Raw genomic sequence first — 56,633 nt, 5'->3', positions numbered from 1 at the left:
TCGTCGAACTCCGGCGCGTAGTTCAGCTGGTTGCGCAGGTTGTCCATCGCGGACCGGAAGGCGGTGTCGGGCACAGCATAGCCCGCGCCGCGCGCCCGGCTGAGGAAATCGGTCACGAAGGCATCTAGCCACAGGTCGCCCGAATCCGCCTGCCAGAGGCCGAAGGCCCCGCTGGCGGACTGGTTCAGCAGCACCTCGGCGATGGATTGCTCGATCCGGGGGCGCAGATCCTCGGCTTCGGTCACGCCCATCACTTCGGCCACCTCGGCGAAATACAGCAGCGGCAGCGCGCGCGAGGTGATCTGTTCGGTGCAGCCATAGGGATAGGCGTCCAGCGCCGCCAGCAGGCCGGGCGCGTCAAAGCGGGCAATGGGGCCCACCGCCAGCGTCGCCTTGCCAGTGCCGGGGATCAGCCCGGCGAAGACATTGGCGTCAAAGGTGAAGTCCTGCCCCGCCGCAAGGGTGAAGCGGCTCTGGCGCGACAGCTCGGGGTCGTTCACCTGCACCGGGATCAGCAGATCCTTGACCAGTTGCTGCCCGTCCGGTGTGGTCAGCGCGATGCGGATGGAGGACAGCCCCTCCGCCTTGCCTGCCGTGATCGGCACCGAGACGGCGGCCTTGCCCAGATCGGCCAGATCGACGCCGGTGGGCGCGGTGCCAAGGGTCAGCCCGTCTGCAGTGACATCAAGTCCCATCCGCCCCGAGGGGCCGGTGGCATGGACAATCTCCAGCAGCACCCGTGCGGTATCCCCCGGCGCCAGGAAGCGCGGGACCGAGGCGGTCACGACAACCGGATCGCGCACCAGCACCTCGGCCTCGGCCTGTCCGATGCCGGACCGGGACCAGACCACGGCCATCAGCCGTACGGTGCCATTGAAGGCCGGCATGTCGAAGCTGGCGCGGGCATAGCCATCGGCGCCGACCTCGATGGGGCCTTCGAAATAGGCCACCAGCTCTTCGGTCGGGGGCGGCGATTGCAGCCGCATCCCGCCGCCCGCATCACCGCCAGAGCGGACGGTGCCGGGGCTGCCGGCCTGCCCGTCGATCAGGCGGCCATAGGCGTCGCGGAAGCCGACCCCCAGCTTGCGCTGGCCGAAGAAATGCGAGTCGGGGTCGGGCGAGGCAAAGGCGGTCAGGTTGAGGATGCCGACATCGACGGCGGCGATGGTGGCATAGGCGGTCTCGCCGGGCGCCACGCCGTCCACCTTCAGCGCCACCGGCAGCGGGGCGCGGGGGGCGGATTCGGGCGGCGTTTCAAAGCTGGCGGCCAGTCGGCGTGCGCCGGGATCGACGGCGGCATGGGCAAGCCCAAGCGCCCGGGCGGGGGCCCGGCCCTCGGCAGCGTCAGCGAGCGGGCGCAAGACAGAGGCGGTGACGTAAGCGCCTGCGCCCCAGTCATCGGTCACGGTCAGCTCGATGGTGTTCTCGCCCGCGCTCACCGGCACGGCGCGGCTTTCGATCAGGCGGTTCGACACCACATTGACCAGCGCCACACCCGCGGCGCGCGGCACGATCCGCAAGGTGGCGGTCTCGCCCGGCGCATAGGCCGGCTTGTCCAGCGCAAGCTCCAGCATGTCGGGCGTGTCGCCGCCTTGGGCCGAGACATACCAGCCGGCGGAGAAGCCCATCGAGGTGGCGGCATAGGCGCCCGAAATGGTTTCCACCACGATCTCGTATTCGCCCCATTCGGTGGGGGCGGTCACGGTCAGCGGCGCGGTGCCGAGGGTGGCGTCGCCTTCGGCAACCACGGTGCGGGTCGTCACCGGCTCCCAGCTCCACTGGCCGTACATGACATACCACTGATAGTCGGTCTCGACCCGGTTCACGCGCCAGTGCACCTGCTGGTCCACCGGCTGCAGGTCGGGGCCGATGGCCAGCAGGTCGAAGCGCGCTTCGGCGCCCTCCTCCAGCGCGCCGCCCTTGAAGGCGGGGCGGATGCCGATCACCGGGCTGGCGGGCATTACGGGGCGTTCCAGCCGGCGTTCGACCGGACGGCCGGAGCCTTCGGTCAGCCGCACGGCGAGGCGCGCCAGCAGCGGGCGGCCGACATCGCCCATGTCGGGGAACACGACGGGAAGCGTGGCGGTGCCATCCTCGGCCGTGTCGCCATCCGCATAGAGCGTCTCGAACCAGGGCGAGAAGCCATCGTCGTGGCGGCCAAAGCGGTAGCCGTCATAGCCGGGCAGGCTGGTGGCGGCCGACAGGCGCAGGTCGCCCTCGATGCCAAGGCCGGCGCCCGGCGCGCCGAAGAGGTAGCGGGCGTCGATGGCGATTTCCGGCAGGCTGTTCAGCGCCAGCACCTCGCCCGGCAGGGTCAGGTCGAAATCGATCCGCTCGGGCAGGAAATCCTCGACCAGCAGCGTCTGGCTGGCCAGCGCGGGGGCATCGGGATCAGCGAAGGCCTCCAGCCGCCAGGTGCCGCGGGGGGCGTTGCCGGCGATGGGCAGGCCGGCGACATGGCCGCCCGCCCCGGCATCGGCGGCGAGGATGCGGGAGTATTCCACGCCATCAGGCCGCATCAGCCGCAGCGTCAGCGGCAGCCCTTCAAGCGCTTCGGTGCGCGGATCGCGGGCGAGCGCGGTGACATGGACCGTCTCGCCAGCACGATAGGCGCCGCGGTCGGTGGTCAGGAACACGTCGATGGGTGGGGCGGCCTCGCGCCCCGCAACGCCGCGGTCCGACAGGTCGAACTCGGGGTCGGTCAGCGGCAGGAAGGCAAAATCCTCCTCGCCCTCAGTCACCGTCACCAGCGCAGGCTGCGCGCCGCCGCGGCCGGCGGTCATGGCGGCGGGGAAGTTGGCGTAGCCCTCTGCATCCACGGTCGCGGTGCCGATCACGGCATTGGCGCGCGAGACCAGCGTCACCGCCGCCCCAGCCTTCGGCCCGGCATCCGCCAGCGAGCGCACGAAGACATGCAGCCCGTCGGTGCCCGACAGTGTGGTCAGGCCCAGATCCGACACGATGAACCATTGCGAGGCGGGCGGAGTGTCATAAGGGTCCATCCCCGGCACCGCGGCCGTCAGGATGTAGATCCCGGGTTCGGGATCCCCCAAAGCCTCGTCCAGCGGCAGGCGGGTGGTCATGTCGCGGTTGACCTCCATCGCCACCTCGGCGGTGCCGGTCCAGATCACTTCGGTCATCTCGGCGCTCAGATATTCCGCCTCATAGTACTCCAGCGGGCGGCCGAAATAATCGTTCTGGATGGCGCGGATCAGGTTGCGGTCCGACAGGCGCGCAAGGCTCAGGTCCAGCTTTTCGGTGTTCACGGTCTGCACCGGCAGGCCGGCACCCTCGGCGCGGGGCAGCAGATAGGCGCGGCCCGGGAAGCTGGCGCCAGGGCTGCGGTCGCGGACATAGAGGTTCAACGTCACATCGGCGGCCAGTTCCTCGCCCGATTGCGCCGGCATCCCCTCGCGGAAGGTCACGTCATAGCGCTGGCCGTGGGTCACGCCGGAAATGCAGATTTGCCGGTCCGACGCCTCAACCGCAAGGCCGGCTTCGGGCAGGCGCAGGAAGGTCGCGTAATCCACCCCGGCGGGCACCAGGTTTTCGTTGAAGATCGCGCAGATCTGGGGACGGGCGCTGTCGGCGCGCACCTCATGGCTCTCGATGCGGAAGCCGTATTTGCCGATCGCCTCTTGCAGCCATGCGGCGGTGTCGTCGCGCGGCTGCAAGGCTTGCGCAAGCCGCAGCGCCGGGATCATCTCGCGGCCCCGCTCCACCGCCTCGAGCGCCCCCGCCATTTCCAGCAGGGCCGAGGCGCGGACGGCAGGCGCATCCGCCCGCAGATAGCCGTTGATCGCGGCGGAAAGCGCCCGGTTGCGGTAGTCGGAGCGGTCATTGTCGCTGACGTTGGCGAGCAGCAGCAGGCGCGAATATTCCACCCATTGATCCGCCGCATCGGTCAGGTTCAGCGCCGCGCCCTGCAGCTCTGCCGCCGAGGTATAGTTGCCCTCCACGCGGTCGCGGGCTGCGACAGCCAGCAGATCCTCGGCCGTCCAATCGCCGGTAACGTGGCGCTGCGCAAGGCCGGTCGCCTGCTCGTAGGCGACGGTGAAGTCATAGTCCTGCAGGAAATCCAGCTCGCCCGCGCGGGTGGCGGCGCGCGCGGCAAGCCCCGGCTCTGCCCCGCGCACCCAGCCGGAATAGGCGCCCTGATAGGGCTGCATGTCGCTGACCGCGCTTTTGGGGAAGCACGAGCCAGAGCGGGTGTTGAAGGTGAAGGCCGTGCAACTGGTATTGGCGAGGCAGGCGGCCTGGCAGGCCTCCAGCGAGGTGTCGAAGATCGACTGGATGTCTGAGCCCGGGAAATCCACGCCTTCGGTCAGCACCAGCCGGCGTTCGGGCACCATCGGGCCCTCTTGCGCCAGGACGGGGTGGAGGCCTTGCAGGGCGAACGCCCCGGCGACGAGGGCAATGGCCCTGACCAGACGCAACATCACCGATCCTCCCTCAAAGATTGGCCGGATGCTGGCAGCGGCGGCGCGGGTTTGCAAGGAGTCGCTCGCCATCAGGCGCCGTTCCGCCAGCGGCATTAAGCGCATTTTCACCCGGAGCGGCGAGGCTGAATAACGGCCGGTCATGGCCGGCGGCAGAACAAGAACCGGGGACCCGCGTGCTGGAACGGCTGGCAAAGGAGCGTCGGGCAAGGCTGGCGGCCGAGCGGCTGCTGGAACAGAAGAAGCGAGAACTTCAGTCGGCCAATCAGCAGCTGGCCTTGCACGCGCGGGCGCTGTCCGAGGAAATCGTCGAGCAGCGGCAGGGGCTGGCGCGGGCGCTGTCGGAAGCGGCCAGCCTGAAGGGCCAGAACAGCCAGGTGCTGTCGGACCTTGAACACGCAACCTCGCTGGCGCGGATTGCGCAGACCCGGCTATGGGACGCGCTGGAAACCGTGCGTGACGGGTTCGCGGTGTTTGACGGCAATCTGCGGCTGGTGGCGGCGAACCGGGCCTGGCTGACCTTCTTCGAGGGCGAGATCGCGCTGAGCCAGGGGGTGACCTATGATGCAGTGCTGAAGATCGCCGCGCAGCATGGGCTGATCGAGCTGGACGGGCGCGATCCGCTGGACTGGCACCACGAAATGACAGCGCGGATCCGCCGCGCGCAGATCGAGCCTTGCGTGGTGCGGCTGGCGGGGGGCCGGCATCTGAACCTGATCGACCGCTGGGGCAGCGACGGCGATCTGGTCTGCCTGACGCAGGACATCACCATCACCATCCGGCGCGAAGCCGAGCTGCAGGAGGCGCGTGACCGGGCCGAGGCCGCGAACCGCGCCAAATCGGCCTTCCTCGCCAATATGAGCCACGAGATCCGCACCCCGATGAACGGCGTGGTCGGGATGGCCGATCTGCTCTGCGAGACCGAGATGACAGAGGATCAGCGGCTGTTCGCGGAAACCATCCGCTCCTCGGGCGAGGCGCTGCTGACCATCATCAACGACGTGCTGGATTACTCGCGCATCGAGGCAGAGCGGATGCAGCTTTATCCCGAACCCTTCGATCTGGAGCGCTGCCTGCATGAGGTGATGCTGCTGCTGCAACCCGCCGCGCGCGAGAAGGGGCTGAGGCTGCTGGTGGATTTCGACCTGTTCCTGCCCACCCGCTTCATCGCCGATCCCGGGCGGATGCGGCAGGTTCTGACCAACCTGATAGGCAATGCGGTGAAGTTCACCCTGCGCGGCCATGTGCTGGCGCGGGTGGTGGGGATCGAGCTGGCAGATGAAACCTATGAGCTGCATGTGACGGTGGAGGATACCGGCATCGGCATCGCGCCCGAACATGTCGAGCATATCTTCGGCCAGTTCAATCAGGTGGATTCGGCCTCGAACCGCAAGTTCGAGGGGACGGGACTGGGCCTTGCCATCACCCGGCAGCTGATCGAGATGATGGGTGGGTCGGTATGGGTGGACAGCGTTCCCGGCGAGGGCTCGTGCTTTGGCTTCCGCGTGCCGCTGACCCCGGCAGAGCCGCGCGAGGAAGTTGACAAGCCCTCAACCCCGATCCGGCTGAAATGCGCGATGGTGGTCGATGACCTGCTGATCAACCGGGTGATCCTGGAGCGGCAGCTGGAAACCTATGGCCTGCAGGTGACGCTGTGCCGGTCTGCCGCCGAGGCGCTGAAGGTGATCGAAGATGGCGGGGTGTTCGACCTGGTGCTGACCGACCATGAGATGCCGGGGATGACCGGGCTGGACCTTGCGCAGCGGCTGCGCGAGGGCGGGATGCGGGTGCCGATCCTGCTGCTGACCTCGGACCCCGAGGCGGCGCAGGCGATGGCGGGGGCGGGCGGCGATCTGACGGGGATCATGCAAAAGCCGGTGCTGCGCAGCGATCTGTTCCGCACCTTGCAGGACCTGTCTTGCATCCCGCCCGAGCCGGAGGAGCCTGTGCCGCCGCCCGCCCCTGAAGCCCCGCCCGAGCAGGGGCGGCAGATGCGGGTGCTGGCGGCCGAGGACAACCGCACCAACCAGCTGGTCTTTCGCAAGATGGTGAAGGAGTTCGACATCGCGCTGGAATTCGCCGGCAATGGCCGCGAGGCGGTGGAGATCTGGGATGGCTGGCAACCGGACCTGATCTTCATGGATATCTCGATGCCCGAAATGGACGGGCGCGAGGCGACCCGCGCCATTCGCGCCGCCGAGGCCGGCAGCACCCGGCATGTGCCGATCGTGGCGCTGACCGCCCATGCGATGGCTGGGGATGCCGAGTCGATCCTGGCGGCGGGGATCGATCACTACCTGACCAAACCGCTGAAGAAGAGCGCCATCGCCGAACGCATCGCTGCGCATTGCCCGCCCGAGGCGCGCCCGCCGCTGCCGGCGGGGATGGAAGTCTGAGGGTTGCGCAGGGGGCCGGCGCCGGGGGTTTTCCACCCCCGGACCCCCGGAGGATATTTGCACAAGGCAAAGGAGATCATCCGCAGCGCTGCCGGTCACTGAGAAGGCAATGGCGAGGGCGCGTGCTGGCCCCTCGCGGGAGCGAGCGGTAGGTGGCGGGCACGCTGAGATCTGCGAGGGGTCAGGCGGAGGACACCACCCAGGCAGTGAGGGCTGGTGTCTGCGGGGACAAAAAGGCGACGTTGCGCGAGCGGCAAGCGGGAAGGCCCCACCTAGCCTTCGGCCAGCACCGCGAGGAATGCTGCGCCGAAGCGATCCGTTCGGGCCTCGTCCATGCCCGGCAGGCGGGTGAGATCCGCTAGGGTCCGCGGGCGGCGCTCCGCGATCTGGCGGAGGGTGGCGGTTGTGCAGGAAAGCGGCTTTTCAGTGCCATCGGTTCCGCGGGCGAGCGCAAGCTGCGCCTCGGCCAAGCGGTCGAACAGCGCGCCTTCGGGGCGACCCGCAAGGCGCATTCGCGACGGGTGCATGTGCTCGGCGGCGCCGGTAATCACGGCGAGGAACTCGGCACCGTAACTCTCCAGCTTCTTGGCGCCGACGCCGGTGATATGGGCCATTGCGTCAAGGCTGTCGGGTTTTGTCTCGGCCATCTCGATCAGGGTGCGGTCGGTGAAGATCACATAGGCGGGCACGCGGGCGGCCTCGGCCAGCGCCCGGCGCTTGGCCTTCAGCGCGGACAGCAGCGGCGCGTCTTCCTCGCTGACGAGGGCTTTTGCCACCGGGCGGGACTGGGCGCGGGCGACGGTGTCGCGGCGCAGGGTAATCTGCGCCTCGCCGCGCAGGATCGGGCGGGCGATGTCGGTCATGCGCAGCGCGCCGTGGCGTTCGGCATCGGGGCGCACGAGGTCATGCCCCATAATCTGCCGGAACAGCGCCTGCCATTGCGGGCGGGTCAGGTCGCGGCCAACGCCGAAGGTGGGCAGCCCGTCATGACCGCGCTCGCGCACCTTGTCGGTGGCGGTGCCGGTCAGGATGTCGATCAGGTGGCCGGCGCCGAAGGTTTCCTGGGTGCGCAGGATCGCGGACAGCGCCTTGCGCACCGGCTCTGTCGCGTCGAACAGGTCGGGGGGCGTGTCGCAAAGGTCGCAATTGCCGCAGGGCGCTGCCGTCTCGCCGAAATAGGCCAGCAGGCGCTGGCGGCGGCAGGCGGTGGCCTCGGCGAGCCCAAGGAGGGCGTTCAGCCGGCCATGATCGGCCGCCTTGCGTTCGGGCGGGGCGAGGCCCTCGTCGATCTGGGTGCGCCGATAGCGGATATCGTCGGGGCCATAGAGGGTGAGCGTTTCGGCCGGCGCGCCATCCCGGCCACCGCGGCCGATTTCCTGATAGTAGCTTTCGATGGATTTGGGCAGATCGGCATGGGCGACCCAGCGGATATCGGGCTTGTCGATGCCCATGCCGAAGGCGACCGTCGCCACGACGATCAACCCGTCATCGCGCTGGAAGCGCCCCTCGACCTCGCGCCGCCCCTCCGGGTCCATGCCGCCGTGATAGTGGCAGGCGGCGTGGCGGGCCTCGCGCAGGGCCTGCGCCAGCGTCTCGGTCTTGGCGCGGGTGCCGCAATAGACGATGCCGGACTGGCCGCGCCTTGCATCGGCAAAGCGCAGGATCTGCTCGCGCGGCTTGTCCTTGGCAGCGAAGGCGAGGTGGATGTTGGGCCGGTCGAAGCCGCGCAGGAAGATCTCGGGCGGATGGCCGTCGAAGAGGCGGGTGACGATCTCAGCCCGCGTTTCCTCATCGGCGGTGGCGGTGAAGGCGGCCAGCGGCACGTTCAGGGCCCGGCGCAGTTCTCCGATGCGCAGATAGTCGGGGCGGAAGTCATGGCCCCATTGGCTGACGCAATGCGCCTCATCGACCGCAATGGCGCTGGTGCCGATCCGGCGCAGAAGTGCCAGCGTTGCGCCCGAGGCGAGCCGTTCGGGCGCCATGTAGAGCAGTTTCATGCGGCCTTCGTCCAGCGCGGCGAAAACCTCCTCGGTCTCGGCATCGGTATTGCCCGAGGTCAGCGCCCCCGCCTCCACCCCCGCCTCGCGCAGGGCGCGGACCTGATCGCGCATCAGGGCGATCAGGGGGGAGATGACAACGGTCACACCCTCACGGCACAGCGCGGGCAACTGGAAGCACAGCGACTTGCCGCCGCCCGTGGGCATGATCGCCAAGGCATTCTGCCCGGCCAGCACGGCGCGCACGATCTCTTCCTGCCCCGGACGGAAACTTGCGAAGCCGAAGACCGACGAGAGGAGCGCTGTGGCGGAATGTGCGGTCATGCTGCGGCCTCAAAAGCCGTAGAAGAAGCCCGCATTGTTCTGCAGCGCGCGCTGCAGAATGATGAGGATGATGAAGGCCACCAGCGGCGCAAGATCGAGCCCGGACATGTTGGGCAGGATTCGGCGGATCGGGCCATAGATCGGTTCCAGCAGGCGGTTCAGGCCGAACCAGATCTGCGCGACCATCGGCTGACGGGTGTTCAGCACCTGGAAGCTGATCAGCCAGGACAGGATGATATGCGCGATCATCACGAACCAGACGACGTTCAGGATCAGCATCAGGGCTTGGTAGAGCGTCGTCATCCGTGTTCTCCGGCTGGGGTTGCGGCGCCAGAGGTAAGGCCTGCGCGCCCTTCATGCAACCTCTCGCGCCGCAGCAGGATGTAACGCAACGTCTGCGGTTGACGCAGCCCTGCCGCGGCGTCACGCGGGGTGCAACAGGAGGCGCCCGATGTATCCCTTCATCCGTATGGCCTATGCGATGGCCAAATGCCGCAAGGCCCCGCCGCTGCCGGTGACCGGCACGCATGTCTCGCAGCATATCTGCTGGCCCTGGGATCTGGACATCTGGGTCGAGCTGAACAATGGCCGCACTCTGACGCTGTATGATCTGGGGCGGATCCCGCTGGCGATGCGCACCGGGCTGATCGGGCCTTTGCGCGCCAATCGTTGGGGGATTACCGTGGCGGGCAGTTCGGTGCGCTATCGCCGCCGGGTGCGGATGTTCGAGCGGTTCGAGATGCGCAGCCGCTGCCTCGGCTGGGATGCCAAGTTCCTGTACATGGATCAGAGCATGTGGCGGAACGGCGAATGTACCAGTCAGGTGCTGATCCGGTCGGCCTTTACCGGCAAGGGCGGGATCGTGCCGCCAGCCGAGGTGCTGGCCGCGATGGGCAGTCATGAGGCAAGCCCGGCCCTGCCTGCATGGGTTCAGGCCTGGATTGCCGCCGATGCCGAACGCCCCTGGCCGCCGCAGCCTTAGGGGCCGTTCCCCGGCTTGTGCCGCGACCAATTCTGGGGCTTGATCGCGCCGGCAACAGGGCGGCAGGAGCGGGCGGCATGGCGATTTCGGCGAACAGGCGGATCTGGGGCTGGTTCTTCTTCGACTGGGCCAGCCAGCCTTACAATACGCTGCTGCTGACCTTCATCTTCGGCCCCTATATCAAGGAGCTTCTGGGCAGCGGCACCGCGGCGCAGCAGGTCTGGGGCTATGGCATCGGCATCACCGGCTTTGTCATCGCGTTGGCGGCGCCGCTGCTGGGGGCGATTGCCGACCGGGCTGGTGGGCGTATGGGGTTCATCTGGGTGTTCTCGGTCTTCTACGTGCTGGGGGCCTGGGGGTTGTGGTACGCGGCCCCGGGCGACTTCAGCCTGCTGCTGGTGATGCTGTGCTTCGGCATCGGGCTGGCGGCGATGGAGTTCGCCACGATCTTCACCAATGCGATGCTGCCAGGTCTTGGCACCCGTGCCGAGATCGGCCGGATTTCCGGCACCGGCTGGGCCTTTGGCTATCTGGGCGGGCTGGTATCGTTGATACTGATGCTGGCGCTGCTGGCAGAGAACAGCGAGACCGGGCGCACGATGATCGGCATCGCGCCGATCCTTGGGCTGGACCCGGAGCTGCGCGAGGGCACCCGGGCGGTGGGGCCGCTGACCGCGATCTGGTATGCGCTGTTCATGGTGCCCTTCTTCTTGTGGGTGCGCGAGCCGCGGGTGCCGGGCGCAGTGCCGGTGCTGCAGGCCGCGCGCGAGGCGGTGCCGCAGCTACGCCAGACGCTGGCCACCCTGCCCGCGCGGCGCAGCCTGTCGGCCTATCTGCTCTCATCCATGTTCTACCGCGATGCGCTGAACGGCATGTATGTGTTCGGCGGCATCTACGCCGCGGGCGTGCTGGACTGGACGGTGACCGATGTCGGCAAGTTCGGGCTGCTGGCGGTGCTGACCGGGGCGTTGTTCGCCTGGATCGGCGGGCGGGCCGACGCGCGCTTCGGGCCGAAGCCGGTGATCGCGTTCAACGTAGTGGTGCTGGCGCTGGTGGCACTTGGGGTGGTTTTCATCTCGCGCACCTCGGTCTTCGGGATGGCCGTCGGGCCGGACAGCGCCCTGCCCGACATCGCCTTCTATGCGATGGGCGCGCTGATCGGCGCGGGGGGGGGCGCGCTGCAATCAGCCAGCCGCACCATGCTGGTCCGGCAGGCGGATACCACGCGGATGACCGAGGCGTTTGGCCTCTACGCGCTGGCCGGGAAAGCGACGTCCTTCATCGCGCCGCTGTCGATTGGTGTGGTCACGCAGCTGACGGGCAGCCAGCAGGCGGGGATTTCTCCCCTGATCGTGTTGTTCCTTCTGGGGCTGGTCCTGCTAGTCTGGGTGAAACCCGATGGAGAGGAGGCCCCGGCATGATCCGTTTCGCACTTACACTGGCCGCATTGATCGGCCTTGCCCTTCCGGCAACGGCCGAACCCCTGGCGCGCAACCTCTTCGGGGCAAAGCCCGCACCCTCGGCACAGGCACCCGCCGCCATCGGCAGCTATGCCAAGGGCTGCGCCGCCGGGCTGCAGGCAATGCCCGAAAGCGGGCCGACCTGGCAGGCGATGCGCCTGTCGCGTAACCGCAACTGGGCGCATCCTGAAATGGTGGGCTATCTGGTGGACCTGTCGCAGACCGCCCGCAAGCTGGGGTGGGCCGGGCTTTACATCGGCGATATCAGCCAGCCGCGCGGCGGGCCGATGACCGGCGGGCATAACAGCCATCAGATGGGCCTTGATGCCGATATCTGGATGTTGCCGCCGCAGCGGTTGAACCTGACGCGGCAAGAGCGTGAGAACCTGTCCTCGATCTCGGTCCGCACTGAGGATCAGACGCGGGTGAATGGCAACTGGACCCCGCAGCATCAGGCGCTGCTGGCCGCGGCCGCCGCGGATCCGCGGGTGGACAGGATCTTCGTGGCGGCTGCGGTGAAGGTCGAGATGTGCAAGACCGCCCGCCCGCGCGATGCCCGCTGGCTACAAAAGATCCGCCCGATCTATGGCCACAACACCCATTTCCATGTGCGGCTGAAATGCCCCCGCGGGGATCGCCTCTGCGAGACGCAGACGCCGACGGTGGATGAGCTGTCCAAGGGCGGCGATGGCTGCGACGAGAGCCTGCAGTGGTGGGTGACCACCTACCTTGAAGAGCTGCGCAATCCGCCGAAACGGCCCAAGGTGCCGGGCCCGCGCGTCCGCACGCCCAAGGAGTTCACCATGGCCGACCTGCCCCGCCAATGCGCCGCCGTACTCGCCTCGGACTGATCGCAGCGCTGGCCTGCCTGCCGCTGGTTTTCGGCATTGGCACCCGGCTCGGCGGCGCGGCCGAGCCGCAGCTGGCAGAGCATGTCGGCACCTGGGTCTGGCGCAGCAGCGTTGAGCGGTTTGGCGGCTTTTCCGGACTGGAACTATCGGCGGACGGGCTGGACTTTGCCGCGGTGTTGGACCGCGGGACCATCGCCCAAGGGCGGCTGCAGCGCGGCGCCGATGGGCGTGTGACGGGTGTTGAGCAGGCAACGCTGCTGCCCTTGCGCGACAGCAAGGGGGAGGCCCTGACCGGCCGCTTCACCGATGCCGAGGGGCTGGCGATGGCCGCGGATCGCAGCCTCTATGTCTCGTTCGAGGGCTATGCTAGGGTCGCGCGCTACGCGAGCCCCGGCGGTGTGGCCGAGCGGCTGCCCCGGCCTGACGCCTTCGACGCCCTGCAGAACAACTCGTCGCTGGAGGCTATGGCCATCGGTCCGGACAGCGCGCTCTACACCCTGCCAGAGCGGTCGGGCGCCAAGGACCGGCCCTTCCCGGTCTGGCGGTTCAGGGGCGGCGATTGGGAGCAGCCCTTCGCCCTGCCCCGGGATGGCAACTGGCTGCCGGTCGGCGCCGACTTCGGGCCGGACGGGCAGTTCTACCTGCTGGAGCGGGATTTCTTTGGTATCGGCTTTCTCAGCCGCGTGCGGCGCTTCGCTATCGACGGCGACACAGTGACGGGGGGCGAGGTGCTGCTGCAGACCCGCACCGCCACCCATGACAACCTTGAGGGCATCGCCGTCTGGCAGGACGCCGCAGGGGCGATCCGGCTGACCATGATCTCGGATGACAATTTCTTCTGGGTCCAGCGGACAGAGTTCGTGGACTACCGGCTCGCGCCCTGAGCGAAACCGCTTGACCGGAGTGGCCATTCGGCCCTATCCCGCCGCGTCCCGCCGCGCGGGGCCAAGTGTCCGCAACCTTGTCAAAACGGATCAAACATGACCCGATACCTTCCTGGCATCCTTGCCATGGCCGCCATAGTCGTGGCCTCGAACATCCTCGTGCAAATCCTGCTGGGAAGCTGGCTGACATGGGGCGCCTTCACCTATCCCTTCGCCTTCCTCGTCACCGATGTGATGAACCGCGTCTATGGCCCCGCAGCCGCCCGGCGCGTGGTGCTGGCGGGCTTTGTCACCGGCATTGCCTGCTCGCTGATCGGAACTCAGATCATGGGCGAGTTCGGCCCGCTGGTCACGCTGCGCGTGGCGCTTGGTTCCGGCCTCGCCTTCCTTGTCGCGCAGATGCTGGATGTGGCGGTGTTCGACCGGATGCGCGGCGGTGCCTGGTGGCGCGCGCCGCTGGTCTCCACCCTCGTCGGCTCCTCGCTCGACACTGCGATCTTCTTCTCGGTCGCCTTCTCGGGCGCGCTGGTCTTCCTTGAACCCGGCAATGACGTCTCCTGGGCCGGCGAGATGCTACCGCTTCTGGGCCTCGGCCCGGTGGCTCCGCTCTGGGTTTCGCTGGCCGTTGCCGACTGGCTCGTCAAGCTGACGCTGGCTTTGGCAGCACTGGTACCCTTCCGCCTGATCGTTTCAAGGCTATTGGGAAACAGCGCACCCCTTGCGTAAAAAGATTTGACACACACAAAATCTGTGGCAACCTTGGCTTAACGGCAACGCATTGAAAGGAGGTGGTCCAGTGTCTAGAGTGATAGTGGAGAGAGGTGTCGGGACAGTCAGGGGGGCCGTGGCCTGAGGGCAGCCCCGAAGGCTTTGATCCCTGACTGGGCCTCGTCGAGCTTCGACACCCTAACTGGCCCATCTCCGTAGATCTCGGGGGCCGTTTCCGGAAAGGAAACGGCCCTTTCCGATTGGGGGGGGCGCACGATGGCACGCATCTGCCTACTGCGCCCCGCCCAAAAACCGAAAAGCCGCCCAAAGTCAGGGGCGGCTTTTTCGTTGGTCACTGGAGTTTTTTTGGTGGAGCCAAGCGGGATCGAACCGCTGACCTCTTGAATGCCATTCAAGCGCTCTCCCAACTGAGCTATGGCCCCACCGGAGGTCCGGTCAGCTTGGCTTATGCCGTCGCTGCCCGTGTCGCGCCGTATAGGCAAGTGCAAAGGCGGGCGCAAGAGAAAATCGGTGCGCCTGCCGCAGAAACCACGGGGGTGGGGAAAGGCGCCAGATGGCGCCCCGGTCCCTGCCCCGAGGCCGGAAGTCAGACCTCGTCTTCGTTGGTCGCGACGTCGGCGATTTCGTCCAGCGAGACGTTGTCGTCTTCGTCATCTTCCAGCAGATCGTCATCGAGATCGACGTCGGCGGTTTCGTCTTCCAGCACTTCTTCGTCGACCAGCTCGTCGCTCTCGGCGGCGCGGACGCGTTCACGATCCCGGTCGCGCACGGCGGCCTTCTCGGCGATCATCGAACGGCCACGGCTGACGATCAGGCTGTCGGCGGTGAACGTGTGGGCGCATTCCGGGCAGGTCATCGGGTCGCGCTGCAGGTCGTAGAACCGGCTGGCGCAGTGCGGGCACAGGCGCTTGACGCCCCATTCTTCCTTGGGCATGAACGTCCCTTTCCGTGGCAAAAGCTGAGTGCAGAGTCGGCGTCAACTGCCACAAGTGCCGGGGGGTGTCAAAGCCTTTCCACCCACAGTCGCGTGTGTCAGGACGGGCTTTCCGCCAGCGCAGGCTGCGCTATGCTGCACGTGTCCCCCACCGGAGCCCGCATGACCCGCATCGCCCGCCTTGACGGTACCCCGCCGCTGGAGATCGCGCTGCGCCGTTCGGGCCGGGCGCGGCGCTTCTCGCTGCGGGTGTCGCGGCTGGACGGGCGGGTGACGCTGACGCTGCCGACGCACGCGCGCGAGGCCGAGGCGCTGGCCTTTGCCCGGGGCAAGGATGGCTGGATCCGGCAGGTGCTGGTGCAGATGGGCTTCGGGCCGGGGGCCGTGGTGGAGGCGGGGCTGCGCTTTGGCGACACGGTGCCGTTCGAGGGGCGGGCGCTGGTGCTGACCCCGGCCGCTGTGCGCAGCCCGCGGGCGGAGGGCGGCGCGCTGCTGATGCCGGCCGATCCGGCGCGGATTTTGCCGCGACTGACGGCCTTCCTGAAGCTCGCGGCGCGGGACCGGCTGACCGAGGCGTCAGACCGGCATGCCGCCGCGCTTGGGCTGCGCTACAGCCGGATCACGCTGCGCGATACCCGCTCCCGCTGGGGCTCCTGCACCTCGGATGGGGCGCTGATGTATTCCTGGCGGCTGATTCTGGCGCCGCCGGAGGTGCTGGATTACGTCGCCGCGCATGAGGTGGCGCATCTGGCCGAGATGAACCACTCGCCGGCCTTCTGGGCCGTGGTGGCGCGGTTGATGCCGGATTATGCGCGCCACCGGGCCTGGCTGCGGGCCGAAGGCGCGGCCCTGCACCGGCTGCGGCTGAACGTGGACAGTTGACGCGGCCGCGGATTTCGTGATCACGCTGCGCTATGCACAAGCCCGTCCGCCTGCCAGAAACCGCCGCGCATGAGCGGATCTACCGCGCCCTGCGCCTGCAGATCATGCATGGCGAGCTGGCGCCGGGGCAGGCGCTGACGCTGCGGGGCCTTGGCAAGGCCCATGGCGTGTCGATGACCCCGGCGCGCGAGGCGCTGCGGCGGCTGGCCGCAGAGGGGGCGCTGTCGCTGTCGGCCTCGGGCCGGGTCGGGACGCCGGAACTATCGAACGAGCGCATCGAGGAGCTGGCGATGCTGCGCGCGCTGATCGAGCCGGAGCTTGCGAGCCGGGCGCTGCCACGGGCGCATATGGCGCTGATCGAGCGGTTGCAGACGATCAACATGGCCAATGCCGAGGCGGTGGTGAAGCAGGACGCGGTGGGCTACATCCGCACCAATCTGGAGTTTCACCGCACTCTCTACCTACGGGCGCAGGCTCCGGCGATGCTGGCGATCGTGGAAACGGTCTGGCTGCAGCTGGGGCCAACGATGCGCGCGCTTTATGGCAAGCTGCGCCGGTCGGAAGCGCCGCCGCATCACCGCATCATCATCGCTGCGCTGAAGGCGGGGGACGAGCCGGGGCTGCGATTGGCGGTGCGCACCGACGTGACGCAGGGGCTGCGACATTTGGCAGCGTAGGCTGCGACGGAATGTAGCGGGGGCCGCGTTCTGGGCTGTGGGGCGCCGCAGCCACTCACGGTCATATTGGCGGCGCTCTACCCTGCCTTGGTGGGGGAGAGGCCGGCCGGGCTTCCCCGAGCCGGCCTTTTCCTGAATGTTATCAGGCGTGTATGGCGCCGTCGCCGCAGGCCAGCGCAGCCTCGCGCACCGCTTCCGAGAAGGTCGGGTGGGCGTGGCAGGTGAGCGCCACGTCCTGGGCCGAGGCGCCGAATTCCATCGCCACGCAGATCTCGTGGATCAGGTCGCCCGCCGCCGGGCCGATGATGTGGCAGCCAAGCACGCGGTCGGTGTCCTTGTCGGCGAGGATCTTCACGAAGCCTTCGCCCATGAACACCGCCTTGGCGCGGGCATTGCCCATGAAGGGGAACTTGCCGACCTTGTAGGCGCGGCCGGCCTCTTTCAGTTGCTCTTCGGTCTGGCCGACGCTGGCAACCTCGGGCGAGGTGTAGATGACGCCGGGGATGACGGCGTAGTTCACATGTCCATGTTTTCCCGCAAGAACTTCGGCCGCGGCCATGCCTTCATCTTCGGCCTTGTGGGCCAGCATCGGGCCGGGAACGGCGTCGCCGATGGCGTAGATGCCTTTCACATTGGTCTGGAAATGGTCGTCGATCTTGACCATGCCGCGGGGCAGCATCTCGACCCCAAGCGCTTCCAGCCCGAGGCCGGCGGTGTAGGGTTTGCGGCCCGTGGCGAGCAGCACCGTGTCGGCCTCAAGCGTCGCTTCGCTGTCATCCTTGCGCAGTTTGTAGGTGACGGTGGCCTTGCCTTTGGCCACGTCCACCTTCTGCACGGCGGCGCCCATGATGAACTCAAAGCCTTGTTTCACCAGCATTTTCTGGAAGGCCTTGGCGACTTCGGCATCCATGCCGGGGGTGATGGCGTCGAGGTATTCGACGACGGTGACCTTGGTGCCGAGGCGGGCGTAGACGGAGCCCATTTCGAGGCCGATCACGCCGGCGCCGATGACCACCAGGGATTTCGGGATCTTGCCGAGCGACAGGGCGCCGGTGGAGGTGACGACGGTCTGTTCATCTACTTCCACGCCGGGCAGCGAGGCGGGTTCCGATCCGGTGGCGATGACGATGGACTTCGCCTCATGCACCTCGTCCCCGACCTTGACCTTGCCGGCCTCGGGGATCGAGCCCCAGCCTTTCAGCCAGGTGACCTTGTTCTTCTTGAACAAGAACTCGATGCCCTTGGTGTTTCCGTCCACCACATCTTGTTTGTAGGCCTGCATCTGCGGCCAATCCACCGAGGGCGATTTGCCCTTCAGGCCCATCTTGGCGAAGTTGTGTTCCGCCTCGTGCAGGTGGTGCGTGGCGTTCAGCAGCGCCTTGGACGGGATGCAGCCGATGTTGAGGCAGGTGCCGCCAAGCGTCTCGCGCCCCTCGACACAGGCGACCTTCAGGCCGAGTTGCGCGCAGCGGATGGCGCAGACATAGCCGCCGGGGCCGGCGCCGATCACGATCACATCAAAGCTCGCCATGGTAGTCTCCTTCAGGCTTTTTCGGTGTGTGGAAACCGTATGGAAACCATGCAGATTTCATACATACGATTGCCGCATGTTTCAGAACAGCGCGGCGAGGATCATCGCCACGGTCGCAAGGAAGCCGATGCCCCAGATCGCCGAGCGCCAGGGCTTCCAGCCGAGGGCATAGGCAGGAACGTAGAGCACCCGCATCGCCAGATAGATCCAGGCGCAGGCGGCGGTGAAGCCGGTGGACTGGCCGCCGAGCGTGACCACGACCACGGCGAGGGTGAAGAGGATCAGCCCCTCGAAATGGTTGTTCAGCGCGCGCTGGAGGCGGGCGGTGCGCGGGCTGAGCGACCGCGAGGGCGGCCGGTCGCGCGGGCTGGAGGTGTAGCCGGTTCCAAGCTCCATATTCGCCGGGAGGGCGAAGAGCAGGAACTGGACGGCTTGCAGGAGGCCGGCGAGGGCGAGGGCTGTGAGTTCGGGGGTCATTTGATCGTGGCCCTGTAGTTGGTTTCTTCACATATGTTGAAGGTACTGGCTGCAACCCAAGCCAGAAAATACACGATGAAAAATGGCGGAAAGACAAGCGAGACGGCTATACACATCCCCGGAAACAGTAGCGGCTGACGCACGAAGGTTGGGAGAGCCCCCACCTTTTCCAGCAAATCAATATGGAAATTCCAGACAGTCGCCAAAAGCACCACCACAGACCAAAGGACTTCTTGGAAGAATTTTATGCCGCGGTCGCCCAATTCAGCACTCGGGCCCACCGCTTCTTGGTCGTTCCCATATCCGTCATGTTCTGCTGGATCGTTATTTTTGACCGCGTTGCTTCCTTGCTCCATTTTACTGGAAACTAGCCATCCAATGAATGCTCCGAGCGGGCCGAACACCCAAGCAGCATTGTAGCCCGCTCCGCCCGTTACGAACCCCATAGAGGAACCAACGAACCAGCCAGACACCGCCCCTGCTACTATTAGTGCAATAGACTTGGACAAGGGCGGCCTCCAGATTTCAACTACCGACCAGTATCTGCGCGCCTAAATATCCACCAGCAACCGCCGCGGATCCTCCAGCGCTTCCTTGACCCGCACCAGGAAGGTCACGGCCCCCTTGCCGTCCACGATCCGGTGATCGTAGCTCAGCGCCAGATACATCATCGGGCGGATCACGATCTGGCCGTTCACCACGACCGGGCGGTCCTGGATCTTGTGCATGCCGAGGATGCCCGATTGCGGCGGGTTCAGGATCGGCGAGGACATCAGCGAGCCATAGACGCCGCCGTTGGAGATGGTGAACGAGCCGCCCTGCATTTCGGCCATGGACAGCTTGCCGTCACGGGCGCGCAGGCCAAGTTCGCCGATCTTCTTTTCGATCTGGGCAAAGCCCATCTGGTCGGCGTCGCGCACCACCGGGACCACGAGGCCCGAGGGGGTGCCGACGGCCACGCCCATGTGGACGTAATGCTTGTAGACCACATCGCCGCCGTCGATCTCGGCATTGACCTCGGGCACTTCTTTCAGCGCGTGGCAGCAGGCCTTCACGAAGAAGGACATGAAGCCCATCTTCACGCCGTGCTTCTTTTCAAACTGGTCCTTGTAGGTGTTGCGCAGCTCCATCACGCCGGACATGTCCACCTCGTTATAGGTGGTCAGCATGGCAGCGGTGTTCTGCGCTTCCTTCAGGCGGCGGGCGATGGTGGCGCGCAGGCGGGTCATCTTCACGCGCTCTTCGCGGGCGGCATCCTCGGCCGGGACCGGGGCGCGCGGGGCGGAGGCCGGGGCCGGAGCGGGCGAGGCTTTCGGAGCCGATGCTGCGCGGGCGACGTCTTCCTTCATGATCCGGCCATCGCGGCCCGAGCCGGTGACCTGATCGGCGGACAGGCCAGCCTCGGCCATCGCCTTCTTGGCCGAGGGCGCGTCTTCCACGTCCTTGGATTTCGAGGTGACGACGGCTTCAGGCGTGGCGGCGGCCGGTGCCGGCGAGGCCTCTTCCGACTTCGGCGCGGAGGGCGCGGCGGCGGCGCCTTCGGACACGACGGCCAGCTTGGCCTTGGCATCGACGGTGGTGCCTTCGGGCGCCAGGATCTCGGTCAGCACGCCGGCGACCGGGCTGGGGACTTCGACCGACACCTTGTCGGTTTCCAGCTCGCACAGCATTTCATCCTGCGCGACAGCGTCGCCCACCTTCTTGAACCAGGTGGCCACGGTCGCCTCGGTCACGCTTTCACCCAGCGTCGGCACCATCACATCGGTCATCTTGCCCTCTTTCGCGCCAGCTTCGGCTTCGGCGCCTTTTTTCGGCTTCACTTCTTCGGGGCCAGCGGTTCCGGCCTCGGCGATCTGCGCAAGCAGCGCGGCAACCCCGACCGTGGTGCCTTCGGGCGCCACGATCTCGATCAGCTTTCCGGCGGCGGGGGCGGGAACCTCCACCGTCACCTTGTCGGTCTCCAGCTCGCACAGCATCTCGTCGGCGGCGACGGTGTCACCGACCTTCTTGAACCAGGTGGCGACGGTCGCCTCGGACACGCTTTCACCAAGGGTTGGGACGCGGACTTCGATGGCCATGGATTATCCTCCGACCGTTAGGGCTTCGTTGACCAGCGTTTCCTGCTCTGCCTTGTGGCGAGAGGCGAGGCCGGTGGCCGGCGAGGCCGAGGCGGCGCGGCCGACATAGCGGGCGCGGCCATGGGTGGCGCCGATGCGGCCCAGAACCCATTCGAGGTTGGGTTCGAGGAAGGTCCAGGCGCCCTGGTTCTTGGGCTCTTCCTGGCACCAGACGATTTCGGCACCGAGGAAGCGGCTGAGCTCCTTGACGATGGATTGCGCCGGGAACGGGTAGAACTGTTCCAGCCGCAGCAGGTAGACATCGTCGATGCCGCGCTTGTCGCGTTCGGCCAGGAGGTCGTAATAGACCTTGCCCGAGCACATGACGACGCGCTTGATACCAGCGTCGGGCGCCAGTTTCGTGTCGGAATGGCCCTTCTCGGCGTCATCCCACAGCACGCGGTGGAATTGCGAGCCGGTGGTGAATTCGGCCGCGTCCGACACCGCAAGCGGATGGCGCAGCAGCGACTTCGGCGTCATCAGCACCAGCGGCTTGCGGAAGCTGCGGTGGATCTGGCGGCGCAGGATGTGGAAGTAGTTCGCCGGGGTCGAGCAGTTGGCGACGATCCAGTTATCCTCGGCCGAGTTCTGCAGGAAGCGTTCGAGGCGGGCGGAGGAGTGTTCCGGCCCCTGCCCTTCGAAGCCATGCGGCAGCAGCATGACAAGGCCCGACATCCGCAGCCATTTCCGCTCACCCGAGCAGATGAACTGGTCGAACATGATCTGCGCGCCGTTGGCAAAGTCGCCGAACTGCGCCTCCCACATCACCAGGGCGTTGGGTTCGGCCAGCGAGTAGCCGTATTCGAAGCCGAGGACCGCGTATTCCGACAGCATCGAGTCGATGGCCTCATACTTGGCCTGGCCTGCGCGGATGTGGTTGAGCGGGAAGTACCGCTCTTCCGTGGTCTGGTCGATGAAGGCCGAATGCCGCTGGCTGAAGGTGCCGCGGATACAGTCCTGCCCGGACAGGCGCACCGGATAGCCCTCGATGGCGAGCGAGCCGAAGGCCAGCGCCTCGGCGGTCGCCCAATCGAAGCCGGCGCCGGTTTCGAACATCTTGGACTTGCTGTCGAGCTGGCGGCCGACGGTCTTGTGCAGGTCGAACCCTTCGGGCACGCGGGTCAGCGCGGTGCCGATTTCCTGCATCGTTTCGGGCGCGATGGCGGTCTTGCCGGCCTGATACTCGGCCCCTTCGGAATCAAGCCCGGACCAGCGACCATCCAGCCAGTCGGCACGGTTGGGCTTGAAGTCCTTGCCGGCCTCGAACTCTTCATTGAGCTTGGCCTGGAAGGCGGCCTTCATATCCTCGATCTCGCCCTCGGGGATCAGCCCGTCCTTGACGAGACGCTCGGTGTAAAGCTGCAGCGTGGTCTTGTGCGACTTGATGCGCTTGTACATCGCCGGGTTGGTGAACATCGGCTCGTCGCCTTCGTTGTGACCGAAGCGGCGGTAGCAGAAGATGTCCAGAACCACGTCCTTGTGGAACTTCTGGCGGAATTCGGTGGCGACCTTGGCGGCGTGGACGACCGCCTCCGGGTCATCGCCGTTGACGTGGAAGATGGGTGCTTCGACCATCAGCGCGATGTCGGTCGGATAGGGCGACGAGCGGCTGAAATGCGGCGCGGTGGTGAAGCCGATCTGGTTGTTCACCACGATATGCATGGTGCCGCCGGTGCGGTGCCCGGTCAGGCCCGACAGGCCGAAGCATTCGGCCACGACGCCCTGCCCGGCAAAGGCGGCATCGCCGTGCAGCAGCACGGGCAGCACCTGATGGCGGGTGGTGTCGCCCAGCTGGAACTGCTTGGCGCGGACCTTGCCGAGGACGACCGGGTTCACAGCCTCAAGGTGGGAGGGGTTGGCAGTCAGCGACAGGTGGACGGTGTTGCCGTCAAAGACGCGGTCCGACGAGGCGCCGAGGTGGTATTTCACGTCGCCCGAGCCATCCACATCCTCGGGCTTGAAGCTGCCGCCCTGAAATTCGTGGAAGATGGCGCGGTAGGGTTTGGACATCACGTTGGCCAGCACCGACAGGCGGCCGCGATGCGGCATCCCGATCACGACCTCACGCACGCCGAGGTTGCCGCCGCGCTTGATGATCTGCTCCATCGCCGGGATCAGCGCTTCGCCGCCATCGAGGCCGAAGCGCTTGGTGCCCATGTATTTGACATGCAGGAACTTCTCGAAGCCCTCCGCCTCGACCAGCTTGTTCAGGATGGCGCGGCGGCCTTCACGGGTGAAGGTGATTTCCTTGCCGTAGCCCTCGATCCGTTCCTTCAGCCAGCTGGCCTGCTCGGGATCGGAGATGTGCATGTATTGCAGCGCGAAGGTGCCGCAATAGGTGCGCTTCACGATATCCACGATCTGCCGCATCGAGGCGATCTGCAGACCGAGGACGTTGTCGATGAAGATCGGGCGGTCCATGTCGGCTTCGGTGAAGCCGTAGGATTTGGGGTCCAGCTCGGGATGCGCATTCTGCGCCGTCATTCCCAGCGGGTCGAGATCGGCGGCCAGGTGGCCGCGGATCCGGTAGGCGCGGATGATCATGATGGCGCGGATCGAATCCAGCACCGCGCGCTTGATCTGATCGTCGCTGACCGAGACGCCCTTTTCGGCGGCGACTTCCTTGATCTTGGCGCCGGCGCCCTTGATTTCGCGCATCGCGGCCGGCCATTCGCCGGTCAGCGCCGCGGTCAGGTCATCATTCGGCATCGGCGGCCAGTCGGCGCGCGTCCAGGAGGCACCGGCGGCCTCTTTCTTCACGTCCATCTCGGCATCGCCGAGGCTGCGGAAGAACTCGCCCCAGGCGGCATCGACCGCAGAGGGGTCAGCGGCATAGCGGGCATAGAGCTGCTCGATATATTCCGCGTTATGGCCCTGCAGGAAGCTGGAGGCGTGCAGAAGATCGTTGGGGGATTGGTCGGTCATGTCTGGACCTCGTTGGCGGCAAGCCGGTTGTCGGTGCCCGGGATCGGGCGGGAGAGCGGGGCCGGGCAAAGCCGGGATGAGCGGGCGGCGCCGTCGGGATTTGGGCCGGGGTTCAGGGAACCAACGCGGGCCGAAGGGCCGGGGTTGCGCATGCAAGCCGGGCACGCGCCCTGACGAAGCGTCAAGGCGGGCGGGCGGCAAAGGGCTGCGGCAGGCAGGATTGCGATGAGCAACGATGCGGGGAGCAATGCCAAAGGCCACATCTGCGGCGCCTGCCGCATCCGGGCTTGGGCGCCTGCCGTGTTGCGCGCCCGGCGGGGGGCGTCGCGCCTATGGCTGACCATGACCATCGAGGGTCGGGCTCCGGGGTTGGCCCATGCCGCACTGCGGCGAAGGGCCTTTCAGGTGAACATAGTGCCGGAGCGGGGACCGCTCCGGCACAAACTTGCGGCCTGATTACAGGCTGATGGCTTTCAGCACGGCTTCGCCCAGACCGGCGGGGCTGTCGGCAACGATGATCCCGGCGGATTTCATCGCCTCGATCTTCGAATCCGCGTCGCCCTTGCCGCCCGAAACGATGGCACCGGCATGGCCCATGCGGCGGCCCGGAGGCGCGGTGCGCCCGGCGATGAAGCCCGCGGTGGGTTTCCAGCGGCCACGGCGCTTTTCATCGGCCAGGAACTGCGCGGCTTCTTCTTCGGCAGCGCCGCCGATCTCACCGATCATGATGATCGAGTGGGTTTCGGGGTCGGCCAGGAACATCTCCAGCACGTCAAGGTGCTCGGTGCCCTTGATCGGGTCGCCGCCGATGCCGACGGCCGAGGACTGGCCGAGGCCAACGTCGGTGGTCTGCTTCACGGCCTCATAGGTCAGCGTGCCCGAACGGGACACGACGCCGACCGAACCGCGCTTGAAGATGCTGCCCGGCATGATGCCGATCTTGCATTCGTCCGGCGTCATCACGCCGGGGCAGTTCGGGCCGATCAGGCGCGACTTGGAGTTCAGCAGGGCGCGCTTGACGCGCATCATGTCCAGCACCGGGATGCCTTCGGTGATGCAGACGATCAGCTCCATCTCGGCGTCGATCGCCTCGAGAATCGAGTCGGCGGCGAAGGGCGGCGGAACGTAGATCGCCGAGGCATTGGCGCCAGTGCGTTCCTTGGCCTCGTGGACCGAGTTGTAGACCGGCAGACCGAGATGCTCGGTGCCGCCCTTGCCCGGGGTCACGCCGCCGACCATCTTGGTGCCATAGGCGATGGCTTGTTCGGAGTGGAAGGTGCCCTGCGAGCCGGTGAAGCCCTGACAGATGACCTTGGTGTTCGAGTTGACGAGAACGGCCATGGAAACTTACCCCTTCACCGCTTTGACGATTTTCTTTGCCGCATCCGACAGGTCGTCGGCCGCGATGACGTTGAGGCCGGAGTTCCGGATGATCTCTTTCCCCAGCTCGACATTCGTGCCCTCAAGGCGCACGACCAGCGGAACCTGCAGGCCGACTTCCTTCACCGCGGCGATGACGCCCTCGGCGATGATGTCGCAGCGCATGATGCCGCCGAAGATGTTCACGAGGATGCCTTTGACGTTGGGATCCGAGGTGATGATCTTGAACGCCTCGGTCACCTTCTCCTTGGTGGCGCCGCCGCCGACGTCGAGGAAGTTGGCAGGCTCGGCGCCGTAGAGCTTGATGATGTCCATCGTCGCCATCGCAAGACCGGCGCCGTTGACCATGCAGCCGATCTCACCGTCAAGCGCGATGTAGTTCAGGTCGAACTTCGAGGCGGCGAGTTCCTTGGAGTCTTCCTCGGTCTCGTCGCGCAGCGCCATGATGTCGGACTGACGGTAGAGAGCGTTGTTGTCGAAGCCGATCTTGGCGTCGAGGCACTTGATCATCCCATCGGGGGTGACGATCAGCGGGTTGATCTCGAGCATCTCCATGTCCTTCTCGATGAAGGCGCGGTAGAGGTTCTTGACCAGCTGGACGCATTGCTTGACCTGCCCGCCTTCCAGCCCGAGGGCGAAGGCGACGCGGCGGCCGTGGAAGTCGGACAGGCCCGAGGCCGGATCGACGCTGAAGGACATGATCTTCTCGGGGGTGTGGGCGGCCACTTCCTCGATGTCCATGCCGCCTTCGGTCGAGACGACGAAGGAGACGCGGCTGGTGGCGCGGTCGACCAGCAGAGCCAGATAAAGCTCGCGGGCGATGTCGCTGCCATCTTCGATGTAGATGCGGTTGACCTGCTTGCCGGCGGGGCCGGTCTGGTGGGTCACGAGGGTGCGGCCCAGCATCTGCTTGGTCATCGCCTCGGCCTCTTCGACCGATTTGGCAAGGCGCACGCCGCCTTTTTCGCCGGCCTCGGCCTCCTTGAAGGAGCCCTTGCCGCGGCCGCCCGCGTGGATCTGGGCCTTGATGACCCAGAGCGGGCCGTCAAGCTCGCTCGCGCAGGTTTTGGCCTCTTCAGCGCGCAGGACGATACGACCGTCCGAGACCGGGCAGCCGTAGCTGCGCAGAAGCGCCTTCGCCTGGTATTCGTGGATGTTCATGGTAGCGTCCCATGCTGGTGCAATTTGGGGCTGAATGGCACAGCTTCCTTGATGGCAAAAGGCATTTCGGTGCAATCGGCGGTTTGCAGCCGCTTTTCCGGGTTTTGTGATCACGGGTTTGAAACCTGTGATCACAATCAATTTCCCGCCCGGAAAGCCGTGTAATTGCGGGTAAGGTCGGCCGCGAATCAGGTGGCGCTAACAGGTGGGGGTGGCATGTCGGGGCAAAAGCCAAGTTGGGCGGTGGTGGCGACGGTGGACGAACCAGCGCCGCTGCTGGCGGCCTTTGCGGCACATCATCTGGATCTGGGCGCGGCGACGGTGCATCTGTTCCTCGACAGCCCCAATCCCGAGGCGCAAGCACTGATGGCCGGGGTGCCACGGCTGACGGTAACGCTGTGCGATGACGAGTGGTGGCGGCTCAGCCGCAGGGGCAGCCGCCCCCAGCGCCACACTGCGCGGCAGAAATCCAACGCGGCGCATGTCTACCGGATGGGCGAGACGGACTGGCTGCTGCATTGCGATGCGGATGAGTTCGTCTGGCCGCTGGCGGATCTGGCGGCGGAACTGGCGCTGACGGCGGAGCGCTTCGGCTATCTGAACCTGCGGGTGGCAGAGCGGGTCTGGGCGGGGGAGGAAGGCGACATTTTTGCGGGCCGGTTCCGCACGCCGCTGACCGGGTTTGCGGCGCAGGGGCCGGGGATCTATGGGCCGGCGGCGGGATTTCTGAATGATGGGCTGTCGGGCCATACCGCGGGCAAGGGCATCGTACGCACCGGGCGCGGGTTCGAGATGGGGGTGCATCACCCGGTGCCAGGCGCAGTGCCGGTGCCGATGCGCCCGGCCGAGGCGGCGCGGCTGCTGCATTTCGACGGGCTGACGCCGCTGCATTTCGCGCTGAAGCTGCTGAAGCGCGCGACCGAAAGCTATGGCGGGCCGCCGCGGCCGCATGGCGCGCACCGGATCTTGCAGTTCACGCGGATGGCGGCGGCGGCGCGCGACGGCGCAGGCTGGCGCGATCTGGCGGGCACGGTCCAGGGGCTGACGGCGCAGCAGGCGGCGGCGCTGGAAGAGGCCGGAGGGCTGCTGGACGCGCGGCCGGATATCGAGGGCGCGCTGGCGCGGCAATTGCCGGGGCGGGCGGTCGACCTGTCGCCGGGCGCTTTCGACGCGATCCTGCGCCGGCGCGAGGCGGCGCTGATCGCGGCGACGGGCCTGTCCCTTTAGCGGCGCAGCAGCCGCGACAGGCCCAGCGCGACATTGGCCGAGATCGCCCGCAGGCTGCCGAACAGCCCGCGGTCCACCGGCCGGGCCAGCGGCGCGCCGGTGCCGCCAAGCGTCATGTCCGCCGCGATCATCCGCTGGATATGCCGCCACAGCGCCGGGCCGATCACCGCCGCCGGGCTTTCCAGCCGCTTCGTGCGGCCCTTCATATGGCCGTGCAGCCGCGGCAAGTGCAGCACCCGCGGCGCGGTGAACTTGGTGCCCTGCACCTCGACCTGCCGCACCGCCATCAGGTTGTATTCGGGCGGCAGCACCCAGATCCGCAGGTCGCTGTCGAACAGCAGCTCGCGCAGGACATATTGGTCGCGGCCGTGATTGCCCTCGATCATCGTGCGCTCGACAAGGTCGATGAAGGCCTGCGTCTCGGGCGACTGTCGGATGCCGATCATGCCGCCATTGATCTGCGGGAAGGCGGCCGGCATCGGGCGGGTCAGCTGCCGCATCGCCGAGGCTGTGTTGCGGCGCTGTTCATGGGCCGCGACGAAGTCGAAGCGGCCGAGCACCTCGAACACATCGCGCATATCGGCGACCACGATCACGTCGGCATCAAGGCAGATCGTGCGCTGAAACCGGGACCGGCGCAGCGCCTCGAACTTGGGGCGGAACCAGCTGCGGCCCAGTTGGTGAACACGGTCGAAGACCGGGTCGGTCACCTCGCCATCGGTGAAAAGGTCGATCGGCACGCCGGGATTTGTGGCGCGCAGGCTGCGCGCGGCCTCGGCCGCCAGCTGGATGAAGGCCTGGCCGGTGGCGGCAAAGACAAAGCCGTCGCGGGGTTCGGAGGTGGGGTCGGTCATCCGGGGCTCTCCTCATCTGTCTGCCCGCAGTCCTGCCATAGACGGTGCGCGCGGGGAATGCCGGTCTGCGCGGCGAGCACGCAACGAAGAGCGCGCGCCCCTTCAAGGGACGCGCGCCAAGTCTTGCAGCCAATAGATCAGGCCAGCGAGGGATCGATGCCCTTGCAGGCCTCGACGAGGCCTTTCACGGCGTCAACCGACTTCTGGAACATTGCCTGTTCGTCCTTGGTCATCTTGATGTCGATGACCTTCTCGATCCCGCCGGCGCCGATGATGGTGGGAACGCCCACATACATCCCGTCGAGCCCGAGCGCGCCTTTGACATAGGCGGCGCAGGGCAGGACGCGCTTCTGGTCCTTGAGATAGGCTTCGGCCATCTCGATGGCGCTGGTTGCCGGCGCGTAGAAGGCCGAGCCGGTCTTCAGCAGGCCGACGATCTCTGCGCCGCCATCACGGGTGCGCTGCACGATGGCGTCGAGCTTGTCCTGCGTGGTCCAGCCGAGGTCCACGAGATCCGGCAGCGGCACGCCGCCCACGGTGGAGTAGCGGACCAGCGGCACCATCGTGTCGCCATGGCCGCCCAGAACGAAGGCGGTGACGTCGCGCATCGACACGCCGAATTCCACCGACAGGAAGTGGCGGAAGCGGGCCGAGTCGAGCACGCCGGCCATGCCGACGACCTTGTTGTGCGGCATGCCCGAGAATTCGCGCAGGGCCCAGACCATCGCGTCGAGCGGGTTGGTAATGCAGATCACGAAGGCGTCCGGGGCGTGGGTCTTGATGCCCTCGCCCACGGCCTTCATCACCTTGAGGTTGATGCCCAAGAGGTCATCGCGGCTCATCCCCGGCTTGCGCGGGACGCCGGCGGTGACGATGCAGACGTCGGCACCGGCGATGTCGGCATAGTCGTTGGTACCCTTCATCACGGCATCAAAGCCCTCGGAGGGGCCGGATTCGGCGATGTCGAGCGCCTTGCCCTGCGGCGTGCCTTCCGAGATGTCGAACAGGACGACATCCCCGAGTTCCTTGATCGCAGCGAGATGGGCGAGCGTGCCGCCGATCTGACCGGCGCCGATCAGCGCAATCTTGGGTCTGGCCATGAATTCCTCCGGGTCAGGTTATGACTGTGACGCAGGCGCTTCCACCATGGGAAGCGCAGCTGACGCGGGGATGCGTAGTCTGTCACGGCCCGCCGTGCAAGTGCGGCGCGGGCCCGGCGGGGTTTGAGGATGGATCGGCGCCGATGTTTGCGCTAAAGAGCCGTCGCGCCGCGCGGGCGGTGCCCGGAAACCGGGCGCGGAGGCCTGCGGCGGGCGGGCGATTCTGTGAAATGCGAGGCGGCCGTGGAAGACTCCGTGCTGTTCTGGGTGGCGGCGCTGACCGCGGCCGTGCTGGTCGGCTCGGCGAAGGGCGGCTTGCCGGTTGTCGGCATGCTGTCGGTCCCGATCCTGTCGCTGGTGATGTCGCCGGTGATGGCGGCGGGGCTGCTGCTGCCGGTCTATGTAGTGTCGGACATGTTCGGGGTCTGGGCCTATCGCCACGCCTTTGACCGGCGCAATCTGGCAATCCTGATCCCGGGCGCGGTGGTGGGCATCGCGCTTGGCTGGGCCACGGCGAGCGTGGTGCCGGAGCGGGCGGTGACCGGGCTGGTGGGGCTGATCGGGCTGGCATTCTCGGCCAACCTGCTGCTCCGCCGGACCGTTCCGGCAGAGCGGGGGGCCACAGTGGCGCCAGGACTGTTCTGGGGCGCGGTGGCGGGCTTCACCAGTTTTGTCAGCCATGCCGGTGGGCCGCCCTATCAGGTCTATGTGCTGCCGCAGCGGCTGTCCAAGACCGTGTTCGCCGGCACCACGACGATCTTCTTTGCGGTGGTGAACGCGGTGAAGCTGGTCCCCTACTGGGCGCTGGGGCAGTTGTCGGGGGAGAATTTGAAGGTGGCGGCGGTGCTGATGCTGCCCGCCAGCCTCGCGGTCTTTGCTGGGTTGAAGCTGGTCAAGGTGCTGCCCGAGAAGCTGTTTTTCGCGCTGGTGACATGGGCGCTGCTGGCGGTGTCGCTCCGGCTGCTGTGGCAGGCGGCGGCGGGCTGAGGGTCAGGCGTCTGTGCCCTCAGGCGGCAGCAGGTCGGCCATAGCCTCATAATGCTGGCCCGAGGCGAGCAGGCAGGTGCGCCCGCTCGGGAGGGTAACCGTGATTGTCCAGGTGCCGGTCACATCTGACGCGAAGACCTCGACAACGGCATTTCCGGAGGCGAGGCCGATGCCACGGCGGGTTTCGCCGTAGGTGGCGGCGAGCCGTTCCACGACCGAAGCGCGGATGCCGCAGCTTGGGCCGCTTTCGGCAAAGGCGGCCTGCGCCGCGAGGATCATTCCAGCAAAGCCGAGCGAGAGTGCGAAGAGTTTGTGTTGCATGATCTGTGCCCCGATGACTCTGCCCCGGCATAGGGGCGCGGTATGGGCAAAGACTGCGGCCAGCTCTGGTAATAATTGGTTAACGATGCGCGCAGCGCAGGGCTTGCCGCTGCGTTGCGGCAATTCCGGGGTTGCCGAATCTGCCGCTGATGTGGTCCTTGGCGAAATAAAGTTGCGAGGAGAGAATCATGGCTGCGGTTACTGCCGGGCGCGCGCGCCCCTTCCGGTCGGTGCTGTATATCCCCGGCTCCAAGGAGCGGGCGCTGGAGAAGGCGAAGGATCTGCCGGCCGATGCGATCATCTTCGACCTCGAGGATGCCGTGGCGGCGGATGAAAAGCCGGCCGCGCGGGCGCTGCTGGCGCAGGTTCTGGCCGAGGCCGATTATGGGTCCCGGGCGCGCATCGTGCGGATCAACGGGCTGGACAGCGACTGGGGCCACGATGACGTGGCGGCGTTTGCCAAGGCGATTGCCGCCGGGGCGAAGGTCGATGCGATCCTGATCCCCAAGGTTTCCACCCCCGCTGATCTGGATGCCGTGGCGGCGCTGATCCCCGATGTGCCGCTATGGGCGATGATGGAAACCGCATTGGGGATGCTGAACGTCGCCAGCATTGCCGCGCATCCGCGGCTGGCGGGCATGGTGATGGGCACCAATGATCTGGCCAAGGAGCTTGGCAGCCGCTTCCGCCCCGACCGCCTTGCCATGCAGGCGGGGCTCGGCCTGTGCCTGCTGGCTGCGCGGGCGCATGGGCTGACCATTGTCGATGGCGTCTACAACGCGTTCAAGGACGAGGCCGGGCTGCTGGCCGAATGCGAGCAGGGCCGCGACATGGGCTTTGACGGCAAGACCCTGATCCACCCCGCGCAGCTGGAGATCGCCAATACCGCCTTTGCGCCGTCGGAGGCCGAGATCGATCTTGCCCGTCGGCAGATTGCTGCCTTCGAGGAGGCCGAGGCGCAGGGGCTGGGTGTCGCAGTCGTGGATGGCAGGATCGTCGAAAACCTGCATATCGTGACCGCGCGGCAGACTCTTGCGAAAGCGGAGGCGATTGCCGCGTTGCACGCAAGCTGAAAGGCCAGCCATGACGCTTCTGATCCTTGGACTCCTGCTGTGGTGGGCGGCGCATCTGTTCAAACGCGCCGCGCCGGATGTGCGCGCCAATCTGGGTGACCGCGGCAAGGGCTATGTCGCGCTGGCGCTTGGCGCCGCGCTGGTGCTGATGGTGATCGGCTACCGGGGCGCCGAGTTCATGCCGGTCTACACACCGCTGCCGGGCATGGGCCATGCCAACAACACGCTGATGCTGATTTCGGTGTTCCTGTTCGGGGTCGGCGGCACCAAGGGCACGCTTTACCCCAAGATGCGCCACCCCATGCTGTGGGGCACGGTGATCTGGTCGGTGGCACATTTGCTAGTGAACGGCGATGTCGCCTCGCTGGTGCTGTTCGGCGGCATCGGCCTCTGGGCGCTGGTGGAAATGACCGTGATCAACCGCACGCCGTGGCAGCGACCGGCACCGGTTCGCGGGATCAAGGGTGACGCGATGAACCTTGTGGGAACCTTGGTGCTCTTCGGGCTGATCGCCGCGATCCACATCTGGCTCGGCTACAATCCATTCCTGGGGAACTACGGATGAAAATGAAACTCTATCGCCTGCTGACCGAAGACGACACATCGGCCTTTTGCCACAAGGTCAGCCTTGCCCTGTCCAAGGGATGGGAGCTGCATGGCGGGCCGACCTATGCCTTTGATGCGGCGCGCGGCGTGATGCGCTGCGGACAGGCGGTGGTGAAGGACGTCCCCGGGGACTATCACCCCGACATGAAGCTGGGAGAGCAGTGAATGAAGACCAACCCGGGCCGGTTCTTCGAGGAGTATCGCATCGGCGAGGTGATCGACCATGCGGTGCCACGTACCGTCTCGGGCGGGGAACGCGCTCTGTATCACGCGCTCTACCCGGCGCGGGGGGCGCTCTATTCGTCGGACGCTTTCGCGCAGGCCTGCGGGCTGCCGCAAAGCCCGCTGGATGACCTGATCGCTTTCCACACGGTGTTCGGCAAGACCGTGCCCGATATCAGCCTGAACGCGGTGGCAAACCTTGGCTATGCCGAGGGCCGCTGGCTGGCCCCGGTCTACCCCGGAGACACGCTGCGCGCGCAGTCCGAGGTGATTGGACTGAAGGAGAACTCGAACGGCACCTCGGGGAACGTCTATGTGCGCACCCGGGGCCTGAACCAGCGCGGCGAGACGGTGCTGGAATATGTGCGGTGGGTGATGGTGCGCAAGGCGCGCGCCGACGCTCCGGCGCCCGAACCGGTGGTGCCGACGCTCGCCAAGGTCGTCGTGCCCGCCGATCTGGTGGTGCCGGAGGGGCTCACCTTCGAGGGCTACGATTTCGCGCTGGCGGGAGAGCCGCATCGCTGGGGCGATTATGCGGTGGGCGAGCAGATCGACCATGTCGATGGCGTGACCATCGAGGAAGCCGAGCACATGATCGCCACGCGCCTGTGGCAGAACACCGCCAAGGTGCATTTCGACGCCACCTTCCGGCCGGATGGACGGCGGCTGATCTATGGCGGCCATGTCATCAGCCTGGCGCGGGCGCTGTCCTTCAATGGCCTCGCGAATGCTCAGATGATCGTGGCGCTGAACGGCGGCGCCCATGCCAACCCGTGTTTCGCCGGCGACACCGTCAAGGCCTGGTCCGAGGTGCTGGACAAGGCGGAGACTTCAGCGCCCGGCGTCGGCGCGATCCGGTTGCGGCTGGTGGCGACCAAGCAGGGCGCGGAGCCGTTTGCGCTGCGCGGGACAGATGGCAAGTATCTGCCCGAGGTGCTGCTGGACCTCGACTATTGGGCGCTGATGCCGCTCTAGGCGCCGCCCTTTTCCGCGATCCAGCGGGCGATGGCGGGCCAAGCCTCCTGCAGCGCTGGCGCGCCGATGAAGAGGCCGAGGTGATCGGCGGGCAGGCTCTGCTGCACGATCTCGGCCTCTGGCGTGCCCAGCAGGGCGGCGGCGGCCAGCACCTGCGCGGCGGGGGCGATGTCATCGGCCTCGCCCGCCAGCAGCCAGACGGGGCAGGTCACATCCCCCAGCGACAGGGTACGCCCCAGACCGGCAAAGCAGCCCCGCGCCAGCTGGTTTTGCTGGAACAGCTCTTCGATCACCTGCAGGTAATAGCGGCCGGGCAGGTCCAGCGCGGCGTCGATCCAGCGCTGGAAGGCGTCGTTGCGGGACAAATCTCCGTCGGCGGCGAAGTCGCGGTGCAGCTCCAGCATCCGGCCGAGGTAATGGCCGGGATGCAGGGTCTTCCAGCTCTCCATCAGGTAGCGGCCGGACATCCGGCCCTGCCCCATGCCGACCAGTTGGCGATAGACTCCCAGCGGCAGGCTGTTGGCCAGCAGCCCCGGCCCACCCGGCCCCGCCGCCGTGTCGATCGGCGCGCCAGCCAGCACGAGGCTGCGCACCTTCTGCGGGAAGCGCGCCGCATACATCGCCGACATCCAGCCGCCCTGGCAGATGCCGACCAGATTGACCGCGCCGCCGAGGGACTCAACTGCCGCGTCCAGATCGGTGAGATAGGCGTCGATACCCAGATCGCGCATCGGATGGGTCGCGGTCTTCCAGTCGGTGACCAGCACCCGCTGCAGCCCAGCTTCCAGCAGAACCTGCACCAGGCTCTGCCCCGGCGCCAGATCGACCAGCGTGGGACTGTTACCGGCATGGGGCGCGGCGATCAGGACCGGCACAGCAACCCCCTCCGATGCCGAGAAGTCGCGCAGTTCCATCGTGGCAAGGTCGAGCGCCACGCGGTTCGGGCTCGACCAGTCCGGCGGCGGCCGCGCCATCATGCCGGCGGCTGCGGCGGCGAAGCTGAATTCCTTGTGCCACGCGTCCAACCAAGCTGTGGTGAGGGCGGCCCCGGTGGCTGCCGGCCAGAACAGAGCCGACATATCGGCGAAACCGGGCCGGTCTTCGGGCTTGTGCGTCACGCGCGATCCTCCCGTGCCGGGTGCTGCCGGGCCGGGCCGCGGTTGCCCGCGGCACCTGACCTGAGTCTAGCATAGTCCGCTGCCATCCCGTCCAACAACGCGGCGGATTGACCGCTTCAGCGGACCGCCGCCGTCCCTGCCCAGCCGCCCGACGTTAGCGCAAACTGTGATCACGCGCTGAAAATTTGTGATCACAAACCTGACTTTCTGCGCTGCAATACCCGTGGTCAGCCGCTTTGAAAGCATCGGGGGCGTGACTTGCCCGAAAAACCCGCTATTGAATATCGGGAAAACAAGCCCGCCCGCCGACATCTCCGACGGGTTGCCAGACACAGAAGGAATCCATCATGGCTGAGTCCAACCGGGTCATCCGGCCGCTCTCCCCCCACCTTCAGGTCTATCGCCCGCAGCTGACCTCGATTACCTCGATCCTGACCCGGATCACCGGCAACGGTCTGATCGTGGGAACGATGCTGTTCGTGTGGTGGCTGGCGGCGGCGGCGGCAGGCCCCGAACAATTCGCCACCGCCAATTCGGTCGTCACCTCGTGGTTCGGCGATCTGGTGCTGTTCCTCTCGCTCTGGGCGGTGGCCTACCACTACCTGGCGGGGCTGCGGCACCTGATCTGGGATTCGGGCCATGGTCTGGACATTCCGACGGCCGAGAAGCTTGGCTGGGGCGTCGTCATCGGCTCGGTCGTGCTGACCGTGCTGGTTGTGATCGTGATCTGAGGGGGCTGACATGCGTTACCTGACCGACCGCAAGCGCGCCGCAGGCAAGGGCGCCGCACATACCGGCACCGAGCATCACTGGTTCATGATGGTGTCGGCCGTGGGGCTGGCCTTCCTGATCCCCGCCTTCGTGATCGCCTTCGGGCGCGCGCTTGGCGGCTCGCATGAAGAGGTTCTGGCCTTCTTCTCGCGCCCCTTCATCGCCATCCTCACCGGCCTGACGCTGGTCGCCTCGATGCGGCACTTCGCCAAGGGCGCGACGACGATGATCGAGGACTATGCACAAGGCACAACCCGCAAGGCGCTGATCATCGGCGCCATTTCGCTCTCCTGGGCGGTGACGGCGACAGGGCTGTTCGCGCTGGCGAAGATCGCGCTCTGAGGCAAGGACGAAGACAAATGGCAGCTTACGATTACGAGACGCATATCTATGACGTCGTGGTGGTTGGCGCCGGGGGCTCTGGCCTTCGCGCGACACTGGGCATGGCGGAACAGGGGCTTCGCACCGCCTGCGTGACCAAGGTGTTCCCGACCCGGTCCCACACCGTGGCAGCCCAGGGCGGCATCGCGGCCAGCCTTGGCAACATGGGCCCCGACAGCTGGCAATGGCACATGTACGACACCGTCAAAGGGTCGGACTGGCTGGGCGATACCGACGCGATGGAATACCTCGCGCGCGAGGCGCCCAAAGCGGTGTATGAGCTGGAGCATTACGGCGTGCCGTTCAGCCGCACCGAAGAGGGCCGCATCTACCAGCGCCCCTTCGGCGGCCACACCACCGAATATGGCGAAGGCCCGCCGGTGCAGCGCACCTGCGCCGCCGCCGACCGCACCGGCCACGCCATCCTGCACACGCTCTATGGCCAGTCGCTCAAGCACAACGCGGAATTCTACATCGAGTACTTCGCCATCGACCTGATCATGGAGAATGGCCGCTGCACCGGTGTTCTGGCGTGGAAGCTCGATGACGGCACCATGCATGTGTTCAGCGCCAAGATGGTCGTGCTGGCCACTGGCGGCTATGGCCGCGCCTATTTCAGCGCGACCTCGGCCCATACCTGCACCGGTGACGGCGGCGGCATGGTCGCCCGCGCGGGCCTGCCGCTGCAGGACATGGAGTTCGTGCAGTTCCACCCGACCGGCATCTACGGCTCGGGCTGCCTGATCACCGAGGGCGCCCGCGGCGAAGGCGGCTACCTGACCAACTCGGAAGGCGAGCGGTTCATGGAACGCTATGCGCCGACCTACAAGGATCTGGCGTCGCGCGATGTGGTCAGCCGCTGCATGACGATGGAAATCCGCGAGGGCCGCGGCGTCGGCGCCGACAAGGACCACATCTACCTGCACCTCAACCATCTGCCGCCTGAAACGCTGAACGAGCGTCTGCCCGGCATTTCCGAAAGCGCCCGGATCTTTGCCGGCGTCGATCTGACGAAAGAGCCGATTCCGGTGCTGCCGACCGTGCATTACAACATGGGCGGCATCCCCACGAACTATTGGGGTGAAGTGCTGAACCCGCAGCCGGGCAACCCGGATGCGGTGTTCCCGGGCCTGATGGCCGTGGGTGAGGCCGGTTGCGCCTCGGTCCACGGGGCCAACCGTCTGGGCTCCAACTCGCTGATCGACCTCGTGGTCTTTGGCCGCGCCGCCGCGATCCGCGCCTCGGAAATCGTGAACCCGGCCGATGCGACCCCGGCGCCGAACAAGGCCAGCATCGACGCAGGCCTTGCCCGCTTCGACGCTGCCCGCCATGCCTCGGGCGCGATCCCGACCGCGGACCTGCGACTGGAGATGCAGCGCACCATGCAATCGGACGCGGCGGTGTTCCGCACCGACAAGACGCTGGCCGAGGGCGTCGAGAAGATGATCGCAGTGGCCGGCAAGATGGCCGACATCAAGGTCACCGACCGTAGCCTGGTGTGGAACAGCGACCTGATGGAAACGCTGGAGCTGCAGAACCTGATGCCCAACGCGCTGGCCACCATCGTGGCGGCCGAGGCGCGCAAGGAATCCCGCGGCGCCCATGCGCATGAGGATTATCCCAGCCGCGACGACGTGAACTGGCGCGTGCACAGCCTCGCCCATGTCGATGGCGCCCAGGTTACGCTGTCCAGCCGTCCGGTGCATCTGGATCCGCTGACCACCTTTGATGAGGGCGGGATCGACCTGAAGAAGATCGCGCCGAAGGCCCGGGTGTATTGATGGCGCTGCGGCCGGGATATGTGCTGGCGCTGGCGGGGCTTGCCCTCGCCAGCTGCGGCCCGATCCCGGTCGGGCAGGCCGAATCCGTTTGCGCCGGGCGCTTTGCCTCGGCGCCACCAGTCTCGGCCACTGCCAAGGCGGGGGTGTCGTCGAGCGGCGGCACCGTCACCGATTTCGAGGTGGACTTCGCCCCCAGCGTGACCTTTGGCGACCCGTCGGCGGCCTACACCTCGTGTGTGGTGCGCAAGTCCGGCGAATACCCGACCCGCCCGCTTTACACTCGTGGCGCCGCGCCATGACCCGCAGGCCGATGCCCCCCTGCCCCGCAGATGCCAGACCTCCGGCCAGCACCCGCCTTGGCCGCCAGAACCCCGGAATGACTGGAAGGGAAACCTAGCAATGGTTCAGTTCACACTTCCCAAGAACTCGAAGATCCGCGTCGGCAAGACCTGGCCGAAGCCCGAAGGCAAGAACGTCCGCAAGTTCAAGATCTACCGCTGGAACCCCGATGACGGGGAGAATCCGCGGGTCGATACCTATTTCCTCGACATGGACAAATGCGGCCCGATGATCCTGGACGCGCTGATCAAGATCAAGAACGAGGTCGACCCGACCCTGACCTTCCGCCGCTCCTGCCGCGAGGGGATCTGCGGGTCCTGCGCGATGAACATCGACGGCATCAACACGCTGGCCTGCATTTATGGGCTGGATGAGGTGAAGGGTGACGTCAAGATCTACCCGCTGCCGCATATGCCGGTGGTCAAGGACCTGATCCCCGACCTGACGCTATTCTACGCGCAGCATGCCAGCATCATGCCCTGGCTGGAGACCAAGACCAACCAGCCCGCGAAAGAGTGGCAGCAGTCGATCGGCGACCGCAAGAAGCTCGACGGGCTCTATGAATGCGTGATGTGCGCCTGCTGCTCGACGTCGTGCCCCAGCTACTGGTGGAACTCTGACCGCTACCTCGGCCCGGCGGCGCTGCTGCACGCCTATCGCTGGATCATCGACAGCCGGGATGAGGCGACGGGCGAGCGTCTGGACGACCTCGAAGATCCGTTCAAGCTCTATCGCTGCCACACGATCATGAACTGCGCCAAGACCTGCCCCAAGGGCCTGAACCCGGCCAAGGCGATTGCCGAGATCAAGAAGATGATGGTCGAACGGGTGGTGTGATCCACACGCCGGTCGGCTGACAGGGCCCCTGCCGCAAGGCGGGGGCCTTTTGCAATTGGACGGTTCAGCCCGGGGCCGCTCAGACCGGCCTGGGCGATATGCGCATCAGGTGAGGCGCCATCCATGCAATTTCCCGGCAAGCCAACCCCGCCACGCCCACCCCGGATTTTCGGCCTTGTTTCCCGGTTATCTCCCCCCTATACGCATCGGCGGAGCTGTGGCCGAGTGGTCGAAGGCACACCCCTGCTAAGGGTGCAGACGGGGAACCGTCTCGAGGGTTCGAATCCCTTCGGCTCCGCCAAACTCCCCACCCGATTGTGACCTAAGCGACTGAAATTGCAGGGATTTTTGAACTTCACGCCCTCAATGCCGCCGATATTGCCCCACATTTTGCCGCACAAATTGCCGCACCGCCCCGCTTGTGCGGTTGCCGGCATCTGTGCCATGACTGCGACATGCACCTGATCCTTCGCGGCTCCACCTACTACCTGCGCAGACGTGTTCCCCGCCGATATGAGTCGGTGGAGGCCAGGAAGACCGTGGAAATCAGCCTGCACACGGATTCTGAGAGGGAAGCCAAGGCTAAGGCGCTGGTCGCGTGGGATCAGATGCTGGGGGCATGGGAAGCGCGCCGCGACGGCGACAGTTCGGATGCTGAAGCACGGTTCGAGGCGGCGCGCGATTTGGCGCAGCGGCGAGGGTTTCGATACATGCCCGCCGCGAAGGTCGCCAAGCTGCCCGAAGAAGAGTTGATGCGGCGAATTCAAGCGATCCCGGAACGAAACGGCGAACCGGACAGGATCGAAGCTGCGGCAGTCCTTGGGGGCGCTGTGGAGCCGCCGATCACGGTTTCCCGCGCGCTTGAACTGTTCTGGACGCTGGCGAAGGATCGCACCATCGGGAAGAGCGCGGATCAGCAGAGACGCTGGGAAAATCCCCACAAGAAAGCGATCAAGAATTTCATCGCAGTTGTCGGTGACAAAGCTATCCGCGACATAACCGGCGACGACATGCTGGACTTCCGGGTCTGGTGGACGGAACGACTCGAGACAGAAGACTTGGTGCCCAACAGTGCGAACAAGGACCTGATCCATCTCGGCAACGTCTTGAAGACGGTAAACAAGCTGAAGCGGCTCGGGCTGGTCCTGCCCTTGACCGATCTCAGCTTCAAGGAAGGCGAACAGGAACAGAGACCGCCGTTCAGTGTCGCGTGGATCAAGGATCACCTTCTGAAGGAAGGCGCGCTGGCGGGGCTGAACACGGAAGCCCGCTGCATCCTGCTTGGCATGGTGAACACCGGATACCGACCAAGCGAAGGTGCTGCCCTGCTGCCCGCCCATATCAGGCTGGACCAAGATGTTCCGCATATCTCGATTGAGGCTGAGGGGCGGCAACTGAAGTCGATCTATGCGAAGCGGGTCATCCCCCTTGTCGGTGTCAGCCTTGAAGCATTCAAGGAATTGCCCAAGGGCTTCCCGCGATACCGGGAGTCCCCCGCCAGCCTGTCCGCAACCGTGAACAAGTTCCTGAGGGAAAATCTGCTGTTGGAAACGCCGCAGCATTCCATGTATTCCCTGCGCCACGCCTTCGAAGACCGGATGCTTGCAGCGGGTGTTGATGATCGAATTCGCCGCGATCTGTTCGGCCATCGCCTGACACGCGAAAGGTATGGCAACGGGGCTACGCTGGAACATCTGCATGAGATTGTTCAGGCCATCGCGCTCTGACGCGCCGCAATAGCCCGCGCTCTGGCGAGGACATCCCCCTTGGACTCGGCCTCGGCAATCATCAGCTCGAGTCGCTCGAAGACGGGCACATACACCGGGTCCACGATCACCAGTTTGGCGACCTTGGCATGTGCAGCGCGCAGTTCTTCAAGGTTGCATGGCATCGGGCCAGTCCTGAGGCAAAGAAGGGGCACCCGTCGCGGAAGGTCCGCAGCGGTGCGAGGGTTCAGAATTTCGGGGGAGGTGCCGCCCCGGTCGCAGAGGGATCAACCGGGGCGGCGATACACGGCGGGACCGATTCCGCCGTGTATTTCAGAAGCTGCCGTTCAAGCGCAGTCGGACGGCAGCAGTGGACGCGGCGGCGGCTTCAGTCGCCACGCCGATTTTCGTGTTCCCGCTGGCGGTCGAGGTCGCAAGCTTGGTGGTGTCGTTCCAGTAGACCGCAGCGCCAACCGCGAATTCATCAGCGCCGACCTTCACCAGATCGAACACGCCAACAGTGGCGGCATCGACTTCTGCCCCTTCGGCGGCATCACCACTGGCAATCCCGAAGATCAGGCCGGATTTCAGACCGCCACCCGAGAGAACGGCATAGGGCGCTGCGATTGTCAGGGTATTTCCCGGCTGCACATAGTTTTTCATTTCAGACTCCTTTACTGGTCTGGAAGCGGATGATCGAAGAGCGGCGAACGCTGGCATTGCTGATTTCGGCTTCCAGCGCGGCAAGGGCTTTCGCCATTTCGGAGTCGGATTTGAACTCGATTTCCTCGCCGTTCTGATCGCGGACTCGCCGGGTGCCGCTGTAACGCGCGCGCTTCAGCTTGTCCCGATACGCGGTCAATTCTGCCAGCGTTGCCATGATTAGACCCCCGCGTTGCGGTAGGCGCCGCGGTGATCGACAGCGCCGCAGCCGAAGTCCAGGACCACCCGGAATTCACGGCCCAGGACTTCCCAACCATCGCGGCTGGACAGTTGCGGACCGGGTGCCGACGACAGATAGGCATATTCCAGCACCGGGGCCGTTGCGGGATCGGCGAACACATACCAGGCAGTGGTGGTGATGCGCGGCTCCACCAGCAGCGTCAGCTTGCCGCCGAAGGGGTTCACATCGCCGGTCGTGGTGGCATTGATGGTCGCCAACAGCTTTTCCGCCGTGGTTTCCAGCGCAGGACCGACCAGCAGGAATTTGGGCACGACATTGACCGGAGTCTTGCCGTCGAGTCCCTTTTGGGTGCGAAGGGCGAGCCGGGCGGCGGAGAGCGAGGTTTCCGAAAGGGCCGCCCCGGCAGCGGCAAGGTTGCCATGATCTGCGTGGAACAGGTTGACCCCATCGCCCAGCTTCACCCCGCCACCCGCGTTGACCGTCAGCAGGGCCATAAGCTGCTTAGCTTCCGTCTCGGCGGCTGCCCGGCCCATCATTTCGCTCCAGCGGCCAAAGCCCCCCAGATCATCATTGATGATCGCCTTGCGGGACAGCGCGAAGGTGCCGCCGAAGGTATCCAGCGCATAGCCCTCTTTCGCTTCGCCAGTCGTCATGGCTTTGATCTCGCCGGACTCCGTGACCTTCTGAAGCCCGCTGAATTCGCCCAGCTTCAGAATCGAGGTTGCCCGAAAGTCGGACATAGTGCGCTGCCGGGCCAAGGCTTTCAGCGGGCTTTGTGCGGCCTGATAGCCGCTCGCCAGAACGCGGTTGCCGCTGGCGGTCAGCAGTTCGGGGAAATCAGAGGTCCCGTGCATGGCGCGGGTCATCACCTCTTCAGCGCCAAGGCTGCGGACAGCCACGCCAGCGGTCGCCAGAGCCTCACGGGCGAAGTCCTGAAGCCCCATCGCCATGAAGGGCCGGGCAGCCTCGCTGGGGGCCTCCCCGGTCATCCGGCAGGCCAGCGCCTCGGCCCGGCGTTCCCGGAGGAACGCAACCATTTCCTCATCGGTTGCCCCTGTCTGAAAACGGAGTCGAACCGGCTCGGGCTTCGCAGCACGGATCGCGGCGGCTTCATCGCGGCCAGCCTGGCGAATTTCATCATCGCCGATTTCCTCGCCCGCCTCTTCCATGCGAGTTTGGAAATCCTCGGGCAGGTTGTGAGCCGCCCGAACACGCTGGATCAGCGCGGCGCGGCCATCTTCGATATTGTCTTTCGGCACGGCGGCCTCCTGTTGTTGCCGCACACCCGAATTCGGATCGGCGGGATTGCTGGTTAGAGTCACTTCGCGCGGCACGACGCTGCCAGCGGTTCTGATCCGCTGCGCGCCCTCCCGGCGTGTTATCCATCCGGTCGCGCGGTAGCCGATGCTGACACCATCCAAGGTTCCGTCTGCGATCCGCTGCCCGATTGGGGCAACATCTTCGGCAGCACTGAGTCGAATGGTGGCGACGATCTGCTGATCCGCGCGCCGGATGGACTCCGTTCGCCCCAGGATCGCCCGCACCGTGCCGGTATTGTGCGAGTCCAGGAGGGGCAAATTCTGGTTGCTGAGGTCGAACGCTTCAGCAGGAAGTATTTCGAGATACGGGCCTTGTGCATCATGGCGCAGCACCGGAGTCTCGGTGGCGATCACGGCTTCAAAGGTCCGGCTCTGCGCATCATAGGAATTCTTGCGGAATTCGACGCTGCGGATCATGTCTTCAGGCATCTGATTTCCCCGCGAGATTCAGGATTTTCGTTTTCAGGCGAACCGCTCTTGCATCATCCCGCGCCCATTTCTCGCCGGTTTCGGGATTAATAATGACAGACGCCTTGTGGATATCAGCGGTCATCCTGACCTGTTGCACAGGCTGCACTTTCCGTTTTGCGGCGCGTTTAGCCATTTGATTTCGCCTCCGGCTTCCAACCTTCAGCCTGCAATTCGGCGTCAAGGTCTGCCAGTGCCCAACCCCGTTGCGCCACCAGCTTCCGACGACTGGTCAATCCGGCTTTCAATTCGGCAATATCGGCGTTCACCTGCTTCTGCGGGTCCACCTGCATTGCCGCTGGCATGATCCATTCCGCACGATAGGCGCGCGGGTTTGTCTCGTAATCGGGCGCAGCGATTTCCCCAGAAACGACGCCATGCGCGACAACACGATTCCAGATCGGATTCAGAAGTTGCGGAACAAGGACGTGATACTGGACTTGCTCCATACGTTGCCTGAACGGCAGCAATCCAGCGCGCAAGCTGCTGTAATTCGCGTCCGACAAATCGCCGTCCAGCATGTGCGACGGAATTCCCAAACCAGCGGCAAGCTGGCGCAGCCCATGTTTCAGCAGGGGTTCAACCTGCTGGACCTGCCCCGGCGCGGCGAATTTGATGTCCCAGCCGCCACCGAGTCGAACAAGCGTTCCCGGCTCTAGGCTAGGCTGGGACTCCCCGTCGAACGGATCGTCCCCACCGACTGCGTTCTGATTGGTGATAAACCCGGCGAACATCGCTGCCACCTTGGCACCCATTGCCAGCGCATCTACCAATTGATCCAGTTCATTCGCCGGAAGGATGATCGAGGCCAGCCACGAAACCCCGCGAACCTGCCCGGCTCCAATCGGTTTGTAAATATGGAGGATTTCCGAAGCGGGGACTCTGATCGGATTTCCGGTCGTCGCAAATACATCTGTCGGACGGTTCGGTAGGATGTAATAGGCGGCACGGGTGCCATCGGCGTTGAATTCCACGCCAGATACGATGAACCGACCATCGCTCAATTCCCGTGTCATGGCTTCATCAAGCAGTTCCGCCGGGATCAGGCGAACACGCGGCCCCTCGGGCGCGTCGATGATTTGCAGGACGGCTTCACCATCCACGATCATCGACAATACCACTGCGGCCACCAAACCGCGAACGTCTGTCCGGCCTTCCGCGTCTGCGGAGTCGGCCCAGACATTCCAGTAGGCTACGGCGTCAGGGTTGCCGGTAGGCTCGATGCCTGCCCCGACCATCGCGCCCACGATGTTCGCAGTCGCATTGGCGATCCACGGGTTGTTCGCGGCCTGATACCTGGCGCGGTTGCGGAGCGTTGGCCCCGCCAGCACGGTTTCACTGCCAACGCGCCCGAAGCTGCCTATGCCGAAACCCCGGCGTCCACCCGCGGCCCCGTCGAAGCGACGAGTCTGCATCGGGGCGCCGTCGCGGCGTCGGAAGGGGTTTCGGAACGGGAAGGCCATGCTTACACCGGCAGCAGCGGCGCGATCAGGCGCGATGCAGGGATGCGAAGGGTTCCGAGTTTGCCGCGAAGTTGGACCGCGTAGGAATTCGGATCGTCCAGCCATCCCGCCCAGGTCACATGAACCCGAAGGCTGCGGCGCAGCGGCGTCACGGCATCCAGTGCCACAACGATTTCCCACGCATCGCCGACTTCCGCGCCGCGAATGATGGCATCGAGTCCGCTTATATCAACATACTCGGGACCACCGCCGAAGGTCGTCGGGTAGTCGTCAAGCGCGGCGGCGAAGCACGACATTTCGGGGGTCGTGAACCCGTGATCGGCAGAATTCAGAAGAATTGCTGCGCGGATCATATCCCGGCGCTCATAGTCGTGCGGGCTGTTGATATGGGGGCCGGGAGTTCCCGGAATATGAACGCGAAATGCGGGGTTTTTCAGTTGGTTCTGAATAACGAATTCAGGAACGTTTCGAAACTCGGCAAGGATCGGGAAAAAGTCGGCGTATCTCATTGCTGCATCCTCCTATTGGGGTTGCAGCCCTTATTGCGCGCGAATCACAAGTGACGCAAGAGCTTATTCACCAATTGCCTATTGTCATTCAGGTCAAGTGAATTCCGATTTTAATTCCGTTTTGAATTCTATTTTCAGTTCTATCCTGAATTCACCTTCGAAGCGGGATTGCTGAGACGCGGACCTTCTTTTCCGCATTCGGCACCCCCGCCCTGTTTAGCTCTTCAACTATGGCGTCATAGATCGGCCAGGGATACGCGGTTGGGCCTATAATAACCTCCTCCAGCAATTCCGGTAAAGTAGCTCCAATATGGCCCTCATCCGGATAGTTTTCTAGGTTCAGCGTATAAATTCTTTGGGGAACGCCGGAAACGCATCTTATGGAAGACTTGATCTTGTCCGAGAACTTTCCGGTCAAAGAAAATTTCGGCGTGTAGATAACGCGCCACTCTCTTTCCTCCCAGAAGCCTGGGTGTTTGGTCGACAGCGCCGCAAAGTGAAGCGCCGAAACAAAGCTATGTATGACTGCCTCTCGATCCACATAGCTCAATATGTGCTTGTATTTCTCAACACCCTCTACAACCCTCAGAAACTGCGGCTTGAATGTTTCGATATCCGCATACAACACCGGACTTGTGTATGCGTTTAGCGCATCGGATTCATTGATGAACGGGCTATTGTTAAAAACAAAGGCCACATTTGTGCTGCCTCCGTAGGCCCGCCACATTGAAAGGCGCCCATACAACTCCTCTCTATTGTCTGAGTTTCCGTGCTCGCTTATGGAAATCATGTAACTATCCAAACCACGAAGACTATCCGATTCCTGAAATGTCTCCCAAATCTTGTCAAAGGTTCCGGCCCAAACAGAGTTCAAGGCCGATTTCAGCCTTCCGCCAACACTAGGGTCGTCCCACGCCGCCCGAATGCACTCGTGACCGTGCTGCACCTCAGAGAAATCGTTCATCACGTTTGTATTTCTCAACCAAACACTTTTTCCGGATATTATGTTTAGGGCGTTTTCGGCGCTCGTGTAGTGAGAGAATTTTATGTTGGCTCTTCTCAAGTTGTCCATTTTCTCACTCGCACAAGGAAAGAAGATTTCCTTATACATTTTGACCATATCCGGATTTTCCCAATCCATCTGCATCTTCAATTCCCGTTCAACCACTTGCTCCGAACCACCCTAGGAGCCTTTTTCAAAACTGTCACTGATGCGAGTTCGGCTTCCCTCATTTCGATCTTCTGTCCGATCAGTTGCCGTGCAGCCCATGCGTAAACCGTGGCATCCAGCGTTTCCGCCTTCTTACCCACTGCCCGCTCAAATCTCACCTCCGGGCGGCCTCGGACGTAGCGCATCACCCGCCGCTCCGAGGTTAGTTGCTCGAAGTAAACCGCTTCAAGCGCGTTGCTGAACCTCACGCCCTTCCCCCGTGCGAGCCGCTGGAACAACTGCGACTTCACCGCATCGACTCCCACCAGCCACAACGGTGATTTCGATCCGCTCCGCTGAAGGAAAGCCCGCGAAAATCCGTGTGCACCCTTGATGCTAACTACCCGCCGCCCGAAACGGGATCGAGTGAAGCCGTGAACGATTTCCGTGTGCCCGCCGTCGCCGGAGTCGATGCAAGCCGCGTCAATCTTCATCGTGCCGCCGTGGGGATGCTGGAATGTCTCCCCCAGGAGGGAGTCCAGGTCGAGCCAAACCGCTTCCCCGTCCACCGGCCCCCAAAACACCCTGTGATCCAGAACGAACAATTCGGCTTCGCTGTGCCCCATCACCACCACCTCTAGCCGATCATCCTGAACATCGATTCCGGCAGTGAGCCAAAGAACCTCGGGCGGGAGGGCGGCGAGGCTAAAGGCTTCCCGGCGCTGGAACAGATCGGACTCCGACAGGTCATCGCCCTCGGTCTTCCACGGCTCACCTAGCGTGAGGTTCGTAAAGGCCTGCAAGGTGTCGGGGCTGCGCTTTGCCTTGATGAACTCTGCCGCCAGCTTGCCCCAGCGGGCGTTGTGGTGGGGGCTGACGAGGGCGTTGATGCGGAACCCGGCATGGCCCGTCACCTCGGGCGCTGTGGCCCGCCAGCGGCCCTGCTGCACCATCCTCGCTTTGTGCCGCTCTTCGATCACGCAGCCGCAGTTCGGACAGTTCCAGGCTGCCTTGTCTGGCTCGCCCTCGGGCCACTCGATATTCGCCCATCGGATTTCCGAGAATTCCTGACACTCCGGGCATGGCACCTCATAAATCCGCTTGTCGCTTTGATCGAAGAGCCGCGTTGCCGGGCCATAGTCGAAAACCGGCGTCGAACCCGCGATGATCTTCCGATCCCGGAAGGTGAGTGTTCGCATCGTAGCCAACTCGATAGGATCGCCCTCCTGCGATACCTCGAACCCGTCGATTTCATCCATGATAAGGATTTTCGCGGTATGCCGCCTAAGGTTCCGTGGGGATTTCGCAGCCACATACTTGATCGAACCGCCGGGGAAGCGCCGGTTCAGCATGGTTGAACGCCCGCTTTCGTCCGCTTCATCCGACAGCAGCCCGCGCAGCACTGGCGAGGCCTCGAACAACTGTTCGATTTCCACCGACCAGTCGCGGGCATCATCGGCAGTGGGTTGGACCGCCAGCATCGGACAAGGTGAATTCGCAACAAAACTGGCGATCACACCATTCAGCAACGCGGTATATCCGATGCGCGCCGATTTCAGAACCGTTATCCTTTCGATTCCGGGATCGTCAATCACATCGCAGATACCGCGCTGATAATTCCACAGCTTCATCTTTCCGGGCATCGCGGATGCGGTCTGCGGCAGGAAGATATTTGCTTCGATCCAGTCTGCCAACGCCATATCTGCGGGCGGTTTCAACGCTTGCATTGCGTTGCGCCGGATCGCCTTAATACTCGAATTCATCGACCTTCCCTTTCGCAAGAGCCTCTAGCGCAGCTTTGATTTCGCGCTCCAATTCGGCGAGATCATGGGGCGTCAGATGCGGCAGGCTGCCGCCAACTCTAGCGGGAACTGCTAAAATTGCCGATCTGACATCGCGCAAGATGCTGGACCATTCGCGTTCCACCACCAGCGAGTCCACTAGATCGCCTTGCGCCTTCGCATTTGCCAGTTCCAGTTTTTCGGCGGTTGCCTTCTGAACCCGCAACTTTTCCGCATCCAATTCCGGGTTGCTTTTCGATGCTCCCCCGGCATGAACTGCTCTGTCCCGAAGCGCGCTCAAATATTTCTGGACCGACTTCTGCACGTCATAATATTTTCCATCCTTGACAAAAACACCGTCCCGATATTTCTGTCGGACAGTGCCGGATGACACGCCAAGCCATGCCGCGAATTCTGATTCCAGCATTAACGCCGGAATATTTTCGGAAATATCAGGCATAACTGACTCCCCTATTTTTGATAATTTCGGAAAAGCATGAAATGGGGCGGTCGGAGCCACCCGCATCACATATCCCCAAGAGGGACCCATTGCTCGGATATCCATTAATTATCCACGAAGCATTTAATTGTGAATATCTGGACATGGCAGGGTGGCGACAGGCGACATCCCTAAGGGTCTTGTCGCCGTCTGTCGCCTGATCCCGCTGCCGCTTGTCGTGGGTTGATGTGGCGACAAGAAGCGACATGTCGCCAGTTGTCGCCGTCTGTCGCCGATCAATATTCATAATCATCCTCGAAATCTGTGGCACAAATCGGCTCATGTTTCCTGCGGATCGAATATATATCGCCGCTCTGGACGATTATTTTTCGCTCCAACAAATCCTTAACCGCCCGAAGAAATGCTTGTTGTCGGGATTTCAGGTTTTCCGAGGCTGAGACTTCCCGGCCCGAAGTGCAGGCTTCGCGCCACGTCTGCACCGAAACTGGCTGCCCCAGGCTCTTCAACTCTTCCAGGGCAGCAGCAGCGGGACGCGGGAGCGAGCGTTCGCGCGGTGGCTGCCCTGCGGCATCATCGGCATATGCAGCCCGGATTTCGTCGCCGTCTTCGTCGTGACCCAGGACTCGTGTCTCGATGCCGAACGCTATGGACAGATCGCATGTGCCATTGCGGTTCTTCGTCGGCCTGGCCTGCACGAACTCCCCTTCTCTAGTCAGGTGCAGCGACATGTCCAGCGCGCCGTTCAGGATCGAATGGCCCCGCGGCAACCCGTCTTTCGCCTTGGTGTCATGGTGGATCAGCACCACCGCAGCGCCCCATTTCGTCAGGGATCGCGCCGCAGCGACCACGCGCCCCATTGATGCGGCGTCATTCTCTTCCAGCCCGCTGAAGGCCATCGCCAATGTGTCGATCAGGATTAAGCGGGTGCCGCGATCCTTCACCACCCGGCGCAGCGCCTTCACGTTGTTGGAGTCCAGGAGGTTGCCCAGGCCCTCCACAATGCCGAAGTCGGGGGCATCACCATGCAGGTCATAGAGGGCTGCCACGCGATCCTTCATGCCGTGGGCGTCTTCAGCGGCGACATAGAGGACTCCGCCCTGCCGCACCTTCAGCCCGAAGACCGGCAGCCCTTGCGCCACCGCATAGCCGATCCTTGGGGCCAGCAAGGATTTCCCCGCACCAGGCGCGCCAATGATCGCGGCAATATCGCCTTCCGCCAATAGACCCTTAACGACATAAGGCCGCGATCCCCGGCGATCCCTGCATTCCTCTGGCGAAACGATCTGGAGGCCGCGCGGCAGTTCGGCTTCGGTTTCATTGTCATCTTCGAAGTCTTCGGCGGTTATATCGGACCAGCCATGTCTTCGGGCTTCCGCCAGAAGTGTTGACGCAGTAATTCCGTTTTGCTTCTTGCGGAAGGAACGCCAAGCGGACTCCGTTTTGTCGGCATCATAGGACTCATGTTCCCGCGACCATTCTTTCCAGGCTATGAGTCCTTCCCGACTTCCACCCGTGGCTGCATGAACCGCCATTCCTACGCGTAGCCAGTCATCACGACTGCCGTATTCGTCGCCATCATTCGGGCAAGCGTTCAAGGCATCACGAACCTGATCTATCGGCAGTTCTGCATTGTCCCCCCGGTTGATTTCCGACTCTTCGGGGATCAATTCCTCGGGGAACTCGGGAAGTCCTATTGCTGTTTCCATCGACAGATTCAGGGCATCCCGAATATTGCCGTAGAAAACAACATATCCACCTTCAGCGCGAACATCGACTCCACGGGCAATTTTGTCGGCACTCGATTTCAAGCCTTGGCAATGGCTGAAATAGATATGCGCGCCGCCGCTCGGGGTTTCCTGCATGAAACTCGAAAGCTGGGAATACTCGTATCCCAAGTTCTTGAGGGCGCGATATCCGTTCTTGAATTTCCCTTTCTTCCAACCGAAATCCAAGTCAAGGACGGAAATTTCGTTTGTGGTTCCAGTTGGAATTCCGATTAGCGCATCGGGCCAATTCCTCCACCATGCCTTGATCTGTTTGGGACTGGCCGATGCAGTCTTGAAGCCGCCTTTCACCAATGGGCGCTTCAGGTGATCGCAAGGAAAGAGGCTGATTCCGGCTTCGCAAAGGGTCAGGGCTATTGCTCTTGCGCCTTGATTCGTGATTATATCTGTCTTGAGCATTGGCTTGATCCCCGATGTTTCGTAATCCATACCTTGGGGCAGTCCTTCTGGACTGCCCCTTTTTACGTCCATCGCGCTTCGTTATTGCGGGCTGCTGCACAGAGCCTGTTGAAGAGCGCGCGGGACTCGTCTTCCCCGAATTCGTCGGTGTCGCCATAAGACCGGGGCGCGCTGAAGAGAATTCGGGCCGTGCAGCCAAGATTGAGACGATGGACGGCAGCCAGCAGAAGGCCACTGGCTGCCGGGCCGTTGAGGGCAGCCTCTGTGGGAGTCGCTCGCCGGATCAGGTGGAGGCGGTGCGGGAACCTGGCGAAGAAGCGGTCATCGACGCGCCGTTCCTTATCCAGCTTGCGCATGATCTTCGGTTGAATATATGAACCCATTTCCATCTGCATTTCGGCCCTCATTTCTTTTCCTATTTCCATCTCGTCGCATCACGGTATATTAGCGATTTGACGAATCGGTGTATTAGGTTTATCACTTCCCAAATAATTAAAATAGCTCGGAGGCTTTGGATAATGGGGCGTGGCTGCAAGGGATTCGAACCTTAGCCTCTCTGGGGTCAGGCCAGATTTGCCGCACAATTTGCCACACATTATGCGGCACACGATTTTCTTAAGTCGTTGATATGTAGAGATTATTTGGAGTATAGATTTGGCTCTGGCGGACTTCGGCTCCGCCACCTCGCCCCCTGCAGTTGAAGCGGCCCGGGACGAGGGCTTTGAAGCCGCGCCCCTCAGCACCCCCACTGTGCCGCGGGTGCCCATCGAAGCTGTCGTGGCGCAGGGATCTGGAACAATCAGAGGCCTCTGGCTGCGCCCGTGGCAGGCGTGGACGGTCTTGGCCTGCGCGGTGGCAGGCGAGATCCAACACTTGCTGGATCAGAACAGGATCGAGTCCGCCGCATCCTCCGCGCTCAGCTTTGGCGGGGCGTCGGCCGAAGGTGCAGAGCTGCCTGTCAGGGCGCTGTGGACGATCCGCTCACGCTCCATCGTGTAAATCGGCTCGAAACGGCCCAGTCCAGTCAGATCCTCCGCCCCCGCCGGGGCGGTCGCTACCGCCATCGCCCGCAAGTCCCCTTGCGTGGCGCGAACGCGCGCAACGGCAGACCGGCATCGTCGCACCGCCTCGACCAGCATCGCGGCAGCCTCAGCGGCGCTGTCGCGCATCTGCGTCAGTCTGGACAGCGCGGCATCCGCCGTATCCAGCGCGCCGGCACAGGTGGCCATCGCGTTGCGGAACTCTGCCGCAGAGGCGACCGTGGCCGCGACCCGGGCACTGTCGAAACCCTCTGACAGGTTGCCGATCGCCCGGCGGCACACGACCGACTGGCGACCCGCGACAACGGCGCTGGCATGGACTGCCTCGGCCAGCACGCCCAATGCCGCGCGGGCCGGCCCCGAGCGGGCGGTCAGCAGCGTTGCGTTTATGGCGGCATGTTTGATCGAAGCAGCGCTGCGCCCAAGTCCAGCAAAGCGCGATTCGGCCGCGCCGATGCTGGCGCTGATCGCATCCGCGGCGGCCGCCACCTTGTCGAGCGCGGCAACCATCTCGGCCTCCCGGCTCTGGGCCGCCTCCATCGCGGCGCGCCGGGCGCGCACCGCGATGGCAACCGGCCCCTCGCCGCCGCCCTCGCCAAAGCCGGCCCTGAGCTGGCCGCCCAGCAATTCAAGCCGGTCCAGCGCGCCCTCTGCCGCGTCGCAGACGCCCTCGGCATCCTCGGCGATGGCGGTGATCTGAACCGCTGCGAGGGCGCGGGTTCCCGGGCCCCCATCATCCAGAATCGTCTCCACATGTGCCAGGCGCTGCGCGAACTCGTCTGCGAACTGAACGCCCGCGATCAGCGCCTTGGTCTCACGCCGGGCGGTGTCGGCCGCGTCCCGCGCCTCGCCCGCCAGGCGGGTTCGCAAGGCGGCGGTCTCGCACGCCGTTTCGTTGGCCGACGGGTCACTGGCGTCAAGTGCGGCGACCGACTGGTTAAGCGCGCGAAGCGCCAGCGCAGCCGCCTCCCGCGCCTGCAGGCGGCTGTCGGTCACGGCGCAGACGCCTTCATCCAGGGCACGCGCATCTGCGGCCAGGCCTTCGATAAAGCTGCGAAGGGTGCGGATATAATCCTCCAGCCCCGGCGCATTCAACGACCGCGCCGTGATCAGGGTCAGCGAAGACACGGCGCCCAGCGCGCGGGCTTCGCCGTCAATCCGGCTGAGGGCATCGCGCGCCTCGGCCGCCGCCGCCCCATAGCCCGTGGTGACCGGCACGTCCGTGCCAAGCAGATCGATCAGCCCGCGCGCGGCACCCAGCACCGCGGCGGCAGGGTCGGGCGCGGTGCTGTCTGTGTTGAGAAGCGCGGCCAATTCGTTGGTCTGCCGCAACAGGCCACCCACCCCGCGCTGCACGTCACCCAGACGATCTGCAAGTGCCTCGAAGGCCACTCCACATGCGGCGCGCACCTCCTGCGTCGCATCCCTGGCCGTTCTGGTGATCTGTATGTTCATGAATCCCGCACCTGTCCCACGGCCGCAGCATCGCCCGGAAAACGGTAAGAAATCGTAACGGCCAGACAGTGCCCTGAACCCGGGCCGCCGTTATCCGCTTCTCAAGGAATCAAGGCCTAGATGGCGCCAAAAGGAGAGCGGCATGACAGACACGATTGCACCGATGGCCGGCGATTCCTGGCTGATAAAGGGCGATGCAGATGTGCAGGCGGCCCCGGGGATACTTGCCTCGCTGCTGCTGTCACTTGATGCGTCAGGGCCGGACGCGCCGGTCATGCTGGACCTGACCAGCACCCCCCCGACGGCCCCAGCCATACAGCTTTTGCAGGCCGCCCGGCGCTCTCTTGAAAACCGCGGCGCTTTCGCCGGCTTCGGTCCGCTTGCGGCAGGCCTTCCCCTCGTCTGACGCGTCGCGGCAGCCCTTTCCGTCGTCTGACATCTCGAAAGCCGTTCCTGGAGAACCTGATGAGCCGAACCGTTCTGACTGTAGATGACAGCAAGGCGATCCGCGACATGGTCGCGTTCACGTTGGAGCCGGAGGGCTACCGCGTCATCGGGGCCGCCGATGGGGCAGAGGGCCTGACGCGCTTCAAGTCCGAGGCCGTCAGCCTCGTGATCACCGATCTGAACATGCCGGTGATGAACGGCATCGAGATGATCCGCAAGCTTCGGGCCGAACCGAAAGGCTCGGGCGTCCCCATCGTGATGCTGACGACCGAGACGAAGCCGGAAATGAAGGCCGAGGGCAAGGCCGCCGGGGCGACGGGCTGGATCAGCAAGCCGTTCGACGCCGACACATTGGTGGCCGTGGCCAAGAAGCTGGCGGGCTGAGACATGGAAGAGATCAATCCCGCCATCGCCACCTTTGTGCAAGAAGCCCGCGAACAGCTTGAGGGGCTCGAAGGTCTGCTGCTGGATCTGGAGCGGGGAACAGAGCCCGGCCAGATGGATCTGGTTCAGGTCGATGCCGTCTTTCGCACCTTGCACACGATCAAGGGCTCGGGCGCCATGTTCGGGTTCAGCACCCTCGCGCAGTTCACCCATCATTTCGAAGAGGCCTTCGACAGGGTTCGCGAGGGGCGGCTGGCCATTGATCAGCGCCTGATCGACCTCTCGCTGCGCGCCCGCGACCACATGACAGCCCTGCTCGACAGCGGCAGCGACGGCCCCGCGGCGGATGAGCTGGCCGCGGGGCAAGAGGCGGCGGATCTGCTGGCCGGCCTTGCCGCCATCACCGGCGAGGCGGCCCCGAGCGGCACAGCAGCCCCCGATGCGGACACATCGAACGTGATCAGCATCGCGCGGATGCGGCGCTGGTCGATCCTGTTCCGGCCAGAGCCGAGCGCGCTGCGCAACGGCATGCGGCCCGACCTGCTGATGGCCGAACTCGCCGGGTTCGGCACCATCGACATGGCTGTCGATGTCTCGGCGGTGCCACCGCTCGAGGATCTGGCTGCCGACGAATGCCTGCTCGCCTGGCGATGCACGCTGGAAACCAACAAGCCGCGCAGCGCCATCGAGGCGGTGTTCATCTTTGCCGACGATGCCCTGCTGGAGATCGAAGAGATCGGCGGCGACGCGGCTGACGCTCAGGCCGCCGCAGCCGTAGCAGCCCCCGCGGCGCGGCAGGCGGCCAGACCCGCGGCCAATTCCCCCGGTGAAAGCGTTCGGGTTCCCGCCGCGAAACTCGACGAGATCATGGATCAGCTTGGCGAGCTGGTCATCGTGCAGGCGCGGCTCAACCAGATCGCTGGCGCCCGCGGGGATGCCGAGCTGGAAAGCGTGGCCGAGGAGGTGGAGCGGCTGGTGACTGGCCTCCGAGACGCCACGCTGTCGGTGCGGATGATGCCGATCGAGGCGGTGTTCGGCAAGTTCCGGCGCGTCGTGCGCGATCTTTCTGCCGAACTGAGCAAGGACGTTGCCCTGATCACCGAAGGCGGCGAGACCGAGATCGACAAGAACGTCATCGACCGCCTGTCCGAACCGCTGGTGCACATGATCCGGAACAGCATGGACCACGGGCTGGAGGATGCCGACCGCCGCCGCACCGCAGGCAAACCGGCCCGCGGCACCGTGCGCCTGTCCGCCCGGCAAGAGGGCGGCGAAGTGCTGATCGCCATCGAGGATGACGGCGCCGGCCTTGATGCCGAAGCAATCCGCGCCAAAGCGGTGGAGCGCGGGCTGCTGGCCCCCGATGCACAGCCCACGACGACGGAACTCCACCAGTTGATCTTCGCGCCGGGATTCTCGACGGCAAAGGCGCTGTCCTCGGTATCTGGCCGTGGCGTTGGGATGGACGCGGTCCGCTCCACAGTTGACGCCTTGCGCGGCTCGGTGGAGGTGATGTCGCATCCGGGGCGCGGCACCCGCGTGACGCTGCGGCTGCCGGTGACGCTGGCGATCATCGACGGGCTGCTGGTGCGTCTCGGCGAGGCGGTTTTCGTCATCCCGCTGTCGGTGGTGGAGGAATGCGTGGAGATGGAGGTCGCCGAACGGCGGCGCGAGTCGGGCCGCACCATCCTTCAGATCCGCGAGCACCTCGTTCCGTTCCTCGACCTCGATGACGTGTTCTCCCGCCCGCCCAGCACCGAGCCGCGGCGCCGGGTGGTCATCATCAAGGCGGACGGCGCACGCATCGGCCTCGTGGTCGATGACATCCTTGGCCAGAACCAGACCGTCATCAAGACACTCAGCGTCTATCACCGCGATGTGCAGGGCTTTGCCGGGGCAACGATCCTCGGCGATGGCGGCGTGGCGCTCATCATCGATGTCGCGATGCTCGCGCGCCGGGCGCAGGCCGAGCGTGCCGCCATCCGCCCGGTTGCATGAAGGAGACCGCCTTGCCACAGACCGCCCTGACCAAGACCCTCGCAGAGACGGCGCATGGACTGCGCCGCCCGCCTGGCATCCCGGATATGGTGCTGATCTTCACCCTGTCCGGCGAGGCTTTCGCCATTTCGGTCAGCGCCGTGCACGAGATCCTCGACCCGATCCCGGCCACGTGCGTGCCCAACGCCTCTGCCTTCGCGCCCGGGCTGATCAACGTCCGCGGCGCCATCGCCCCGCTCATCGATGTGCGTCAGCGGCTGCGGATGCCCCCCGCCACGTCCAGTGCGGAGGCCAGGGTGATCGTGCTGGAGCTGCCGGTCGGCGGCGCGCCGACCCGCCTCGCCATTCTCGCCGACGGAGTGGAGGAGGTCATCGAAGCCGACCTTGCCGCGCTGGAAGCCGTGCCAGAGCTCGGCGCCCGCTGGCCCGAGCAATTCGTCAAGGGAGTCGCCCATCGCGGCGATGGCCTCGTCATCCTCCTCGATACCGAAACCCTGTTCCGTCCAGATCCTTCGACCGGCCACGAACGGCCACCCCAAGCGTGAACTGACCCGACACTCCGGCGCTCTGATGCAGGCCGCCAAACCGCAGGCGAATTGATCGTGCTGCAGACCAATTACGAAAGGAA

Annotated in this window: 52 protein-coding genes and 2 tRNA genes (1 of these 54 running past the window's edge); 25 read left to right on the top strand and 29 right to left on the bottom strand. The window is 64.9% G+C overall.

Annotation, left to right across the window (positions count from 1 at the left end):
- On the bottom strand, positions 1–4,439 hold the 5' portion of the coding sequence (locus Q8S30_RS14535; RefSeq protein ID WP_305666745.1) for an alpha-2-macroglobulin family protein. It extends 1,033 nt beyond the left edge of the window; the window shows 4,439 of its 5,472 coding nt (coding positions 1–4,439); the start codon lies at positions 4,437–4,439; its stop codon lies beyond the left edge, outside the window.
- A gap of 176 nt (positions 4,440–4,615) precedes the next feature.
- On the opposite strand from Q8S30_RS14535, the gene Q8S30_RS14530 reads away from it, so the two are divergent.
- Positions 4,616–6,835 (top strand): response regulator, encoded by a 2,220-nt coding sequence (locus tag Q8S30_RS14530; RefSeq protein ID WP_305666744.1) that lies wholly within the window; start codon positions 4,616–4,618, stop codon positions 6,833–6,835.
- Positions 6,836–7,107: 272 nt separating this feature from the next.
- On the opposite strand, the gene recQ is transcribed toward Q8S30_RS14530, so the two are convergent.
- Both recQ and Q8S30_RS14520 read right to left on the bottom strand, forming a co-directional pair.
- The gene (recQ, locus tag Q8S30_RS14525; RefSeq protein ID WP_305666743.1) at positions 7,108–9,156 is read right to left on the bottom strand and encodes a DNA helicase RecQ; all 2,049 of its coding nucleotides are present in this window, start codon (positions 9,154–9,156) and stop codon (positions 7,108–7,110) included.
- A gap of 9 nt (positions 9,157–9,165) precedes the next feature.
- On the bottom strand, positions 9,166–9,459 hold the full coding sequence (locus Q8S30_RS14520) for a YggT family protein (RefSeq protein ID WP_305666742.1): 294 nt from the start codon (positions 9,457–9,459) through the stop codon (positions 9,166–9,168).
- A gap of 148 nt (positions 9,460–9,607) precedes the next feature.
- On the opposite strand from Q8S30_RS14520, the gene Q8S30_RS14515 reads away from it, so the two are divergent.
- The 5 genes from Q8S30_RS14515 to Q8S30_RS14495 all read left to right on the top strand — a co-directional run bounded on the left by Q8S30_RS14515 (position 9,608) and on the right by Q8S30_RS14495 (position 14,059).
- Positions 9,608–10,138, top strand: coding sequence for a thioesterase family protein (locus Q8S30_RS14515; protein WP_305666741.1), 531 nt, complete (start codon positions 9,608–9,610; stop codon positions 10,136–10,138).
- 77 nt (positions 10,139–10,215) lie between these two features.
- On the top strand, positions 10,216–11,559 hold the full coding sequence (locus Q8S30_RS14510; RefSeq protein ID WP_305666740.1) for an MFS transporter: 1,344 nt from the start codon (positions 10,216–10,218) through the stop codon (positions 11,557–11,559).
- On the top strand, positions 11,556–12,449 hold the full coding sequence (mepA, locus tag Q8S30_RS14505; protein WP_305666739.1) for a penicillin-insensitive murein endopeptidase: 894 nt from the start codon (positions 11,556–11,558) through the stop codon (positions 12,447–12,449). The genes Q8S30_RS14510 and mepA overlap by 4 nt, the downstream gene beginning before the upstream one ends.
- Positions 12,422–13,333 carry an esterase-like activity of phytase family protein gene (locus Q8S30_RS14500; protein WP_305666738.1) on the top strand — a complete coding sequence of 304 codons (912 nt, stop codon included), beginning with the start codon at positions 12,422–12,424 and terminating at the stop codon, positions 13,331–13,333. Before mepA ends, Q8S30_RS14500 begins: the two co-directional genes overlap by 28 nt.
- A gap of 96 nt (positions 13,334–13,429) precedes the next feature.
- Positions 13,430–14,059, top strand: coding sequence for a queuosine precursor transporter (locus Q8S30_RS14495; protein ID WP_305666737.1), 630 nt, complete (start codon positions 13,430–13,432; stop codon positions 14,057–14,059).
- 349 nt (positions 14,060–14,408) lie between these two features.
- Here Q8S30_RS14495 and Q8S30_RS14490 read toward each other — a convergent pair.
- Both Q8S30_RS14490 and Q8S30_RS14485 read right to left on the bottom strand, forming a co-directional pair.
- Positions 14,409–14,484, bottom strand: a tRNA-Ala gene (locus Q8S30_RS14490).
- Between the two features lie 164 nt (positions 14,485–14,648).
- A complete protein-coding gene (locus tag Q8S30_RS14485; protein WP_305666736.1) occupies positions 14,649–14,996 on the bottom strand; it encodes a TIGR02300 family protein in 348 nt (115 codons plus the stop codon).
- A 162-nt stretch (positions 14,997–15,158) separates the two neighbouring features.
- On the opposite strand from Q8S30_RS14485, the gene Q8S30_RS14480 reads away from it, so the two are divergent.
- On the top strand, positions 15,159–15,878 hold the full coding sequence (locus tag Q8S30_RS14480) for a M48 family metallopeptidase (RefSeq protein WP_371135527.1): 720 nt from the start codon (positions 15,159–15,161) through the stop codon (positions 15,876–15,878).
- Positions 15,879–15,910: 32 nt separating this feature from the next.
- Positions 15,911–16,555 carry a GntR family transcriptional regulator gene (locus Q8S30_RS14475; protein WP_305666735.1) on the top strand — a complete coding sequence of 215 codons (645 nt, stop codon included), beginning with the start codon at positions 15,911–15,913 and terminating at the stop codon, positions 16,553–16,555.
- A 142-nt stretch (positions 16,556–16,697) separates the two neighbouring features.
- Here Q8S30_RS14475 and lpdA read toward each other — a convergent pair whose 3' ends face one another.
- The 7 genes from lpdA to sucC all read right to left on the bottom strand — a co-directional run bounded on the left by lpdA (position 16,698) and on the right by sucC (position 26,146).
- Positions 16,698–18,086, bottom strand: a complete 1,389-nt coding sequence (gene lpdA, locus Q8S30_RS14470; protein ID WP_305666734.1) for a dihydrolipoyl dehydrogenase — start codon at positions 18,084–18,086, stop codon at positions 16,698–16,700.
- A gap of 81 nt (positions 18,087–18,167) precedes the next feature.
- Entirely contained in the window at positions 18,168–18,563 is a 396-nt protein-coding gene (locus Q8S30_RS14465; RefSeq protein ID WP_305666733.1) for an MAPEG family protein, read from the bottom strand.
- Positions 18,560–19,036 (bottom strand): hypothetical protein, encoded by a 477-nt coding sequence (locus Q8S30_RS14460; RefSeq protein WP_305666732.1) that lies wholly within the window; start codon positions 19,034–19,036, stop codon positions 18,560–18,562. The genes Q8S30_RS14465 and Q8S30_RS14460 overlap by 4 nt, the downstream gene beginning before the upstream one ends.
- Positions 19,037–19,114: 78 nt before the next feature.
- Positions 19,115–20,641 (bottom strand): 2-oxoglutarate dehydrogenase complex dihydrolipoyllysine-residue succinyltransferase, encoded by a 1,527-nt coding sequence (gene odhB, locus Q8S30_RS14455; RefSeq protein WP_305666731.1) that lies wholly within the window; start codon positions 20,639–20,641, stop codon positions 19,115–19,117.
- 3 nt (positions 20,642–20,644) lie between these two features.
- Positions 20,645–23,605 (bottom strand): 2-oxoglutarate dehydrogenase E1 component, encoded by a 2,961-nt coding sequence (locus tag Q8S30_RS14450; protein WP_305666730.1) that lies wholly within the window; start codon positions 23,603–23,605, stop codon positions 20,645–20,647.
- Between the two features lie 456 nt (positions 23,606–24,061).
- Entirely contained in the window at positions 24,062–24,946 is an 885-nt protein-coding gene (gene sucD, locus Q8S30_RS14445) for a succinate--CoA ligase subunit alpha (RefSeq protein ID WP_305666729.1), read from the bottom strand.
- 6 nt (positions 24,947–24,952) lie between these two features.
- Complete coding sequence (sucC, locus tag Q8S30_RS14440; protein ID WP_305666728.1) at positions 24,953–26,146, bottom strand: ADP-forming succinate--CoA ligase subunit beta; 1,194 nt, start codon at positions 26,144–26,146, stop codon at positions 24,953–24,955.
- A gap of 216 nt (positions 26,147–26,362) precedes the next feature.
- On the opposite strand from sucC, the gene Q8S30_RS14435 reads away from it, so the two are divergent.
- Positions 26,363–27,373 (top strand): glycosyltransferase family 2 protein, encoded by a 1,011-nt coding sequence (locus Q8S30_RS14435; protein ID WP_305666727.1) that lies wholly within the window; start codon positions 26,363–26,365, stop codon positions 27,371–27,373.
- Here the strand turns inward: Q8S30_RS14435 and Q8S30_RS14430 are convergent.
- Positions 27,370–28,227, bottom strand: a complete 858-nt coding sequence (locus Q8S30_RS14430) for a putative nucleotide-diphospho-sugar transferase (protein WP_305666726.1) — start codon at positions 28,225–28,227, stop codon at positions 27,370–27,372. The genes Q8S30_RS14435 and Q8S30_RS14430 overlap by 4 nt on opposite strands.
- A 137-nt stretch (positions 28,228–28,364) precedes the next feature.
- The gene (gene mdh / locus Q8S30_RS14425) at positions 28,365–29,327 is read right to left on the bottom strand and encodes a malate dehydrogenase (RefSeq protein WP_305666725.1); all 963 of its coding nucleotides are present in this window, start codon (positions 29,325–29,327) and stop codon (positions 28,365–28,367) included.
- A 243-nt stretch (positions 29,328–29,570) separates the two neighbouring features.
- Here mdh and Q8S30_RS14420 point away from each other — a divergent pair, with 243 nt between their 5' ends.
- On the top strand, positions 29,571–30,314 hold the full coding sequence (locus Q8S30_RS14420) for a sulfite exporter TauE/SafE family protein (protein WP_371135526.1): 744 nt from the start codon (positions 29,571–29,573) through the stop codon (positions 30,312–30,314).
- Positions 30,315–30,317: 3 nt separating this feature from the next.
- Here the strand turns inward: Q8S30_RS14420 and Q8S30_RS14415 are convergent, their stop codons facing one another.
- Positions 30,318–30,635, bottom strand: coding sequence for a hypothetical protein (locus Q8S30_RS14415; RefSeq protein ID WP_305666724.1), 318 nt, complete (start codon positions 30,633–30,635; stop codon positions 30,318–30,320).
- A gap of 188 nt (positions 30,636–30,823) precedes the next feature.
- Here Q8S30_RS14415 and Q8S30_RS14410 point away from each other — a divergent pair, with 188 nt between their 5' ends.
- From Q8S30_RS14410 to Q8S30_RS14395, 4 genes are read left to right on the top strand one after another with little or no spacing between them, the layout of a single operon-like run.
- Positions 30,824–31,708: a (3S)-malyl-CoA thioesterase gene (locus Q8S30_RS14410; RefSeq protein WP_305666723.1), complete on the top strand. Its 885-nt coding sequence runs from the start codon at positions 30,824–30,826 to the stop codon at positions 31,706–31,708.
- A 10-nt stretch (positions 31,709–31,718) separates the two neighbouring features.
- Positions 31,719–32,273: an NnrU family protein gene (locus Q8S30_RS14405; protein WP_305666722.1), complete on the top strand. Its 555-nt coding sequence runs from the start codon at positions 31,719–31,721 to the stop codon at positions 32,271–32,273.
- Between the two features lie 2 nt (positions 32,274–32,275).
- Entirely contained in the window at positions 32,276–32,479 is a 204-nt protein-coding gene (locus tag Q8S30_RS14400) for a DUF1737 domain-containing protein (RefSeq protein ID WP_305666721.1), read from the top strand.
- Positions 32,480–33,511, top strand: a complete 1,032-nt coding sequence (locus tag Q8S30_RS14395; RefSeq protein ID WP_305666720.1) for a MaoC family dehydratase — start codon at positions 32,480–32,482, stop codon at positions 33,509–33,511.
- On the opposite strand, the gene Q8S30_RS14390 is transcribed toward Q8S30_RS14395, so the two are convergent.
- A complete protein-coding gene (locus tag Q8S30_RS14390; RefSeq protein WP_305666719.1) occupies positions 33,508–34,629 on the bottom strand; it encodes an alpha/beta fold hydrolase in 1,122 nt (373 codons plus the stop codon). The genes Q8S30_RS14395 and Q8S30_RS14390 overlap by 4 nt on opposite strands.
- Positions 34,630–34,976: 347 nt before the next feature.
- Here Q8S30_RS14390 and sdhC point away from each other — a divergent pair, with 347 nt between their 5' ends.
- From sdhC to Q8S30_RS14355, 7 genes are all read left to right on the top strand, one after another.
- Entirely contained in the window at positions 34,977–35,360 is a 384-nt protein-coding gene (gene sdhC, locus Q8S30_RS14385) for a succinate dehydrogenase, cytochrome b556 subunit (protein ID WP_305666718.1), read from the top strand.
- Between the two features lie 10 nt (positions 35,361–35,370).
- Positions 35,371–35,742, top strand: a complete 372-nt coding sequence (gene sdhD / locus Q8S30_RS14380) for a succinate dehydrogenase, hydrophobic membrane anchor protein (protein ID WP_305666717.1) — start codon at positions 35,371–35,373, stop codon at positions 35,740–35,742.
- A 17-nt stretch (positions 35,743–35,759) separates the two neighbouring features.
- Complete coding sequence (sdhA, locus tag Q8S30_RS14375) at positions 35,760–37,562, top strand: succinate dehydrogenase flavoprotein subunit (protein ID WP_305666716.1); 1,803 nt, start codon at positions 35,760–35,762, stop codon at positions 37,560–37,562.
- Positions 37,562–37,861: a hypothetical protein gene (locus Q8S30_RS14370; protein ID WP_305666715.1), complete on the top strand. Its 300-nt coding sequence runs from the start codon at positions 37,562–37,564 to the stop codon at positions 37,859–37,861. The genes sdhA and Q8S30_RS14370 overlap by 1 nt, the downstream gene beginning before the upstream one ends.
- Before the next feature lie 100 nt (positions 37,862–37,961).
- Positions 37,962–38,738 (top strand): succinate dehydrogenase iron-sulfur subunit, encoded by a 777-nt coding sequence (locus Q8S30_RS14365; protein WP_305666714.1) that lies wholly within the window; start codon positions 37,962–37,964, stop codon positions 38,736–38,738.
- A 211-nt stretch (positions 38,739–38,949) separates the two neighbouring features.
- Positions 38,950–39,039: transfer RNA gene (locus Q8S30_RS14360), tRNA-Ser, on the top strand.
- Between the two features lie 154 nt (positions 39,040–39,193).
- The gene (locus Q8S30_RS14355) at positions 39,194–40,465 is read left to right on the top strand and encodes a DUF6538 domain-containing protein (RefSeq protein WP_305666713.1); all 1,272 of its coding nucleotides are present in this window, start codon (positions 39,194–39,196) and stop codon (positions 40,463–40,465) included.
- Here the strand turns inward: Q8S30_RS14355 and Q8S30_RS14350 are convergent.
- The 13 genes from Q8S30_RS14350 to Q8S30_RS14290 form a co-directional block, all read right to left on the bottom strand.
- Positions 40,447–40,629 (bottom strand): hypothetical protein, encoded by a 183-nt coding sequence (locus Q8S30_RS14350; RefSeq protein WP_305666712.1) that lies wholly within the window; start codon positions 40,627–40,629, stop codon positions 40,447–40,449. The genes Q8S30_RS14355 and Q8S30_RS14350 overlap by 19 nt on opposite strands.
- Before the next feature lie 148 nt (positions 40,630–40,777).
- Positions 40,778–41,107, bottom strand: coding sequence for a DUF2190 family protein (locus tag Q8S30_RS14345; protein ID WP_305666711.1), 330 nt, complete (start codon positions 41,105–41,107; stop codon positions 40,778–40,780).
- Position 41,108: 1 nt separating this feature from the next.
- Positions 41,109–41,324, bottom strand: a complete 216-nt coding sequence (locus Q8S30_RS14340) for a phage head-tail joining protein (protein ID WP_305666710.1) — start codon at positions 41,322–41,324, stop codon at positions 41,109–41,111.
- Between the two features lie 2 nt (positions 41,325–41,326).
- Complete coding sequence (locus tag Q8S30_RS14335; protein WP_305666709.1) at positions 41,327–43,096, bottom strand: prohead protease/major capsid protein fusion protein; 1,770 nt, start codon at positions 43,094–43,096, stop codon at positions 41,327–41,329.
- Complete coding sequence (locus Q8S30_RS14330; RefSeq protein ID WP_305666708.1) at positions 43,089–43,271, bottom strand: hypothetical protein; 183 nt, start codon at positions 43,269–43,271, stop codon at positions 43,089–43,091. Before Q8S30_RS14330 ends, Q8S30_RS14335 begins: the two co-directional genes overlap by 8 nt.
- Positions 43,264–44,598 carry a phage portal protein gene (locus Q8S30_RS14325; protein WP_305666707.1) on the bottom strand — a complete coding sequence of 445 codons (1,335 nt, stop codon included), beginning with the start codon at positions 44,596–44,598 and terminating at the stop codon, positions 43,264–43,266. The genes Q8S30_RS14330 and Q8S30_RS14325 overlap by 8 nt, the downstream gene beginning before the upstream one ends.
- A 2-nt stretch (positions 44,599–44,600) precedes the next feature.
- A complete protein-coding gene (locus tag Q8S30_RS14320) occupies positions 44,601–45,107 on the bottom strand; it encodes a hypothetical protein (protein WP_305666706.1) in 507 nt (168 codons plus the stop codon).
- A gap of 151 nt (positions 45,108–45,258) precedes the next feature.
- On the bottom strand, positions 45,259–46,254 hold the full coding sequence (locus Q8S30_RS14315) for a DUF2971 domain-containing protein (RefSeq protein ID WP_305666705.1): 996 nt from the start codon (positions 46,252–46,254) through the stop codon (positions 45,259–45,261).
- 2 nt (positions 46,255–46,256) lie between these two features.
- Positions 46,257–48,020, bottom strand: coding sequence for a phage terminase large subunit family protein (locus tag Q8S30_RS14310; RefSeq protein WP_305666704.1), 1,764 nt, complete (start codon positions 48,018–48,020; stop codon positions 46,257–46,259).
- The gene (locus Q8S30_RS14305; RefSeq protein WP_305666703.1) at positions 48,004–48,498 is read right to left on the bottom strand and encodes a hypothetical protein; all 495 of its coding nucleotides are present in this window, start codon (positions 48,496–48,498) and stop codon (positions 48,004–48,006) included. Before Q8S30_RS14305 ends, Q8S30_RS14310 begins: the two co-directional genes overlap by 17 nt.
- Positions 48,499–48,773: 275 nt before the next feature.
- Complete coding sequence (locus Q8S30_RS14300) at positions 48,774–50,711, bottom strand: AAA family ATPase (protein WP_305666702.1); 1,938 nt, start codon at positions 50,709–50,711, stop codon at positions 48,774–48,776.
- Between the two features lie 32 nt (positions 50,712–50,743).
- A complete protein-coding gene (locus tag Q8S30_RS14295; protein ID WP_305666701.1) occupies positions 50,744–51,076 on the bottom strand; it encodes a hypothetical protein in 333 nt (110 codons plus the stop codon).
- Between the two features lie 486 nt (positions 51,077–51,562).
- On the bottom strand, positions 51,563–53,176 hold the full coding sequence (locus tag Q8S30_RS14290) for a hypothetical protein (protein WP_305666700.1): 1,614 nt from the start codon (positions 53,174–53,176) through the stop codon (positions 51,563–51,565).
- A gap of 142 nt (positions 53,177–53,318) precedes the next feature.
- On the opposite strand from Q8S30_RS14290, the gene Q8S30_RS14285 reads away from it, so the two are divergent.
- From Q8S30_RS14285 to Q8S30_RS14270, 4 genes are read left to right on the top strand one after another with little or no spacing between them, the layout of a single operon-like run.
- Positions 53,319–53,582: a hypothetical protein gene (locus Q8S30_RS14285; protein ID WP_305666699.1), complete on the top strand. Its 264-nt coding sequence runs from the start codon at positions 53,319–53,321 to the stop codon at positions 53,580–53,582.
- A gap of 59 nt (positions 53,583–53,641) precedes the next feature.
- Complete coding sequence (locus Q8S30_RS14280) at positions 53,642–54,007, top strand: response regulator (RefSeq protein ID WP_305666698.1); 366 nt, start codon at positions 53,642–53,644, stop codon at positions 54,005–54,007.
- 3 nt (positions 54,008–54,010) lie between these two features.
- Positions 54,011–56,005 carry a chemotaxis protein CheA gene (locus tag Q8S30_RS14275; protein WP_305666697.1) on the top strand — a complete coding sequence of 665 codons (1,995 nt, stop codon included), beginning with the start codon at positions 54,011–54,013 and terminating at the stop codon, positions 56,003–56,005.
- Between the two features lie 11 nt (positions 56,006–56,016).
- Positions 56,017–56,550, top strand: coding sequence for a chemotaxis protein CheW (locus Q8S30_RS14270; protein WP_305666696.1), 534 nt, complete (start codon positions 56,017–56,019; stop codon positions 56,548–56,550).
- The last annotated feature ends 83 nt before the right edge of the window (positions 56,551–56,633 follow it).

The sequence above is a fragment of the Frigidibacter sp. genome, assembly GCF_030695035.1.
Taxonomy (GTDB): Bacteria; Pseudomonadota; Alphaproteobacteria; order Rhodobacterales; family Rhodobacteraceae; genus Frigidibacter.
Note: the sequence above shows the minus strand (reverse complement) of the source record. Positions and strands in the feature narration are given on the sequence as shown.

Bases quoted from the DNA above. Each gene is read 5' to 3' on its own strand.
- recQ (WP_305666743.1), bottom strand. From the start codon at position 9,156: ATGACCGCACATTCCGCCACAGCGCTCCTCTCGTCGGTCTTCGGCTTC.
- sucD (WP_305666729.1), bottom strand. From the start codon at position 24,946: ATGGCCGTTCTCGTCAACTCGAACACCAAGGTCATCTGTCAGGGCTTC.
- Q8S30_RS14520 (WP_305666742.1), bottom strand. From the start codon at position 9,459: ATGACGACGCTCTACCAAGCCCTGATGCTGATCCTGAACGTCGTCTGG.
- Q8S30_RS14435 (WP_305666727.1), top strand. From the start codon at position 26,363: ATGTCGGGGCAAAAGCCAAGTTGGGCGGTGGTGGCGACGGTGGACGAA.
- Q8S30_RS14330 (WP_305666708.1), bottom strand. From the start codon at position 43,271: ATGGCTAAACGCGCCGCAAAACGGAAAGTGCAGCCTGTGCAACAGGTC.
- sucC (WP_305666728.1), bottom strand. From the start codon at position 26,146: ATGAACATCCACGAATACCAGGCGAAGGCGCTTCTGCGCAGCTACGGC.
- mdh (WP_305666725.1), bottom strand. From the start codon at position 29,327: ATGGCCAGACCCAAGATTGCGCTGATCGGCGCCGGTCAGATCGGCGGC.
- Q8S30_RS14350 (WP_305666712.1), bottom strand. From the start codon at position 40,629: ATGCCATGCAACCTTGAAGAACTGCGCGCTGCACATGCCAAGGTCGCC.
- odhB (WP_305666731.1), bottom strand. From the start codon at position 20,641: ATGGCCATCGAAGTCCGCGTCCCAACCCTTGGTGAAAGCGTGTCCGAG.
- Q8S30_RS14410 (WP_305666723.1), top strand. From the start codon at position 30,824: ATGGCTGCGGTTACTGCCGGGCGCGCGCGCCCCTTCCGGTCGGTGCTG.
- Q8S30_RS14310 (WP_305666704.1), bottom strand. From the start codon at position 48,020: ATGAATTCGAGTATTAAGGCGATCCGGCGCAACGCAATGCAAGCGTTG.
- Q8S30_RS14305 (WP_305666703.1), bottom strand. From the start codon at position 48,498: ATGCCTGATATTTCCGAAAATATTCCGGCGTTAATGCTGGAATCAGAA.
- Q8S30_RS14370 (WP_305666715.1), top strand. From the start codon at position 37,562: ATGGCGCTGCGGCCGGGATATGTGCTGGCGCTGGCGGGGCTTGCCCTC.
- Q8S30_RS14515 (WP_305666741.1), top strand. From the start codon at position 9,608: ATGTATCCCTTCATCCGTATGGCCTATGCGATGGCCAAATGCCGCAAG.
- Q8S30_RS14300 (WP_305666702.1), bottom strand. From the start codon at position 50,711: ATGGATTACGAAACATCGGGGATCAAGCCAATGCTCAAGACAGATATA.
- Q8S30_RS14510 (WP_305666740.1), top strand. From the start codon at position 10,216: ATGGCGATTTCGGCGAACAGGCGGATCTGGGGCTGGTTCTTCTTCGAC.
- Q8S30_RS14475 (WP_305666735.1), top strand. From the start codon at position 15,911: ATGCACAAGCCCGTCCGCCTGCCAGAAACCGCCGCGCATGAGCGGATC.
- Q8S30_RS14315 (WP_305666705.1), bottom strand. From the start codon at position 46,254: ATGCAGATGGATTGGGAAAATCCGGATATGGTCAAAATGTATAAGGAA.
- sdhA (WP_305666716.1), top strand. From the start codon at position 35,760: ATGGCAGCTTACGATTACGAGACGCATATCTATGACGTCGTGGTGGTT.
- Q8S30_RS14485 (WP_305666736.1), bottom strand. From the start codon at position 14,996: ATGCCCAAGGAAGAATGGGGCGTCAAGCGCCTGTGCCCGCACTGCGCC.
- mepA (WP_305666739.1), top strand. From the start codon at position 11,556: ATGATCCGTTTCGCACTTACACTGGCCGCATTGATCGGCCTTGCCCTT.
- Q8S30_RS14340 (WP_305666710.1), bottom strand. From the start codon at position 41,324: ATGGCAACGCTGGCAGAATTGACCGCGTATCGGGACAAGCTGAAGCGC.
- Q8S30_RS14280 (WP_305666698.1), top strand. From the start codon at position 53,642: ATGAGCCGAACCGTTCTGACTGTAGATGACAGCAAGGCGATCCGCGAC.
- Q8S30_RS14320 (WP_305666706.1), bottom strand. From the start codon at position 45,107: ATGAGATACGCCGACTTTTTCCCGATCCTTGCCGAGTTTCGAAACGTT.
- Q8S30_RS14450 (WP_305666730.1), bottom strand. From the start codon at position 23,605: ATGACCGACCAATCCCCCAACGATCTTCTGCACGCCTCCAGCTTCCTG.
- Q8S30_RS14400 (WP_305666721.1), top strand. From the start codon at position 32,276: ATGAAACTCTATCGCCTGCTGACCGAAGACGACACATCGGCCTTTTGC.
- Q8S30_RS14495 (WP_305666737.1), top strand. From the start codon at position 13,430: ATGACCCGATACCTTCCTGGCATCCTTGCCATGGCCGCCATAGTCGTG.
- Q8S30_RS14430 (WP_305666726.1), bottom strand. From the start codon at position 28,227: ATGACCGACCCCACCTCCGAACCCCGCGACGGCTTTGTCTTTGCCGCC.
- Q8S30_RS14335 (WP_305666709.1), bottom strand. From the start codon at position 43,096: ATGCCTGAAGACATGATCCGCAGCGTCGAATTCCGCAAGAATTCCTAT.
- Q8S30_RS14285 (WP_305666699.1), top strand. From the start codon at position 53,319: ATGACAGACACGATTGCACCGATGGCCGGCGATTCCTGGCTGATAAAG.
- Q8S30_RS14415 (WP_305666724.1), bottom strand. From the start codon at position 30,635: ATGCAACACAAACTCTTCGCACTCTCGCTCGGCTTTGCTGGAATGATC.
- Q8S30_RS14405 (WP_305666722.1), top strand. From the start codon at position 31,719: ATGACGCTTCTGATCCTTGGACTCCTGCTGTGGTGGGCGGCGCATCTG.
- Q8S30_RS14290 (WP_305666700.1), bottom strand. From the start codon at position 53,176: ATGAACATACAGATCACCAGAACGGCCAGGGATGCGACGCAGGAGGTG.
- Q8S30_RS14295 (WP_305666701.1), bottom strand. From the start codon at position 51,076: ATGCAGATGGAAATGGGTTCATATATTCAACCGAAGATCATGCGCAAG.
- sdhC (WP_305666718.1), top strand. From the start codon at position 34,977: ATGGCTGAGTCCAACCGGGTCATCCGGCCGCTCTCCCCCCACCTTCAG.
- Q8S30_RS14365 (WP_305666714.1), top strand. From the start codon at position 37,962: ATGGTTCAGTTCACACTTCCCAAGAACTCGAAGATCCGCGTCGGCAAG.
- Q8S30_RS14480 (WP_371135527.1), top strand. From the start codon at position 15,159: ATGACCCGCATCGCCCGCCTTGACGGTACCCCGCCGCTGGAGATCGCG.
- Q8S30_RS14325 (WP_305666707.1), bottom strand. From the start codon at position 44,598: ATGGCCTTCCCGTTCCGAAACCCCTTCCGACGCCGCGACGGCGCCCCG.
- Q8S30_RS14395 (WP_305666720.1), top strand. From the start codon at position 32,480: ATGAAGACCAACCCGGGCCGGTTCTTCGAGGAGTATCGCATCGGCGAG.
- sdhD (WP_305666717.1), top strand. From the start codon at position 35,371: ATGCGTTACCTGACCGACCGCAAGCGCGCCGCAGGCAAGGGCGCCGCA.
- Q8S30_RS14355 (WP_305666713.1), top strand. From the start codon at position 39,194: ATGCACCTGATCCTTCGCGGCTCCACCTACTACCTGCGCAGACGTGTT.
- Q8S30_RS14275 (WP_305666697.1), top strand. From the start codon at position 54,011: ATGGAAGAGATCAATCCCGCCATCGCCACCTTTGTGCAAGAAGCCCGC.
- Q8S30_RS14345 (WP_305666711.1), bottom strand. From the start codon at position 41,107: ATGAAAAACTATGTGCAGCCGGGAAATACCCTGACAATCGCAGCGCCC.
- Q8S30_RS14500 (WP_305666738.1), top strand. From the start codon at position 12,422: ATGCGCCGCCGTACTCGCCTCGGACTGATCGCAGCGCTGGCCTGCCTG.
- Q8S30_RS14465 (WP_305666733.1), bottom strand. From the start codon at position 18,563: ATGACCCCCGAACTCACAGCCCTCGCCCTCGCCGGCCTCCTGCAAGCC.
- lpdA (WP_305666734.1), bottom strand. From the start codon at position 18,086: ATGGCGAGCTTTGATGTGATCGTGATCGGCGCCGGCCCCGGCGGCTAT.